The organism is Mesorhizobium sp. L103C119B0 (assembly GCF_000502235.1).
GTDB lineage: Bacteria > Pseudomonadota > Alphaproteobacteria > Rhizobiales > Rhizobiaceae > Mesorhizobium.
Genome location: NZ_AYXE01000006.1, coordinates 224,462 through 279,424 on the forward strand (window position 1 = coordinate 224,462; position 54,963 = coordinate 279,424).

The window sequence follows — 54,963 nt, forward strand, 5'->3', positions numbered from 1 at the left end:
CCGCGAAGCGGCGGCAAGCGCGAGCACAAATCAGCGCCGTAGATGCAGCGGCACCACCTTGTTGTCGGCGCCAAGCAGCGCCTCGATCGACAGCGGCTCCCGGTTGAAGATCGTGCCGGCCAGCGCCGGCCGGCCGAGATGGAACCCCTGTAGCAGGTCGACGCCGCCATCCAGCGCGACGCGCAGATGCACGGATTGCTCGATGCCTTCCACCAGCACCTTGGCGCCGCGATCGTGCAGCGACGAGACGAGCGGCCGGAAGAAGCGCTCGGCGGCAGCGTGGCGGCAGAATTCGGCGAACCAGCCGCCGTCGATCTTCACGATATCCGGCTGGAGCAGGCTCATCCGCTCCGCGGTCGAGTGGCCGGTGCCGAAATCGTCGATGGCGATGCGGATGCCGTGGCGCCGCATCTCGCGCACCAGCGGGGCCAGCACATTATCGTCGGCCGCCTGTTCGGTGATCTCGCAGACCAGCATGGCGGCATGCAGGTCGAGATCGCCGAGATGCCGCGTCATCAGCCGGATCTCGGCCAGCGCCCGCCCGAGATGATCGTTGATCATCGGGTTGTAATTGAAGAACAGGTCGAGCCCGTCGACGCCGATGTTGCGGAAGTTTTTCAGATGCAGCATCCGGCACATCGTCTCGACAAACAGGCGGTCGCCCGGCGCAACACTGTCGAAGAACATGGCCGGTGCAACCGGCATGGAAGCGCGCTGCGGTTCGATCAGCGCCTCGACGGCAACCGCGGCCAACGCGCCGCCGCGTGGCGCAAAGATCGGCTGGTAGGCGCTCTTCAGCCGGAACGCGCCGTAGACGCCGTATTCGATGCCGATCTCGTCGGCAAAGATCGCTTCGCCGATATCGCGACGCCTCTCGCGCTGCCCGGTCATGGCCCGGTCCTGCGCCCGAACACCCTGCCCGGCCGCGCCGGAGGCGCTGCAGTCGGGCCGGCAGGCGTCTTGCCAGGCTCGGCCGCCGCGACAGATGGCTGCCCATCCTTGCCGAAAGCGCGAAAGCTGGTCGGCGCCAGTTCCGGCTTCGCCAGCACGAAGCCCTGCACCATCGATGCGCCGGATTTCTCGGCCAATTCAAGCTGCCAGCCTTCCTCGATGCCTTCGAACACCGTGCGGATGCCCTGTAGTTCGAAGTTCGTCACCATGGCAGTCAAGAGGGCAAAGCCGGCGCCGGATTCCATGAGCTGCGTGATCCAGTGCGCATCGAATTTGACGATGTCGGGCTTGAGCTCCTTGATGCGGTTGATGTCGGATTCATCGGCGCCGTAATCGTCGACGGCAATGCGAAAGCCATTGGCCCGCAGCGCCTCGACAAAGCTGTAGAGCGTTTCCTGCGACGCCGACTTCTGCTCGGTCACCTCGCACACGATGCGGCGCGGATCGATCCCGGCTTCGTGCAGCACCAGCCGCATGTCGCGCAACGCGTTGTCGGCGACGGTGCGCTCGGTGAACACCGACGGGTCGAAATTGACGAAGATCGAAGCTTCTTGCGGCAGGCAGGCGCCGGCGTTGAGCAAATGCAGCGTGCGCGTCAGCGCCTCGATGTGCAGGCGGTCGCCGGCCGGACAGGTGCGGAAGAAGTTCATCGGCCATTGCGGCTCGCCGTCACGAAACGGCCGGATCAGCCCCTCGAACGCTGCGATCGAGAGCTTGCTCTCCTTGAAGGCGAAGATCGGCTGAAAGGCGCTCTGCAGCGTGTAGGGACCCCAGACACCTGAAACGGTGCCGTCATCGTGACGGATGATGTGGGCAAGCCCGGTGCTGCGCGACAAGGGTCCCTCGCTCCGCGAGACAGGCGAAATGGCTGGCGATCCTGCCGTCAAAGGTTTTAGCGGCCGTTGATGAATTTAGTCTTGCCGGGGATAGGCGTCGATTGCAGAGCCCGCAACGCAGAGTGAAACCGTCATGCACGCGCTCCAAAAAGCCGATCTCCACGGGTCCTTGACCCTGGCTCATCCGACAATGCTTGCACTTGCCGGGTCGATGCGACATGAGAGGCGCCGCAGCTGTTTGCGGTTGCGCCGACCCCTCTGGAGATATCTGGCCATGGCCTTTCTTGCCGACGCCCTTGCCCGCGTAAAGCCTTCCGCCACCATCGCGGTGACGCAGAAAGCCCGCGAGCTGAAAAATGCCGGCCGCGACATTATCGGCCTCGGCGCCGGCGAACCGGATTTCGACACGCCCGACAACATCAAGAATGCGGCGATCGAGGCGATCCGCCGCGGCGAGACCAAGTACCCGCCGGTTTCGGGCATCGCGCCGCTGCGCGAGGCGATCGCGAAAAAATTCAAGCGCGAGAACAATCTCGACTACAAGCCCGAGCAGACCATTGTCGGCACCGGCGGCAAGCAGATCCTGTTCAACGCCTTCATGGCGACGCTGAACCCAGGCGACGAGGTCATCATCCCCCGCCCCTATTGGGTCAGCTATCCCGAAATGGTGGCGATCTGCGGCGGCACCTCGGTGTTCGCCGATACTTCGATCGACAATGGTTTCAAGCTCACTCCCGCCGTGCTGGAAAAGGCGCTCACGCCGAAGACCAAATGGCTGTTGATGAACTCGCCGTCGAACCCGTCCGGCGCCGCATACACGGAAGCCGAGCTGCGCGCGCTGGCCGACGTGCTCTTGAAGCATCCGCATGTCTGGACACTGACCGACGACATGTACGAACACCTGACCTATGGCGACTTCGTCTTCAGGACGATCGCCGAGGTCGAGCCGAAACTCTACGAGCGCACGCTGACCATGAACGGCGTCTCGAAAGCCTACGCCATGACCGGCTGGCGCATCGGCTATGCCGCGGGTCCCGTCCAGCTGATCAAGGCGATGGACATGATCCAGGGCCAGCAGACCTCGGGCGCCTGCACCATCGCGCAATGGGCCTCGGTCGAGGCGCTCAACGGCCCGCAGGATTTCGTCGCCAGGAACAAGGCGATCTTTCAGGGCCGTCGCGACCTCGTCGTGTCGATGCTCAACCAGGCGCGCGGCATAACCTGCCCGTCGCCGGAAGGCGCCTTCTATGTCTACCCGTCCTGCGCCCAGCTGATTGGCAAGAAGACCAAGGCCGGCAAGATAATCGACACTGACGAGACTTTCTGCTCCGAATTGCTCGAAGGCGAGGGTGTCGCGGTGGTGTTCGGCTCGGCCTTCGGCCTCGGCCCCAACTTCCGCATCTCCTACGCCACGTCGGAGACGCTGCTGGAGGAAGCCTGCACGCGCATCCAGCGGTTCACGGCATCGCTGACCTGAACTGGCGGCACCGAGACATGAAACCCGGCTTCGAGCCGGGTTTTTGTCAGGAGCAGACCTCAGCCGCCATACTGCTCGCTGGTGACCGCTTCCATCCAATCTGCGTGGACGCCGTCCAGCGCTTCCTGCATGGCGACGTGGGTCATTGTCGTCTTTGGACCCGCGCCGTGCCAGTGCTTCTCGCCCGGCTCGAACGAGATCACGTCGCCCGCCTTGATCTCCTGGATCGGCCCGCCCCATGTCTGCGCAAGGCCGGCGCCCGACGTGACATAGAGCGTTTGGCCGAGCGGATGCGTGTGCCAGTGGGTACGCGCGCCAGGCTCGAAGCTGACCAGCGTAGCTCTGAGCCGCGCCGGCGCTTCCTTCTCGATGATGGGCGTCTGCAGCACGCGGCCGGTGAAATACTTCTCCGGTGCGATGATGGTCGGCACGCTGCCGCAGGCAATGATCTTCATCTCTGGTGACCCCTGAGTTCAGTAGAACCTACCCTGCCCCGGTGCTCGCTACCACCCCAGCCGAGGCCAGAACAGGCCGGCACGTACGCGATAGTCCGCGTAGGCTCCGGCCAGCGGCGTGCGCGAAAATTTCTTCTCTTCGTCCAGCGCCGCAAACACATAGAGGATAGCGATCCCGGCGACCGGCACCAACGCCCAGACCGACCAGGTCGCGATCCCCCAGCCGATCCAGAAGACGATGTAGGACGTATAGAAGGGGTGGCGGACATGGCCGTAGGGGCCGTGGGTCAGCAGGCTGTGCGGATCGTCGGGTGCGAAGACGAAGCGCAGCCGCACCTTGCGCGACGTGACGATCGCCCACCAGAACAGGGCAGAGCTCGCCAGTTCGACGGCAAGTCCGGTGAGCTTTGCCGAACCCGGCTGCGATTGGATCCAAAGGGTGGCGAGAAAGAACAGCGCCGTGGCGATGACCGCCGCCGAAATCACCATGGCGCCTGGAGACATCGCCTGCGATTGGAAATGCGCCCGCATCGACCAGACATATTGGCCAAGCATCGCGATGCTGCAGATCGAGACAAGAAGATCGAGGACTGGTTCCATTGTCGGGATTCCGCGCGTGATTGCCATGGAGCCAGCGATCGTGCCGGCTATCTCTTTAGAAATCCTTTCTTAACCACATGTTTAAAGAACATATAGAGCCAGCGATGCGATGTTGGCGGTCAGGCAAATCTCAAGGTCTAATCCAGCATGAGCATCACTCACCGCACCATCCGCACGCCGCAGGCCGACTTGCGCCTCAGCCAGTCGTCTGGGTCCGGCATGCCCATCGTCATGATCCATGGGTCGGGCAGTTCGCGCGCCGTGTTTGCCCGTCAGTTCGATAGCCCGCTTGCCGACGGCCATCGGCTGATCGCCTTCGACCTTCCCGGCCACGGCGAGTCCTCCGATGCCCGCGACCCGGCGACCGCCTATACGATTACCGGCCTTGCCCAGACCACAGCCCGGCTTCTCGACGCTTTGGGCATCGGCCACGCCATCATCTTCGGCTGGTCGCTCGGCGGCCATGTGGCGGTCGAACTGGCCAGCTTTCACCATGCGGTCAGCGGCCTGGTGCTGACCGGAGCGCCGCCGGTGTCGCGGGGGCCGCTTGGCATGCTGCGCGGCTTTCACGCCAACTGGGACATGCTGCTGGCCTCCAAGAAGGTCTACTCCGAACGCGACATCGAGCGCTTCGAGGCGCTTTGCTTCGGCGATACCGCCAGTCCGTCTTTCCGCGAAGCCATAAGGCGCACCGACGGCAGGCTTCGCGCCGGCGTGGCGCGCAGCATGTTTGCCGGCAAGGGCGCCGACCAGAAACAGGTGGTCGAGCACGCCCCGTTCCCGGTTGCGGTGATCAATGGAGAGCATGATCCGCTGGTGCGGCTGAGTTACTTCGAGACGGTGGCCTATGGCTTGCTGTGGGAACAATGCCATGTCATATCAGGCGCCGGCCATGCACCGTTCTGGGAACGCCCAGACCTGTTCAACCCGTTGCTGTCGCGCTACGCCGAGATGGTGGTGAAGCAGAGTGCAGCCGCCACGCCCACGCGCCGCACCCAGGCAATTTGAAATCGCCGGACGGTTCTGATCCCGGGGTCTTGCCTCGGCCGCCTGACGGCGCACCGGATTCCTATTTTCCTTGCCCTGCCGGCTAACCCGTGGGACGATGGGCTTGGGCAGGTGGCTAAGAGAAACAACCCCGCCCCGCGACGGTCGAACAGGCCGGCCGCCGCTCACGACAGGGTGCGATCGGCGCAAAACCGTTTCCACTTTTGCTGATCGCACTCCAAGGGCCAAGCCTGAGTGGAGGTCAGCCATGGGTACTCGCGCCGGAGGACGACGCACGGGACCGAAATGCATTGCCATAGTCGGTCCCTTTGCAAGCGGTAAGACGACACTTCTCGAAGCCATCCTCGCCCGTACGGGCGCCATCCCCCGCCAAAATCCCGTTTCATCGGGAAGCACCGTTTCCGATCATTCGCCCGAGGCGCGGGCGCACGCCATGAGCGTCGAGGCGACCTTTGCCACCACCGAATTCATGGGCGAGCAGATCACCTTCGTCGACTGTCCCGGATCGATCGAATTCTCCTTCGAGGCCGAGCCGGTGCTGGCAGCCTGCGATCTCGCGGTGGTCGTCGCCGAGGCCGACGAGAAGAAGATCCCAGCCTTGCAGCTCATCATGCGCAAGCTCGACGATCTCGGCGTGCCGCGCATCCTGTTCCTCAACAAGGTCGACAAGGCAATCGCCGGCGTACGCGATACGCTGAAGATGCTGCAGCCGACGAGCGCGGCGCCGCTGTTGCTGCGCCAGATTCCGCTGCGCAAGGACAATGTGGTGATCGGTTCGATCGACCTGGCGCTGGAGCGCGCCTACATCTACCGCGAATATGCCGAAAGCCAGGTTGCCGAAATTCCAACTGACGACAAGGCGCGCGAACTGGAGGCTCGCTTCTCCATGCTGGAGACGCTTGCCGACCATGACGACCAGTTGATGGAGCAGTTGCTGGAGGAGATCGAGCCGCCGAAAGACGCGGTTTTCGACGATCTGTCCGCCGACCTGCGCGCCGGCGCCATAACGCCGGTGCTGATCGGCACCGCCGAAAAAGGCAACGGCGTGCTGCGCCTTTTGAAGGCGATCCGCCATGACGCACCGGATGTCGAGGCAACGCGCAAACGGCTCGGCGTCCCCGACGGCAATCACACCGTGGTCCAGGTGATGAAGACCATCCACACCGCGCATGGCGGCAAGCTGTCCGTGTCGCGCGTGCTCTCCGGCCAGATCGCCGATGCCGCCGAACTCTATTTGTCGAATGGCGAGACGGCGAAGGTCTCCGGCATCTACAAGATGCTCGGCAAGGACCAGTCCAAGGTCACCGCTGCCAAGGCCGGCGACACGGTGGCGTTGGGCAAGCTGGACGAGGTCAAGACCGGCCAGACGTTGAGCTCCACGAAGGGCGGTATCAAGCCGCTGGTCACGCTGACGCCGCCGCAGCCGGTCTTTGCCTTTGCGCTACGGCCGAAGGAGCGCAAGGACGAGGTCAAGATGTCGGCGGCCATCCAGCGCCTGGCCGAGGAAGATCCCTCGCTCACCTTGCGCCACAATCAGGACTCGGCCGAGACCGTGCTGTCCGGCCATGGCGAGATGCATCTGCGGGTCGTGCGCGAGCGGCTGGAAGGCAAGAATCAGATTCCGGTCGAAGGCCATGCGCCTGCCGTCCCCTATCGCGAGACGATCCGAAAGACGGTGCAGCAGCGCGGCCGCCACAAGAAGCAGTCCGGCGGCCATGGCCAGTTCGGCGATGTGGTGATCGAGATCAAGCCGCTGCCGCGCGGCTCCGGCTTTCAGTTCTCGGACACCATCACCGGCGGCGTCGTGCCCAAGACCTACATCCAGTCGGTCGAAACCGGCGTGCGCGATTATCTGAAATCCGGCCCGCTCGGCTTCCCTGTGGTCGATGTCGCCGTCAACCTCTCCGACGGCTCCTACCACGCCGTCGATTCCTCCGACATGGCTTTCCAGATGGCGGCCAAGCTGGCCATGAAGGAAGGCATGGCGGCCTGCTCGCCGGTGCTGCTCGAGCCGGTCATGAAGGTCGAGATCGTCACGCCGTCCGAAGCCACTTCGAAGATCATCGCGCTGATCCCGCAACGGCGCGGGCAGATCCTTGGCTACGACGCGCGGCCTGACTGGCCGGGATGGGATGTCGTGGAGGCGACCATGCCGCAGGCCGAGATCGGCGACCTGATCATCGAACTGCGCTCGGCGACCTCCGGCGTCGCCAGCTATCGTTGCGCCTTCGATCACATGGCCGAGCTGACCGGACGGTTGGCCGACGAGGCGATGAACGCCAACGGCAAGGCTGCCTGACAGGCCGAAGGATGATCCGCACAAAAAACGGCGCCCGGATGCCCCGGACGCCGCTCTTATTGCGGACCGTCTTCTTGGGAGGAAAACGGCAGGTCCGCCGCACGTACCCGCCGCGCCATACGGCACTGGCAGACGAATAGGTTCGGACGCGGTAGCCGCCTGAGCCCGGATCTTCCGAGTGATGCCCCCATCTCCCGGTCGAACCACACCGCGTCCTATGATCTGCTTAAACGATGAATCGCGCCTGCGGCATGTTACCTGAGGTTACATGTCACTGTTACGCGGCGATTTTGCTCGATTTTTCGCTGGCTACGGCAGGCCCGGAAACAAAAAAGCCGGATCAATGAAGATCCGGCTGAGTTTGATTGGAAGTGCCTGTTAAGGCTAACCTCCAGAGGGGAACACTCGAGGGCGCTAATGGGAGGAGAACGCGCCCAAGAGATGATCTATATATGTGCTGTTCATGCCCAAGAAACAAGCATCTATTTTGCAACACACGCATGCAAAAAGGTACAGGCTGTGGTCTAACCCATGTCTAGGGGCCATAGGACCACGAAAAGTTGCCAAATGAATGGCGCGACCGTGCTGTTGCCTTCGCAGAACCGCAAGTCGGGCTGATTCTCGCGCTCGCGGGCAAATAGCCGAATGACGTTGAATCGGGCAGCAGGCGTTTATTTTTGCGGCAGCGGGATGGGAAGGGTCGGCCGGAAGAAGGGAGACCTGACATGCGGACACCCCAGGCGGTCGCCGGCAGCGCGGTCTTCTTCATCGCCGCACCTTGTGTCGTCGCCGGGCTGGTGCCCTGGCTGCTCACGGACCGCTACCGTCTGCCGCTGTCGACGGTGCCCGGCTTCGTGCCGGCCGGCTCCATCCTGATCGTCGCGGCCGCCGCCCTGCTCGTTCACTCCTTCGCCCGCTTCGCGCTCGAAGGCCTCGGCACGCCGGCGCCCGTAGCGCCGACCGAGAGACTGGTGATCGGCGGCGTCTACCGCCATGTCCGCAACCCGATGTATGTCGCAGTACTGTCGATCATCCTGGGCCAGGCGTTGCTGTTTTCAAGCTGGAGCGTCGCTGCCTATGCCGCCATCGGCGCGATCGTCATGGGCTCTTTCGTCAGGTTCTATGAGGAGCCGACGCTCGCCCGCCGCTACGGCGGCGAATACGAGACCTACCGCCGCAATGTTCCCGGCTGGCTGCCACGGCTGACGCCGTGGCGGGGTGACCAGCACCTCCCAAGGGCATGTTTAAAATGACCAGCTGCGCGCCTTGGCGATGATGAAGTCGCGGAAGACGTGCAGCTTGGCCTGGTTCTTCATCGCATCGGGATAGGCGAAATAGGTGTCGAAGGACGGCACCTCGGTCTCCGGCAAAAGCTGCACCAGATCCGATTCCTTGGAGATCACGTAGTCGGGCAGCATGGCGATGCCGGCGCCGCCCTGCACGGCGCGCTTGATCGACAAGATGTCGTTGATCTGCAGCGTCGGCACCCTTTGCCCACCGTCGAAATCGCCGATCGTTTCCAGCCAGTTCAGCTCCGACAGATGTGACGGCACCGGCACGCCGAAGGTGACGATGCGATGGTTCTTCAGATCGGCGACCGAGGTCGGCTTGCCGTGCTTGCCAACATAGGACGGCGAGGCATAGAGGTGGAAATGCACGGTGAACAGGCGGCGCTGGATAAGGTCGGGCTGCTGCGGCTGGCGCAGCCGTATCGCGCAGTCGGCCTGGCGCATGGTGAGGTCGAGTTCCTCATTGGCCAGGATCAGCTGCAGGCTGATTTCCGGATAGAGCTCGATGAATTCCTGCACCCGCTCGGTCAGCCAGCCCGCACCAAGCCCGACCGTGGTCGTTACCCTCAGCACGCCTGAGGGACGGTCCTTGGCCTCGGTCAGCTTCGACTTGATGGTCTCCAGCTTCATCAGCACGTCATGCGCCGTGCGGAACAGCATTTCGCCCTGCTCGGTCAGCACCAGGCCGCGGGCATGGCGATTGAACAGCGGCACCCCGACATCATGCTCGAGCGCGCTGACCTGGCGTGAAATCGCCGATTGCGACAGGTGCAAAGTCTCGGCGGCATGGGTAAACGACCCAGCCTCCGCCGCTGCGTGAAACACGCGAAGCTTGTCCCAGTCCAACGCCATTGAATTCCCCTCGTTCTGTTCTTGGCGTCTGAATGAAAAATCAGGCTTTTGAACGGCTTGCGACGCCGTCTTGATAGATTTTATTCCGCCGCTTCGCGGTGCACCTCGATGCCGGCCAGGTATTTTTCCGCCTCGAGCGCGGCCATGCAGCCGAGCCCGGCGGCGGTCACCGCCTGACGGTAGATGTCGTCGGTTACGTCACCGGCGGCGAACACGCCGGGCACATCGGTGCGGGTCGAATTCGGCGCCGTCCACAGATAGCCGTTCGGCTTCTGCTTCAGCTTGCCGGCAAACAATTCCACCGCCGGCGCATGGCCGATCGCCACGAACACGCCGTCCACCTGGAGATGGGTGACCTCGCCGGTCACCGCATTTCTGAGCTTCAGCCCTTCAACCGAAGGCGGCAGCGGCGTCTTGCCAGGCCGGCCGGTGATCTCGTCGACGATCGTGTCCCAGATGACTCGGACATTGTCCTTTTTCAGCAGCCGCTCACGCAGGATGCGCTCGGCGCGGAAATCGTTGCGCCGGTGGATGACGGTCACGCTCTTCGCCAGATTGGAGAGATAGAGCGCCTCCTCTACCGCCGAATTGCCGCCGCCGATGACAGCGACATCCTTGCCGCGATAGAAAAAACCATCGCAGGTGGCGCAGGCCGACACGCCGAAGCCCATGAAGGTCTGTTCGGTGGGGATGCCCAGCCATTTCGCCTGTGCGCCGGTGGCAATGATCAGCGCGTCGGCCGTGTAGGTGGTGCCGGAATCGCCCGTGGCGCGGAACGGCCGCACATTGAGGTCAACCTCGGTGATGATGTCGTTGATGATATCGGTGCCGACATGCTCGGCCTGCTTCAGCATCTGCTCCATCAGCCACGGGCCCTGGATCGGATCGGCGAAGCCTGGATAGTTTTCGACATCGGTGGTGATCATCAGCTGCCCGCCCTGTTGCAAGCCTGCTACGAGCATCGGCTTGAGCATGGCGCGCGCGGCGTAGACTGCGGCGGTATAGCCGGCCGGGCCGGAACCGATGATAAGGACAGACGCGTGCTTGGTGGTCATCTAAAGCCTCTGCGGGGCAGACAATCGAGTGTGCCTTGGAAAACGACGTGAAATGTTGCTGGTAATGTAAGGGTTGCCAACCACACCAGCAAGACGATCAGGCCGTCGTCCCCGGAAAGCTTCGGCCTACAGGCTTATTCGCGCAATGGCCGCTTTCGTTACGGTGCGAAATCGCCCGACCACGGGCTGGCATCGACACAAAAGTCGTTTAAGGACGAGAGTGCGAAAGATTCTTGCGCTAAGCCGAGACCGCCATGCCCCTGAAAGCCGACCTCGACGCCATCGACTGGAAGATTCTGCGCGAGCTTCAGGCCGACGGGCGCATGACCAATGTCGAACTGTCGAGCCGTGTCGGCATTTCCGCCCCGCCCTGCCTGCGCCGTGTCCGGCGGCTGGAGGAAACCGGCATCATCAGAGGCTATCGCGCCTTGCTCAACGCGCCGGCGCTCGGCATGGATGTCGTCGCCTTCTGCCTGATCGGCCTGCATCACCAAGCCGACGCGGAGCTCAAAGCTTTCGCCGAGCGCACTCGCGGCTGGCCGATCGTGCGCGACGCCTGGATGGTCTCGGGCGAATCCGACTTCCTGCTGCATTGCGTGGCGAGCGATCTCGGCACGTTCCAGACCTTCGTCATTGAAGAACTGGCCTCGGCCCCCAATGTCGACACGGTGCGCACCGCGCTGACCATCCGCCGCGTCAAGGACGAAGGGCTGGTGGCGTTCAGCGCATGAGCTGGACCATTCATCGCTTGCGGCTTCGCGACCAAGGATTGTCTGGCTTTCCATTCCAAATTCATATGATCGATAATCTTGCCCATGATGTCGGCGCCGCTTATGCCGAACGTATGAGCAATATCTACGCGACACTGCTTAGGATGGCGACAGCTTGAAGCGCATTGGATCCCGGATACTGGCTGCCTGTATAATAATACCAGTCGTTGCGCTGTGCGCCTTAATAACTGGCATTTTCATGGCCAATAATTGGCATCCACCTGGGATGTTCTCGCAACTGTTCGCGAGCGGAAATCCGAACCAGATGGCGCCGGACGCAGCTATCACCGAGGTTCTCCAAAGTACGTTTCCTTCGGGAACCGCCGTAGCAGATCTGAAGTCTTCATTGTCCAAAGAGGGGTTTCAAGACGTTCCACCGCCACCATCCGATTGTATTTCCGCTGACAAGGAAGGAGAGATGCCCCCGCGAAAAATCTTCACCCCCTGTTATGACACAAGAAATCACATGGAATACAATTGGACGATTGGATTGGTATGCGCAGGGCACATCTACGTCAAATGGACACCCGGCAAGGACGACAAAATTATCAGTGTTGAAGGGTACGGTGGCACTGGCTGTCTTTAGCGCCGAGCGAGATTAACGTCGAAGAAGCATCGCGACGCCCGTCAAGACACACCCCAATAGATACGCGGCCACCTCTCCAAAAACCGGCAAAAGAATGAAGCCGTCGCCAGGGCCGGGGCTCTCACCAGGGGACATCTCCGGCAAAGCTAAAAAGCGGCAACCATTTGAGACGGAAAATGTTTTTTGACGCGAGAAACGCCGCGCGGATCACAATTATGTTGACGACGAATATGAGCCAGAAAGCGAATTCTGGCGCCGAAATCGTAGGGTATTCCGGGTCAGATTGCGTGAACATGAGCAGCCAAGGTTGAATATGCCATCCGGTTTCAGCTACGGAATCGGGAGTACTTTGACCCACCCTGCCAAGGGCAGGATCTGCTACCTGCGCTCCACCGTGAGAACAACAGGCAATCCCCAGGGCACATCTAGCGGTGCTTGAAGCAGTGAGACGTCGCCATCCGCGACCTGGGCTTCCCACTTGGCATAGTGTTTCAACCGGTAGTTCCCGGAGCGGACGCTGAGGCAGGCAACAGGCCCGCCATCGAGGTTTAGCGCCGTCTTGAGATCGAGGTCGGTCTGCAACAGGAAGTTTGCTAGCCGGTCCAGCGAGAAGAAAGCGTCCTTGGTTGAACCGACGATGATCCAGCCCTGACGATCTTCCGCGATAAAGGTGCGGTTGGCCAACCAGTTGCTCTTGGCGCGTACATTGTTGCGGCCGTCCTCACCGACAAGCAATGGATAGGAAACCATAGCGTTTTCGGCATTCTCCGTGACTGCGCGCCAGTCACGTGAATTGAGATCGACCACATGCGTGCCGGAGGCATTCACGAACCAGGCGCCGGCCTTCGCATCGTATTCATCCGGCCCGAGCCTCGCACCCATGCTGACAAAGGGCGTGTCGGCTTCGCCCTTCAGTCCGAAATAGCTGCCATTGACGATCAGAACGGTGCCGCCTGTGCCTTGTGGATTGAGTGCCGCTTCCCACTGGTCGATGTCCTTGGCACCACTGGGCTCGTTACGGGCAACGAAACGGAATTTGGCTGGATCGAAACGGTTGAGATAGAGCCGGTCAATTTCACGGTCGCCCGCCATGACGGGGATTTCTCTGACCTGGAATCCAGGCTCGGTTTCATTCCATGAGCTGGCTCCAGCAGTCACATCAGGAATTTCCGATTTCAACGCAAGCTGCATGGCAGGCGAGAGACGCGCATCGTCGGGTGCAACGGCGATCCAGTAGCTTCCGCCGCGGCGAAGAAGTGCATTGAGCCCGTACACGCCGTGTTTTTGCCAGACATACCCCACGGCTGAAAGCACAGCCAATATCAACAAGACAACGGCAACAGAGATTGCTTTCTTCAATGAATTCCCCTCGTTCTTCGATGGAATGACATCTGCAAATTTCTTGCTTGAATGATGTCTGATCTCTGCAGTTTTTCCGCAAAAGAGCGTGGTGCTTTCCTGGGGAATAGCGTCAAAGCAAAGAAATGTATCGGCTCGCCGTTTCTGCGAAACGGTGAAACGCTCAAGCTAACCCATTGAGATTGCGATCGCAACAGATCCGGAAAGCTAAATCAGTCTCGATCCGAGCGACTCGACAGCCCTCAAAAGCCGTTCCAGATCATCGGGGTTGCGCAGCGGCAGAACCTCGAAGCCCGGCTCATTACTTCCCTCGCCATCCACCAGCCAGCCGCGCGGCAGGCCGGCACGTTGTCCAGCCTGCATATCCGCGGGATTGTCGCCGACGATCAGCGAGCGTTTGAGATCGAGGCCGAGGCACTGCTGGGCCTCGAGCAGCATGCCCGGATTGGGCTTGCGCATCGGGTGGTCGGCGACCGCCAGTGGCCCGCTGCCCGCCTCGTGGTAGGCGCAGGCCAGAACCATGTCGACGAAGGCATCGCCGGTGGCAAGCAGCTCGAGAACCCGGCCGTTGACCGCGGCAAATTCCTTCCAGCCGAAATAGCCGCGCGCGATGCCGGACTGGTTGGTGACGATGACCACCGGGATGTTGCCCCGGTTGGCGGCCGCGATGACCGGCACGATGCCGTCGCGCAGCACCATTTTGGCGGGATCGTCGGGATAACCCGTATCGACATTGATGGTGCCGTCGCGGTCGAAGAACAGCGCCGGCGTCCCAGCGAGAAAGGACTGCAAACCCACCCGCTCGACCCACAGGCCGGGTTCAGCCAGCGGGTATGGGCCGTAGGCCCCGGTGTCAGCCATTCGACAGACGGTCTTCCACCACCTCGCAGAGATAGTGGTAGAGGCAGAGATGTCCCTGCTGGATGATCGGCGTCGAGGTCGAGGGCACGTTGAGCAGTATGTCGGTGAGCGGCTTGAGTTTGCCGCCGCCGTCGCCGGTGAGGCTGACCACCGTCATGCCCATCATGCGCGCCCGTTCGGCGGCAGCCAGAATGCTCGGCGAATTGCCGCTGGTCGAGATCGCCAGAAGCACGCCGCCGGCCGCGCCATGCGCTTCGACCTGGCGCGAAAACACGGTGTCGAAGCCATAGTCATTGCCCCAGGCGGTCAGCATGCCCGCGTTGGCCGGCAGCGCAATCACATTGTAGGCCTTGCGCTCCTTAAGGAAGCGGCCGACCAGTTCGGTGGCAATGTGGATGGCGTCGCTGGCCGAGCCGCCATTGCCGCAGACCAGCAGCGCCTTGCCCGAGGAAAGCGCGGCGACGACCGCACTCACAGCACGTTCCATCTCGGCGGTCAGGTCACGCTCGACTGTCGCGGTGATCGCGGCCGCCGAGCGGACCAGGTAGTCATTCAGTCCGGACATGAAATCCCTCAGTTGGTACCGCCGCCGGCGCGCAATTTGCCGATCGTGCCGGTGGTGCTCTTGCCGGCGACAAGGTCGACCAGGACGACGCGCCCGCCCGCCTTCTGCACCACATCGGCGCCGACAACGGTTTCGACCGTGTAGTCGGCGCCCTTGACCAGAATGTCGGGCAGAAGCGCCTCGATCAGCGCCAGCGGCGTATCCTCTTCGAACACCACGACCGCATCGACCGAGGCCAGGGCGGCGAGCACGCAGGCACGATCATGCTGATCGTTGACCGGGCGCCCGGCGCCTTTCAGCCGACGCACCGAGGCATCGCTGTTGAGGCCGAGCACCAGCCGGTCGCACTGGCTGCGCGCCGCGTGGAGAAGACTGACATGGCCGGCATGCAATATATCGAAGCAGCCATTGGTGAAGCCGACGCTCAGGCCTTCGTCCTTCCACGCCGCCACCATGCGCGCGGCCGATGCGGCATCGAGGATGGCGTCCTTGTGGGCGGTCGGGCCGTGCGAGCGGAACAGCGCGCCAGTGAGTTCCTCCACGGTCAGCCGCGCGGTGCCGCGTTTGCCCACCACCACACCGCCGGCGGCATTGGCGATGGAGGCGGCCATGACGCGATCGGCGCCCGCGGCCAGAGCCAGCGCGAAGCTCGCGATCACCGTATCGCCGGCGCCCGAAACGTCGAACACTTCGCGCGCCTGGGTGGCGATGTGGCGCGCCTCATCCGCGCCGACGACGCTCATGCCCTTTTCGCTGCGGGTGGCGACGACGAACTCGAAGCCATGCGCCGAAATCAGCTGGCGTGCCGCCGCGACGATCTCGTCGTCGGCGAAAACCGGGCGACCGACAGCTTCGCCAAGCTCCTTGCGGTTGGGCGTGATGGCGGTCGCGCCGGCATAGCGCGCATAGTCGCGGCCCTTGGGATCGACCAGCACCGGTTTTCCCGCCTCGCGGCAGATGGCGATCAGGTCGGCGGCGACGCCGTCGAGCAAGATGCCCTTGCCATAGTCGGACAGAATGACGATGTCGGCGCGCGTGAGTGCGGCGCGAAAATGCCGGACCAGGTCCGCCCGTTCCTTGTCGTCGAGCGGCTTGATCTCTTCCTCATCGAAGCGCAGCACCTGCTGATTGAGCGCGCTGAAGCGGCTCTTCGACGACGTCATGCGACCGCGCTCCTGCGCCAGGCCCACCGTGTCGGCGCCGAGTTCGCGCAGCATGCGCACCAGATTGTCGCCGGCCACATCGGTGCCGATCACCGATATGGGAATAGCGCTGGCACCCAGCGAGACGATGTTGGCGACAACGTTGCCTGCGCCGCCCATCGTCGAGGTCTCGCCGCGCCCGTGCAGCACCGGGATCGGCGCTTCCGGCGAGATGCGCTCGATGACGCCGTTGACGAAACGGTCGAGGATGAAGTCGCCGACCACCAGCACGGCAACGTCGCCAAAGCGGGCAATGGCGCGGTGCAAAGGTTCGGGCGAAGGCGGATTGTGCTTGATCATGTCACTGGCAATGCGAGGGAAAGGCCGACCTCAATCACGCTGAAAATTGTCAATTTACGGGCCGGATCGTTCATGGCGAAGCCGATATACCGCAAATCCGCGCAGCGCAACGTCAGGGCGGCCGTCAGCTCTTCTGCAACGCGACGTGGACGCCCAGTCCGACCAGCACCGCCCCGCCCGCCCGCTGCATGATGCGCTGCGCACGGCTGGAGCGCTTCAGCCGGGCGATCACCATGCCTGCCAGCAACACGCAGACAATATCTGCCGAAGAGAACATTAAATTGACGATGGTGCCCAGCACGACGAATTGCAGCCACACCGGGAACCCCGCCGAGGCATCGATGAACTGTGGCAGGAACGCCATGAAGAAGATCGCCGTCTTCGGATTGAGCACTTCGACGGTGATGCTCTCGAAAAATGCCCGGCGCGCCGATTTGCGCTCGATCGCCGGCAGCGCCGTGTCACCGTCCCCGCGCTTGCGGAACAAGGACACGCCAAGCCAGATCAGATAGAGCGCGCCGATGAGCTTGACCGCCATGTAGAGCGGCGGCACCGCATGGAAGAGCACCGACAGCCCGGCGGCAGCCGCAAAGACATGGAAATAACCGCCAAGATGGATGCCAAGTGCCGCCGTCAGCCCCGACCAGCGCCCGCGCGCCATGGTCTGCGCGGCGGCATAGAGCATCGCCGGTCCTGGAATATAGGCAAAGATCGCCGTGGTGGCGAAAAACGCAATGAGCAGTTCGGTCGACGGCATTTTTTGTCCCCTAGCTTGCGGGCCTCGAATAAAGCGGGCCGCTTCGCGGTCTCACTGTGGCGTCGTGGTGCTTCATCGACAGTACGCTTGGCCTCCCTTATAAGGACCGGAATCGCAAGCAACCAGAGGCATTCATGATCATCGTCACGGGCGGGGCCGGCATGATCGGCTCCAACATCGTCGCCGCACTCAATGCCGAAGGCCATGATGACATCCTCGTCGTCGACGACCTCACCGACGGCCACAAGATCGCCAACCTGGCCGATTTGCAGATAGCCGACTATCTCGACAAGGACGAATTCTTGGCCACCTTGGAAGCCGGCGACCTAGGCCGCGTCGAGGCCGTCTTCCACCAGGGCGCCTGCTCGACCACCACGGAATGGAACGGCAAGTTCATGATGGACGTGAACTACGCCTTCTCAAAGCGCTTGCTGCATGGCTGTCTTTCGCTGCGCATACCGTTCCTCTATGCCTCCTCGGCTTCCGTCTACGGCGGCGGTTCGGAGTTTCGCGAGGACTCCGCACTTGAGCGGCCGCTCAACGTCTACGCCTATTCGAAGAAACTATTCGACGACTATGTCAGGCGCACTGTGTTCGACACCGATCATTCGCAGGTCGCCGGTCTGCGCTACTTCAACGTCTATGGCCCGCGCGAGGCGCACAAGGGCGCCATGGCCTCGGTCGCCTTCCATCTGTTCAATCAGGTCGGGCGCGGCGAAAACCCAAAGCTGTTCGGCGCCCATGACGGCTTCGGCCCCGGCGAACAAAGCCGCGACTTCATTCATGTCGGCGATGTCGCCGACGTCAATCTGTGGCTGTGGAAGCGCGGCTCGAGCGGCATCTTCAACTGCGGCACCGGCCGCGCCCAGCCGTTCCGCGCCGTTGCCGAGACCGTGATCGATACGCTGGGCAAGGGCGAGATCGAGTTCATTGAATTCCCCGATCACCTCAAGGGCAGCTACCAGAGTTTTACCCAGGCTGATATGTCCCGTTTGCGTGCAGCCGGCTATAACGGGCAATTCCGCACAGTGGAAACCGGCGTCAGAGACTATGTCGAATGGCTGAAAGCCCAACGATCCTCGTGATCGGCCCACGCTGGGTGGGCGATATGGTCATGGCGCAGTGCCTGTTTTCAGCGTTGAAGGAGCTCCATCCCAACGCCGCCATCGACGTGCTTGCCCCGGCCTGGGCGACCCCGCTGGTCAAGCGCATGCCCGAGATTCGCCAGCAGATCGATTTCCCGCTGCAACCCGGCGCGCTCGAATTCATCATTCGCCGCCGCTTCGGCCGCCTGCTGCGCGGCCGCTACGACATGGCCTACGTCCTGCCGGGCAGTTGGAAATCGGCGCTGATCCCGTTCTTTGCCCGCATTCCGCGCCGTTTCGGCAATCTCCGGGAAATGCGCTACGGCCTGCTGACCGACATCGTGCCGCTGCCCGATGCCGTCAAACGGCGCACCGCGCAGGCCTATTTCGGTCTTGCCCAGGGTGGCCATTTCCGGGCGCCGCACCTGACCGTCGATGGCGGCAATCAGAAAGAGTTGCTCGCCCGCTTCGACCTGCAGCCGGGAAAATTCGTCGCCATGATGCCCGGCGCCGAATTCGGTCCGGCCAAACGCTGGCCTAGCGAAAGCTATGCCGGCCTCGCCGGAGAGATGATGGCGAAAGGATTCGAGGTCGCGTTGTTCGGCTCGAAGAACGATCGCGACGTCACCGCCGAGATCGCAGCACTCGCGCCCGGTGTCGTCGATCTGGCAGGAAAGACGCGGCTGGAGGACGCCATCGACCTGATCGCCGCGGCCAGGCTGGCGGTGTCCAACGACAGCGGGCTGATGCATGTCGCGGCCGCCGTCGGCACACCGGTCGTTGCCGTCTACGGTTCGACCTCGCCGGAAAACACGCCGCCGTTGGCTGAACAGCGCGAACTGATCTGGTTGCATCTGTCCTGTTCGCCCTGCCACCGGAAGATCTGCCCGCTCGGCCACCTCAACTGCCTGAAGACGCTGGACGTTGCCCAAGTGGCAGCGGCGGCGGACAGGTTGCTGGAACTCCCGGCCGCCGCATGAAGGTTTTGATCGTCAAGACCTCCTCGATGGGCGACGTCACCCACACCTTCCCCGCCGTCGAAGATGCACGCCGCAAGCGCCCCGATATCGCCTTCGACTGGTGCGTCGAAGAAGCCTTTGCCGCCATCGTCGCGCTGCATCCGGCGATAGCAAAGATCCATACCGTCGCCATCCGGCGCTGGCGCAAGCATCTGTTCAACGCCGGCACATGGCGGGAGGCGACAAGCTTGCGCCGCGCTCTGCAAGCAGGCGAGTACGACCTCGTCATCGATGCTCAGGGGCTGCTGAAATCGGCCCTGGTGGCGAAACAGGCAGCGGCACCAATCGCAGGTTTCGACCGCGCGAGCGCGCGGGAGCCCTCGGCAACGTTGTTTTACCAGCGCAAATACGCCGTGCCGCGCAACCTGCACGCCATCGAACGCACGCGCCGGCTGTTCGGGCTGGCGCTCGGCTACGAGCCCGACCTTTCGACCCTGGCATCCGGGATTGTGCCGCCTCCGGGCCACCTGGCCGGCATCGACGGCAAGACGGCCTTCCTGCTGCACGGCACCAGCCGCGAAGACAAGAAATGGCCCGCCGAAGACTGGATCGAAACCGCTCGCCTGCTGGTTGGTACCGGAATGACGCCGGTCACCACCTGGTCGAACGAGCGTGAGAAGGCGGTCGCCGAGGCAATCGCGAAAGCCGTGCCGTCAACGATCGTGGTGCCGAGATCGCCGCTGGCAGACATTGCCGCGATCCTTGGCCGCTCGACGCTGGTTATCGGCGCCGACACCGGTCTGACCCACCTCGCCAGCGCCTTCGGCCTGCCGACGGTCGCGGTGTTCCTTGCGACCGAGCCGGGTTTGACCGGCCCGCGCGGGCAATATGCCTCAACGTTGCTGGCCGCATCGGGGGAGCGCCTAACGCCGGCGAAGGTGGTGGCGGAAGCTGACAAGCAGCTGGCGCTCAAATCACGAGCACCAGCCTAGAGCCTTTCAGAAGTATCTGAGGTGCTAGATAAATTGCACCTGGACGATCTCATAACCCCTGGCGCCGCCAGGCGCGTTGACCTCGATGGCGTCGCCGACTTCCTTGCCGATCAGCGCGCGCGCGATCGGCGATGAGATCGAGATACGGCCCGATTTCACGTCCGCTTCCTGGTCGCCGACAATCTGGTAGGTCTTCTTTTCCTCGGTGTCCTCGTCGACCAGCACCACCGTGGCGCCGAACTTGACCTTGTCGCCGCTAAGCTTGGTGACGTCGATCACCTCGGCCCGAGCAATATAGTCTTCCAGTTCGTTGACACGGCCCTCATTGAGGCTCTGCGCCTCTTTGGCGGCATGATATTCGGCATTTTCGGACAGGTCGCCATGCGAGCGCGCTTCGGAGATCGCCTCGATGATGCGCGGCCGCTCCTCCTGCTGGCGCCAACGCAGCTCTTCCTTCAATGACGCGAACCCCTCGCCTGTCATCGGGACCTTGTTCATGATGCCTGACCTTTCCTGCCGCCACCCCCGCATTTCGGGGAAAGCCTTGTCGATGGTATAAAAAGAAAACGGGTCCGGCAGCCTCGGGCTAACGGAACCGTTTCACCGCAATTTTCCCCAATATAGCGATCCTCGCGCGTTTTTCACGCTGAAAAAGCAGGCTCTTTGAAAAATCATGAGCCGACTTGCGCAATTGCCGTCACGGCATGTGCAGCGTGTTGCAGCTGCGACAACAAAAACCGGCTGCGATTGCTCGCAGCCGGCCCAGAGAAGCCGTTGGGGTGGGGTCAGCTTCTCATGAAATGGTAGATCTGTTCGGCCAGCATGCCGTATTCGCGGGAACCTTTGCCGGTCCGCTTCTCGATCTCGGCCAGCTGCTCCTGGGCGCCGGCCAGGTCGCCGATCTGCAGATGGGCCTCGCCGAGATATTCGCGCACCAGCGTGTAATCCGGGTTGATGCGCAGCGCTTCCTCGTAATAGCCGAGGCCGACGGTGACACGGCCGGAATGGCGATGCGAATAGCCGAGATAGTTGAGGATGCGCGGATCCTGCTTGTTGGCGGCAAGGCTGAGCACGGCGATCGCCTCGTCATAACGCCCGGCCATGGCCAGGTCGTGACCAGCATCGTAGATGTTGTCGTCGTCCAGCATGCCGTACTTCGGCGCGACGCATTTCTGCTTTTTCTTGTCCCAGACCTGCCCCTTCTTGCACTGGGTGGTGGTTTCGGTACCACCGCCACCGCCGCCGGCCGCAAACACCGGAACCGCAAAGAACTGCAGCGCGACAAGCGCCGCAGCCGCCTGGATCAACACTCTTTTATGCATCGGAGCCTCCTTGAGGGATAGTGACAAGCTTGAGGGAAAATGACGATAATGAAAAGCTAACGCCGGGATGCAGACTTTTCATCCCGGAAACCCGCAGCCGCCGAAACTATTTGTGCGGCCGTGCCTGACCTGAATTCGGTCAAAGGCGGGAGTCAGGGATCAGAACATGACGTGACGCGCGCTGCAAATCCGCTATCATTCGGGAAACGATCAGCGGGGGTGCCCGAGAGTGCAACAGCGCCGTGAGCGGGAATGGGAGCTATCGATCGGCCCGGACACCGTGCGCCTGTTCATTCTCAAGGCAAAGGGACTGAGTGCTGCCGTCAACGAAGACTATGCCGACGGTGCCGAGCATGAGGTCGAGCTCGATGGTGAATCACATGCCAATCACCACCATGACGGTCTGGCGGAGGAAAGCGCGGAAGACCTCACCGAGGAAGAGCTGCGCGAGCTGATCAACGACCTCAACGTCGACGAAGCGGCCGAGTTGATCGCGCTGGCCTGGGTCGGCCGCGGCGACTATGACGCAGCGGAATGGTCCGATGCGGTTGCCGCCGCGCGCGACCGCGCCAACAAGCGCACGGCGAAATACCTGCTCGGCATGCCGCTTTTGGCCGACTGGCTGGAAGAAGGGCTGGAAGCGATTGGCGCGTAACGGCGTGGTTACCGTTCGTGATGGGCCGCAGGCAACCTCCGGGAGCTCGCGCCGTTGAGGACGATGGGGTCTGTTGTACTTTCCCGAACATGCAGGGTTGCACTGGTCATGGTCGTCACGGCTCTGCTGCTGGCGCCCCTGCTGACGCAAGCTGACGCCAAACAGCGCAAAAAGCATTACACGCCGCTGTCACAGCGGTTGGAGCAGCTGTTTTCACCGCGGGTCGACTCGCATCCTAAGCCGCGCAGCAAACACCGCCAGAAGCCCAGGCCACAGCGGCACATCACGCCAAAGCAGGTGGAACAAAAGACCCCGGATAAAGAGCCCTCGCCCGCCGATGTTCCGGTGCAGCCCTCGCGCGTTGTCCCGCTGCCCGAGGCGCGTCCTTCAGAGGCGCCGAAGACCGGCGCGGCACCGATCGAAAAGCAAAAGGCCGAAGGTCCGAACCCCCTTGGCGCGCCCAACCGGTCCAATGACGATCGATTCAACGAAGAAAAGTCCCGTTTTAGAAAGCAGGCGCGGCCCGGACCGTCAGCCCCGAAGCCGTCGACCGATAAGCAAAGCGAGCCCGAGCCGCCGGCCGCGGTGCCGATTCCGACACAAAAGCCAGACACTCCGGAACCTGAAGCTCAGCCGCCGGCCGTTGCTCCGCAGCCACCTGAAAAACCCGATGCCGGCGACAAGAAGATGCTGCCTGATCCGCGCTCGGCCGATTTGCCCGATGCAAAAATGCCGGCGGCGGAAGTCGCCTGTCGCGAGCGGCTGACGGCCCTTGGTGTCGAATTCGAGGAGCATAAGGCGGAAAGCAATCCCGACATCGGCTGCTCGATCCCCTATCCCCTGGTGCTGAAGTCGCTCGGAAAATCCATCGCCATCGGCCCCGCGACCGAACTCAACTGCCCGATGGCCGAGGCGGCAGCCCGCTTTGCCGCCGAAATCATACAGCCGGCGGCGAAAGCCGAGTTCGGAGCCGACCTGAAATCGATCAACCAGGCATCGGCCTTTGTCTGCCGGCCGCGCAACGGCACGCGCCATCTGTCGGAACATGCCTTCGGCAACGCGCTCGATATTGCCAGCTTCACGTTGTCGGATGGCAGAAAGGTCGAAGTCGGTCCAACGCCGCCCGAGAAGGACGGCAAATTCCTCAATGCGGTGCGCAAGGCCGCCTGCGGACCGTTCAAGACCGTGCTTGGACCGGGCGCGGACCCGGACCATTCCCTGCATTTCCATCTCGATCTCGAACCGCGCCGGAATGGTGGCACTTTCTGCCAGTGATGGCCCTCCAGTGATCGTCATGCCGGTGATGGTCTGGCTGCCGCATTTCGGCCGCAGGCATGAACGGGAACGCTGAGTTTTCCTTTACCCTTGATCGTTAAAATCCCACCGATCAAGGACAGGATTCCGCCCATGGCCGCAATATTTCGCGCCGCGAAGGCAAAAAGCGCAGCGATGCTGGCCGCCGGTCTTGCGCTGGCCGCCGTTTCGGCTTGCAACACTGGCAGCGTGCTGTCGCCGCAGCCGGCCGTCGATGTCGGCTCGCAGACCGCGGCCGTGCCGCAATATGAAGGCATGCAGAAGCTCGTCCCGTCCAATCCCTACATGACTGCCGCCTATCCGCGCATCGACGAGCCGATGTCGGAGTCGGAGCCGCAGCAGATGCCGGCCAGCGAAACCGATTGCCGTGGCGAGCTGAAGCGCCTTCGCGTCGTCTACACCGATGTCCAGCCGATCCGTGAGGGACAGTGCGGCATAGACTGGCCGGTCAAGGTCTCCGCCATCGGCGGCATCCAGATGAAGCCCGCCGCAACATTGACCTGCGACATGGCCGCAAGTTTCGCCGCCTGGACCAGCAACGAACTGGTTCCCTCCGCCCGCTGGCGCTATTTCTCGGGCGTCAAGACCATCCACCAGGGCTCAAGCTATTCCTGCCGCAACATCGCCGGCGAAGGTGTCCTGTCCGAGCACGGCAAGGGCAACGCCCTCGACGTCATGAGCATCGAGCTCAACAACGGCGACGACATCGACGTGCGCAAGCCCGGCCTGTTTGCCTTCCGCACCCGCGGCTTCCTCAACAATGTGCGTGCCGACGGCTGCCAGTATTTCACCACCGTGCTCGGTCCCGGCTACAATTACGATCACCGCAACCATTTCCATTTCGACATCAAGAACCGCAAAAGCGGCTACCGCGCCTGCCGCTAAGGCGTTTCACCGTTCAGAAATCAGTCGGGATTGGCGTTCCTGGTGGAAGCGATGATTTGCTGGGCCACCAGATCCTGGATGCGCCAAAGGTTCCTGTCGCGGATACCGCTCTCTTCCAACTTGCTGACGGTTCGGAACAGGTATTGAGCCGACGAGCCCCAATGCCCGGCAGCCCGCGCCAGCGTGTCGGCAACCTGCTCCAATGGCAGCCGGCCGGCATAGGCCCTGCCGTCTGGCGCGGCGACGAAAGCCAAGGCCCGCAACGGCCCATCCTGGGTCTTGACCTTGATCCAGCATGGCACGTTAGTCGGCGGATTGGCATCGATCTCGCGGCGCATCAACTGGCCAAGTTGCCCGACATGGTCTTCCGCGGGCAGCCGATAGACGATGCCGTTGCAGCTGCCGCCTCGATCGAGCGCCAGCATCAGCGCCGGCAAATCACGGGTTCCGCGCCAACGGGTCAGCGTCAGGCAAAACGAGCGGTGCCATCCTGGCGCCGTGGCCGGGCGCTGCTCGACATGGGCAAATTCGGGGTTCCAGATCAGCGACCCGTAGGCAAAGACCCATAGCGCTTCAGGCCGATGCTCCGACAGAAGTTGCTCGACAAGACTATCGAACTCCGCGTCTGTATGCTCGGTTGTTCCGGGCTCGGGACCCGGATCCGGTTCGACACGCTCGACCCTTGCGACAAGGTCCGCGGTCAATGCCATCGAGCTGCGACCCACCGGCTTCTTACCCATTGCTGCTCACCCCCCGCAAAAACGATGGCCGACGATAGAACGGCTGCTCGCCGCTGGCCATTGATTTCCAGGGTCCGTCAGGCACAGATACCGCACGGATCGAGCCGCTTTCATGAGCCGACGAAGCCTGCAACGACGCGCATTGACCTGGCTCGCCGCTCTTCTGGCGGTCTGGCTGGCCCTCGCCTATGTCGCTGCGCCGGAATTCTGGACGGTTCGCGACCGCGGCTTTCGCACGCAGACTTTCGAGATGGTGACACACACGCCGCAAGGCATTCCGGGCGACCCGATCAATATCGGCCTTGTCGGTACCGAAAAAGAGATGGTCCATGCCTTCGCCATGGCCGGATGGGATACGGCCGATGGCGTGACGCTAAAGACCGCGATCGAAATCGGTGAGAGCGTGCTGTTCGACCATCCCTATCCTGACGCCCCGGTCAGCCGGCTGCTGTTCGAAGGCCGCGCCCAGGATCTCGCCTTCGAAAAGCCGGTCGGCGGCAGCGCCGACCGGCGCCATCATGTCCGCTTCTGGCGCAGCGATGCGACCGGCGACGACGGCCGAACGCTCTGGATGGGCTCGGCCAGCTTCGACCGCGGCGTTGGTCTCAGCCACGATACCGGCGCCATCACCCACCATATCGCCCCTGACATCGACGCCGAGCGCGATCTCGTGATCCACGACCTGTCGGCGGCCGGCATGGTGACCTCGGCGAGCGACATCCCGGGCATCGGCGCCACCAGGACCGGACGCAACGGCGGCGGCGATCCCTATTTCACCGACGGCAAGGCTGTTGTCGGGGTGCTCAGGCAATTCCCCTGAACCACTGTCATTTTCCAAAAATCATCGCGGACTATTTTCCTGCGGCCCGCCGCAATGCTATTGAGCCCTGATGCTATACGTCGAAATCGCCACCGTGGTCGTCCTCATCTGTGTGAACGGCCTTCTGTCGATGTCCGAGCTCGCCATCGTGTCGTCGCGCCCGGCGCGGCTCAAGGCGATGATCGACCGCGGCGTCAATGGCGCCGGGCGTGCGCTGACGCTCGGCTCCAATCCCGGCAAATTCCTGTCGTCAGTGCAGATCGGCATCACTCTGGTCGGCGTGCTGTCGGGCGCCTTCTCCGGCGCCACGCTGGGCGACAGGCTGTCGGTGTACCTGGCCTCGACCGGCATGCGCGAAAACATCGCCGATCCGCTCGGCGTCGGCATTGTCGTTGCGATCATCACCTATTTCTCGCTGATCGTCGGCGAACTGGTGCCCAAGCAGATCGCGCTGCGCGATCCCGAGCGTGTTGCGGCCCGCGCAGCGCCTGCGATGACCATCCTCGCCACCGTCTCGGCGCCGCTGGTGTTCCTGCTCGACATTTCCGGCCGCGCCATATTGTGGTTGCTCGGCCAGCGCGGCGAGAGCGAGGAAAAAGTCACCGACGAAGAGATCAAGATGCTGGTCGCCGAGGCCGAGCACCACGGCACCATCGAATCTGACGAGCGGCGCATGATCGCCGGCGTCATGCGGCTCGGCGATCGCGCCGTGCGCGCCGTGATGACGCCGCGCACCGAGGTCGACTGGATCAATTTGCAGTCCGATGAGGGTGCCATCCGCAAGCTCTTGATGGAGACCCAGCATTCGCGCCTGCCGGCCGGCGACGGCGGCGTCGACGTCATGGTTGGCGTTGTTCAGACGCGCGACGTGCTGGCCGCCCTGCTCGCCGGCCGCGCACTCGATCCGCGCAAGCATGTGCGCGCCGCCCCCATCGTCTACGACCAGGCCGACGCGCTGGATGTGCTGCAGAAGCTGAAGGAATCCGACGTGCCGATGGCGCTGGTGCATGACGAATACGGCCATTTCGAAGGGATCGTCACACCTGCCGACATCCTCGAGGCCATCACCGGCGTCTTCCGGGCCGATACCGACGCCGGCGACGAGGAAAACGCCGTCAAGCGCGAGGACGGCTCATGGCTGCTCGCGGGATACATGCAAGCCGACGAGATGGCTGACGTTCTCGGTATCGACCTGCCGGAAAACCGCGACTACGAGACCGTCGCCGGTTATGTGCTGTCGCACATGCACCATCTGCCGGCGACCGGCGAATGCGTCGACGCGCAAGGCTGGCGTTTCGAGGTCGTCGACCTCGATGGCCGCCGCATCGACAAGCTGATCGCCACCCGGCTGCCCAGCGGCCATCGCGAAGTGGTGCGTTGACGCTCTGCCGTCAAAGCGAATAGCGCCCTCAGACCGCGGCTTCGATCGGTTCGGCAAGCTTCGGATTGGAGCGCGAGGCGATCAGGCAACTGGCCACGATCAGGGCCGCTCCAGCCAGCGTGGTCCAGGTCGCCGCCTCGTCGAAGAACAGCCAGCCAAACACGATCGCCCAGATGAAGGCAGAATACTCCGTCGGGATCAGATATTGCGCTTCGGCCCGCGCGTAGGACCAGCTCATCAGGAACTGCCCGGAGAGCGACAGCGCCGTCACCCCGGCCAGCGGAAGCCAGAGATTGCCCGGCAGGGCAACCGCGAGCCAGGGAGCGGCGGGGAGAAGGACGGCGGCAACGCACAGGTTCTGGAACAGCATGATCTCGACTGGCTTGGCCACCAGCGCCTGCCGCCGCGAGAGGATCAGATTGTAGGCGTAGAACACCGTCGATGCGAGCACCGCCACCGTTCCAAGCAGGGCATCCCCGGTATAATTCCCTTGCCCGAACTGTCCGGCCATGATGATGACGACGCCGGCGATGCCCGCCAGCGACGCCCAGATCGCCTGGCGCTGTATGCGTTCGCCCAAAAGCAGCGCCGCCAGCAGGAGAGCGAACAGCGGCGCGACGAAACTAAGCCCGATCCCATCCGCCAGCGGCAATCTGGCAAGGCCCCAGAAGAACGACAGCAGAACGATGCCCACGACCACGGCGCGCAGCGCGTGTAGCCGCAGCACGGAAGGCGTGGGAAGGGAACGCGGCCCCGCCGCCCAAGCCGTGCCCGCGACCACGCTCGCAAGCATGCTTCGCCATAGCACCGTGTTGTAGACACCGACGGCGATCACCAGGATTTTCATCGCCGCATCCATGGCGGACAGAAGGAAGATCGCAAGTGCACAGACCAGCACCGGGGTCATGGGGGAAACGACGCCTGACAGGCTGGGTGACTTCACGGGGCATGCTCATGTGATGGATCGCAGCCGGATATATCAGGGGAGGACGGCCAGGCCAGATGGCAGGGCCGTGCATATGGCGGTCCAACCGATCTTCGCAGCCCCTCGATTTGAATTCGGTGCGTCGGCAGCGCCTTTCGCTATCGGCCCCAGCCTGCCCTCACCCATGATTGATCCGCTGGAAGAATGGCAAAAGCAGCCAAAGCCTCTATATCGATTGTCATGGATGCATCGAACGAACACGCGCTAAACGACGAGCTTCTCCAAGATATCCAGCGCCTGTCCTTCGAGTATTTTCTCAACGAGGCCAACCCTGCCAACGGCCTGGTCGCCGACCGCAACACGCAGGCGTCGCCTGCCAGCATAGCCGCCGTCGGGCTCGCTTTGTCGTCCTATCCCGTCGGTGTCGAGCGCGGTTTCATGACGCGCGATGCCGCAATCGAGCGGACGCTCGCCACGCTTCGCTTCTTCTGGAACGCCCCGCACGGGCCGGAGCCCGATGCCACCGGCTACAGGGGTTTCTACTATCATTTCCTCGACATGAAGACCGGCCGCCGCGTCTGGAATTGCGAACTGTCCACGATCGATACCGCCCTTTTGCTTGCCGGTGTTCTGGCCGCCGGCGCTTATTTCGACGAGGACGATGAGCTCGAACTGGAAATCCGCCAGCTTGCCGATGCGCTCTACCGCCGTGCCGACTGGCGCTGGGCGCAGAACGGCGGCGCCACCGTCACCCATGGCTGGCGGCCTGGAAAAGGCTTTCTCCGCTACCGCTGGGAAGGATTTGACGAGGCGCTGATCCTGTACGTCCTGGGTCTCGGTTCGCCGACCCACTCGCTAACTCCCGAGAGCTACGCGGCCTGGCTGTCCACTTACAAATGGAAGACCATCTACGGCCGCGAGATGGTCTATGCCGGCCCGCTTTTCATCCACCAGTTCTCGCATATCTGGATCGATTTTCGCGACATCCGCGATGCCTTCATGCGCGATCACGACCGGGACTATTTCGAAAACAGCCGCCAGGCGACGTATCTGCAGCGCGATTACGCAATCCGCAATCCGAGGGGGTTCGCGGGCTATGGCGAGAATTGCTGGGGCGTCACCGCCAGCGACGGCCCAGGTCCGATCGCGCGGCGAGCCGATGGACGCCGCTTCTTCGGTTATCTCGCCCGCGGCGCACCGTTTGGCCCCGATGACGGCACGCTGTCGCCATGGGCGGCAATCGCCTCCTTGCCTTTTGCGCCGGAAATCGTGCTGCCGGCGCTGCGCCATTTCCACGAGATGGACCTGCGCGACGGCAACCCTTACGGCTTCACCGCGAGCTTCAACCCGACGATCGCTGCCGACGACGGTCGCGCCTGCGGTTGGGTATCGCCGGACCATGTCGGCATCAACCAGGGGCCGATCGCCCTGATGATCGAGAACTACCGGTCCGACTTCCTGTGGCGATTGATGCGCCGCGTGCCGGCCATCACCACAGGACTGCGCCGGGCCGGGTTTTCCGGCGGTTGGCTGTGACAGGCGGCGATCCTTCGCGCGGGATCGTCAAGGCATCAGCGCGACCTTGCCGGTCCGACTCCACCATCCGGCCAAGGGAGCCGAGAGCGCCTCTTCACGTGAATGAAAAAGGGCGGCGCAAACGCCGCCCTTTGGAAAAATCATCGATCCTTGGGAGGATAAGGCTCAGGCCGCCTGGGCTTCGCCGGCAATCGCGTCGGCCTGACGCGCTGCCTTGAGCACGCGGGCCCACCAGGCAACATCGTTGACCAGCGCCGTGGCAGCCTGGTTCAGATGCTCGATCTCCTCGAGCTTCTTCTCGCCCTGGCGCACCGCCAGGAAATCGCTCCAGGCAATGTGAACGGCGGATTTGACCGGCGCCATCTGCAATTCGACCGCGGCAAGACGCAAATGTTCGACAGCGCGCGAGCCGCCGACGCTGCCATAGCCGACGAAACCGGCCGGCTTCTTGTTCCATTCATTGGCGGCGTAATCGATGGCGTTCTTCAGCACGGCCGTCGGGCCATGATTGTATTCGGCGGCGGTGAAGATGAAGCCGTCGAATTCGGCGACCTTCTTTTGCCAGCGCTGGGCAACTTCGTTCTGCGACGGCGCCCAGGCGGACGAGGCGACCTCGTCGAAAAAGGGCAGCGGCCAGTCGCGCAGGTCGACGGTCTCGACGTCGATGTCGGCATGAGATTTCGCGATCTTGGCGATCCACTGGGCGGGCACATCGGCGAAACGCGCGGCGCGTGTCGAACCGACGACGATGGCAATTTTGGGCTTGGACATGGGGCTCTCCATATATGCAGAAGCTGGTATCGTCTGGATACCGGCGCTATATGAGATACTGACAAATGGCAGCGCAAGGAGGCACCGTTATGTTACTGAGGCACCCGCACAACACCGAAGACTGCCGAGCCGTCTCGGAAATCCTGCAGCGCGTCGGCGACAAATGGACCGTTCTGGTTGTCGGCAAACTGGGCGCCGGACCGCTGCGTTTCAATGAGTTGCGCGCCGCTGTCGGCGGCATTTCCCAGAAGATGCTGACCACCACCTTGCGCGGTCTTGAGCGCGACGGCTTCGTCACCCGAACCGTGTTCCCGACCATCCCGCCACGCGTCGACTATGAGCTGACGGAGCTCGGCCATGAGCTGCTGGTCCCGGTCGGCGCGCTCGGCGAATGGGCACGCAGGAACACCGTTCGGGTCCAGGCGGCGCGCGAAAGATTCGATGGCGTGCACGCCTGAAAACCGTTGTCCAGCAACGGTTTACGGATTTTGCCGCCGACGACGCGTACCCGGGTTTAACTGGATCCGCCCTTGCATCGTTGGTCACGCCATCGCGACATAGCTGCAGCGTTTCGTTCGCCGGCGCATCATCATTTTGAGGCTGACGAGGTCTTCCGCTGACGGGCCCTCAGGCCTTTGACGCAGGGTTGCTGCAACACATCGCGCCGCACGTCTCTACTCTTGCAGACCGCTGGGCAGTCCGCTCGTTGCCGACGGTCCGGTCGTGCGTGCAGGCAACGCCTGGAAGCTCTTTCCTGATCTCGGTATAAGCGGTCGTGCCAAGCAGGCAGATCACCGCGACAAGGGCCGCCACGAGCCAGCCGTTCAGCATGTGTTGACGCATTGTCTTCCCTCCGCCGCCCGCAGAATCGGATGTGAAGGCAACCGTTGGATGTCGCGCAGCGCATCGCCCGCGCGGGGGATGTTACATAAGCGCAAGCTTGGCAGAATCGACGATGTCAACTTTCGGTTGGAATCGGCTTCGGCTTGCCGTCGCTATCCAGCGCCACCATGACGAAATCGGCGTGGGTGACCTTCTCCATCAGGTCGGAGAGGTAGCGCTGCGCCCACGCCTCGACCTTGAGCGTCATGGAGGTGCGGCCGACGCGCTCGACATGGGTGTAGATGCACAGCGTGTCGCCGATCTTCATCGCTTTGGCGAAGGACATTTCCTTGACAGCCGCCGTCACCACGCGGCCCTTGGCCCGCTCGGCCGCACGGATGCCGCAGGCAAGATCCATCTGCGCCATCACCCAACCGCCAAAGATGTCGCCGGCCGCATTTGCATCGGCCGGCATGGCGAGCGTACGCAAGGTCAGATCGCCGATCGGCCGTCCGTCCGCGTAATGCACCATCTGCCGGATCCCCTGAAACGATTGCCCTCGATCCCCTAGCGTCATGGACCCAAGAGGTCAACGCGACGGGCGAGGCTCCCGGCGCAATGTCGGTTCCATGGCAGCTTTTCCGGCCAGGCGTCTCACGGTCGCATTTTTCACAACGCATGCCGGAAGGCACCGCGACTTCGGAAGCCTGCCGCGGATAGGCTGCAGCCAGTTTTGCGGAGCCGCCAACACCAATCATGCAGACCTATGACTTCATCATCGTCGGCTCCGGCTCAGCCGGCTCGGTTCTCGCCGACAGGCTGTCGGCTTCCGGCCGTTACTCCGTGCTGGTGCTGGAAGCCGGCGGCAGCGACCGCCGCTTCTATGTCCAGATGCCGCTTGGCTACGGCAAGACTTTCTTCGACCCCGCGGTCAACTGGAACTACAAGCCCGAGCCGGACCCCGGCCTTGCCGGCAATGTCGACCATTGGCCGCGCGGCAAGCTGCTTGGCGGCTCAAGCTCGATCAACGCCATGGTCTGGATCCGAGGCGCGCGCGAGGATTTTGATGACTGGCGCGATGCCGGCAATCCCGGTTGGGGTTATGACGATCTGTTGCCGGGCTTCAAGGCGCTTGAGGACAATGAGGCCGGCGCCGATAGATGGCGCGGCACCGGCGGGCCGCTGCATATCACCGACACGACGAACGCCGTCCATCCGCTGACCAGGCGCTACCTCGCCGCCGGCCAGCAAGCCGGGCTGCCGCTCAACCCCGACTTCAACGGTGCCGCCCAGGAAGGCGTCGGCACCTACCAGATCTCCACCAAAAACGGCCGCCGCATGTCGGCCGTGCGCGCCTTCCTGCGCCCCGCGATGAAGCGCAAAAACGTCCGCGTCGAGACGAATGCGCTGGCGAGCAGGATCCTGTTCGAGGGCAAGCGAGCCGTCGGCATCGAATATCTGCAGAACGGCGAGACCAAGACGGCGCGGGCCGGCCGCGAAGTCATCCTGTCCGCCGGCTCGATCAACTCGCCGCAGCTCTTGCAACTGTCCGGCGTCGGCCCCTCGTCACTGCTCAAGGGGCTTGGCATCCCGGTCGTCCACGCCAACGAAAATGTCGGCGCGCATCTGCAGGACCATGTCGGCATCAACTATACCTTCAAGGGAAACGTGCCGACGCTCAACCAAATCCTGCGGCCCTGGTGGGGCAAGCTGCTGGTCGGCATGCAGTACATCCTCACCCGCTCCGGCCCGCTGTCGCTGTCGATGAACCATGGCGGCGGCTTCTTCCGAACCGACCCGGCGTTTTCGCGCCCCAACATGCAGCTTTATTTCCAGGCTTTCTCGACCGTCATTCCGAAGAGCGGCGAGCGGCCGATCCTGACGCCGGATCCGTGGCCGGGCTTTTCCATCGGCCTCTCCAACTGCCGCCCGTCCAGCCGCGGCGAGATCATGATCCGCTCCAGCAATCCGCTGGACTATCCCAGGATCGTCGCCAACGCCTATTCCACCAACGCCGATGTCGACGAGATGCTGGCGGCGGTGAAATTCGTGCGCAAGATAGCCTCGATGCCCGCCATGGCCGAGATCATCACTGAGGAGGTTTTGCCGGGCCCATCGATCCAATCGGATGCCGACCTGATCCAGGATTTCAGGAAGCGCTCAGGCACCGTCTATCACCCGGTCTCGACCTGCCGCATGGGGCCGGACGCCGGGGCCGCCGTCGTCGACCCGCGCCTGAAAGTGCACGGGCTCGAAGGTCTGCGTGTCATCGACGCCTCGATCTTTCCCGCCAACATCACCGGCAACACCAACGCCGCCTCGGTCATGACCGGATGGAAGGGCGCCGAACTGGTTCTGGAGGACCAAAAATGAAGATCACCGACGTCAAGACCTGGGTAGTCGGCAACCCGCCGCCCGGCATCGGCGGCAAGTATTTCATCTTCGTCAAGCTGACCACCGATGGCGGCGTCGTCGGTTACGGCGAGGCCTACAACGCCACCTTCTCGGCTCACATAACAGCGAAGCTGGTCGAGGACATGGCCGAGCGTTACCTGATCGGCCACGATCCGCATGACATCGAGACCTTCTTCCGCCGCGCTTATTCCTCAGGATTTACCCAGCGCCCCGACGTTACCGGCATGGGCTGTTTCTCGGCCCTGGAAATGGCCTGCTGGGACATTGTCGGCAAGGAAGCCAACAAGCCGGTCTACAAATTGCTCGGCGGCCAGGTGCATGAGACGCTGCGCTCCTACACCTATCTCTATCCGCACACCGGCAGCGTCCATTCGGAAGACGCGCCGGACGGCAGGAACGTCTACAATGACCCCGAATTGGCGGCCGCCTGCGCGCTCGAATATGTCGAGCAGGGGTTCAACGCCGTCAAGCTCGACCCGGCCGGACCTTATACCGCCTTCGACGGCCACCAGCCGCGCCTGATCGACATCGATGTCTCCACCCGCATGGTCAAGGCGATCCGCGAAGCGGTCGGCACCCGCGCCGATATTCTGTTCGGCACGCATGGCCAATTCACCGCGTCGGGTGCGCTGCGCATGGCGCGCGCCATCGAGCCCTACGATCCCTTGTGGTTCGAAGAGCCGGTCCCGCCGGACATGCCCGAAGTGATGGCGCAGGTCGCCCGCGGCACCTCGATCCCGATCGCCACCGGCGAGCGGTTGACCACGAAGTTCGAATTCGCTCGCGTGATCGAGAACCGCGCCGCCACCATCCTGCAACCGGACCTTGGCCGCTCAGGCGGCATTCTCGAAACCAAGAAGATCGCCGCCATGGCCGAGGCATACCACATCCAGATCGCGCCGCACTGCTATTGTGGGCCGATCGTTGGCGCCGCCAACATCCAGCTGGCGGTGACGCTGCCCAATTTCCTCATCCTGGAATCGCTGAAGCAGTGGGACGGCTTCCACGCGACGCTCTTGAAGAAGAAGATCGAGTGGCAGGACGGCAATGTCATTCCATCGAAGGGGCCGGGCCTCGGCGTCGAGCTCAACGAAGCGGTCTGCGACGCGCATCCCTACACCGGCAAGGACCTGCATTTGCAGATGATGCAAACGCCGCTGATGCCGTGAGCGAACGCTACGCCTTCATCGGCCTTGGCCATCTCGGCGGCAACCTTGCCGCCAGCCTGTTGCGCAACGGTTTTGTCGTCATCGTCTTCGACCGCGACCCCGCCGCCGTCGAGCGCCTCGTGGCGCTCGGCGCCACGGCCGCGACCAGCCCGGCCGAAGCGGCGGCACAGGCCGGCAATGCCATTACTTGCCTGCCCTCGCCCAAGGTCAGCGAAGCGGTGCTGGCGAATGCCGGCGGCCTGCTCGAGGGTCTGCCCAGGGGCGGCTCCTGGATCGAGATGTCGACCAACGGCCGCGACGAGATCCTGCGCCTCGCCGCCCTCGCCGCGGCCAAAGGCATCGAGACGCTGGAGTGCCCGGTCACCGGCGGCGTGCATCTGGCCGCGGTCGGAAAGACCACCGCGCTTGTCGGCGGCGATGCTGCGCTTTACGAGCGCCATCGTCCGGCCATCGAAGCAATGTGCGCAAAGTCGTTCCTGATGGGTCCGGTCGGCTCGGCGGCGGTGATCAAGGTGATCACCAACATGCTGGCCTTCATCCATCTCGTCGCCGCCGGCGAGGCGCTGATGTTGGCCAAGCAAGGCGGCCTCGACCTCGCGCAATCCTACCACGCCATCGTCGCCTCCTCCGGCAACAGCTTCGTCCATGAGACCGAAAGCCAGCTCATCCTCAACGGCTCCTACGACATTGGCTTCACCATGGACCTGGCACTGAAGGACCTCGGCTTTGCGCTTGCGATGGGCAGGGAGTTCAGACTGCCACTCCAATTGGCGCCGCTTGTGAGTGAGATTTTCCTGATGGGCAAACAGGAATATGGCGGCGGCGCCTGGTCGACCCAGATCGTCAAACTGCTCGAGGATGCCGTCGACATGGATCTGCGCGCGCCCGGTTTCCCAGCCAAGCTGGAAAGCTAAGCCGGGTAAATATGTCCTGCGATTTCAGGCCCTTGGCCGGTTCGCCGGAATCGCCGCTCAAACCACCTGAATCAATCCCTCAACGCCTTGATTCAATATCTCAGCGTCAGCGCTCCGGGCAGGATCTCAAACGTCGCGGGTATACGCCCCGGCGACTCGCCATCTATGTCGACCAGCGCGCCGTTCTTCTCGACATCGCCGATAGGTTCGACCACCACTTTCCGGCCACGCAATATGGTGATGGCGGGATGGTTGCGGTGCCGGCCGCCATAGAGCAGCCGAATATCCCAGATCAGCTTCAGCTTGCCGGCCGCGCGCAGGATGACGATGTCGAACTGGCCGTCGGCGAGTTCGGCGTCCGGGGCGATCATCATGCCGCCGCCGAAGAACTTTCCGTTGGCGACCGCCACCAGCGCCATGCGCGCCTCGACCGGGGTGCCATCGTCGACGGTGATCCTGACGTCCTGGAAGCGGTAGCGGATGAACTCGACCACGGTGCGCCAGAAAAACAGCGCCTTGGCCGACATCCTGCCCTTGCGCTTGTCGGCATTGACCGCACGGTCCGTGGCGCCGGACAGGCCGAGGCTGGCGATATTGATGAAGTGCCGGCTGGCCAGCGCGCCATGGTCGTCGATGTAGCAGATGCGCCCGGCATCGACCTTGCGCGCCTTGGCTTCGGCGATCCGCTTCAACGCCGCATCCACCTCTTTCGGCAGGCCAAGTCCGCGCGCGAAATCGATGCCGGTGCCGCAAGGCAGCAAGCCAAGTTCGGTTGTCCGGCCGCTCTCATCGAAAGCCTGCAGCAATCCGTCGGCCACCTCGCTGGCGGTGCCGTCGCCGCCGGCCGCGATCACCAGCTCGAAGCCGCTTGCCGCGAGGTCGAGCGCCAGCCTTTCGGCGTCGCCCTCGGCCTGCGTCTCGCGCAGCTCGAATTCGCCGAAATGCTTTTTCAGCGATGCGGCGACCTCCGGCCAATGCCGTTTCAGCCGGCCGCCGCCGGCAATCGGATTGAGCACCACCCCGACTTTCAATGCGCACCCTCCCCGCACCGAGCCGATAGGCTCGATGCTTTGCCGGCATTGAAGCCCGCGCCAGCCGGCGGAGCAAGGGGCACAGCCGATCAGGCGCCAAAAAGCGGGCGGGCTGTCTAATGCAGCTGGAGTCGAAATTCCGAGCTTTGTGGCAAACGATCCCCGATAATCCCGTTATCCACAGGCTCACGCCCATTCCCCAAAACCCTTACCCGGCGTAAGTTTAACCATCTCAGGCGGCTACCGATCGCCACGCCGAAAGGCAAAGCGAAAAGGCGGATTTCCTGAGGCCCGTACGGCCCGAAGCGAGAGCAGGCTTGCCTGTTCGAGGGACGGATGCCGAGACCTACGGGGCCGCGGAAAGCGTGCGAACGCCAACGGCGGACCGATGCTGCCATGAAGGACGGCGAAAACCTTCGATGGCGCGCCGAACGAAGCTCGCAAGGGTGGAGAACGGCGTGGTCTGGAACGGGCACTGCCCTCGGGCGGTGACTGGCAGGACCGTCAAAATCAAGGCCGGCATGGCGCGACGACTTCACGGAAGTTGCTGCCGCGACCGTGTCCTGATCTGACAGGGAGGCGCTGGGAGAAATCCCGGCGCCGACTGTCTTTTGGGCCAAGGGTCCGGTCGGCGAAGCGACGCGTAAGAAGCCGATACTTTGCTGGAACGCGATTTCGGCGCTGACGGCACCATCTTCATCACCAGGCGCGGTCAGCAATTCACCGACATGATCCCGCGCCTGATCGACAGAGGCGTGTCCTTCGTCGAGATCGGTGGCAACGACGCGATCATGCTCACCGTGCTTTCGGCGGCAGACTTCGCTCCGCCCGAAGGCGCCCGGGCGCTGTTCAGCCAACCGTTCCGATCGATCCGGCCACCCGTCGCACCGGGCTGATCGTCGCCGTGCGCAAGCTGCACATCGTGCTGCCGGCGCTGTTCGAAGCAGGCGCGAGGCTGGAGCGCGTCTACAACTGAAGCCGCGCCCTGCACCGCGGCCTGCCCGGCGGGCCAAGCTACTTCTTCGGGCCGATGCCCGGGATCAAATTGAGGCCAGCGTTTATATATTCCGGCCGTATGGCGCCGCTGATGAGCGTGAAGGTGGCGAGCATGATGCTGGCCAGCGCACCGTCATGCCATGGCCTGAGGGCCAGCGCGTTTACGGCATAGGCCCAGAATGGGAAGGCGAGCATCGACATGACGATGTTGGCTCCCGGAGCCTCCGCATTGTCGGCTGAATCGCTGACCGATTTCAGATACACCGGCGTCATCGCCAGCGCGACGATCAACATGATCCATGAAATGGTCCAGACGCTGATACCGGCCATTTCAATCTTATAGATGGCTGCCTGCACCTTACCCGGAATGTCCCCCGGATTGCCTTTGGTCTCTTCCGCCACCGCATCGGTCAACGCCTTGGCAACCGGCTGCTCAGTGGCATTGACCAGGATGGAGTTGACGAAGATGAAAAATGCCACGACTTCGGCAGGCACGTACTTCGCCACCCGGTCGAGATAGCCGTCGCCGCCTTTCGATCCTTGATCTTCTTGCTTGTCATCGTCGACGCCGAGCGGAGCATCGCCTGGAATGCCCTCGAGCGTTGAATCCCTTTTCGGCACAGGCTCAGCGGACCGAACAATTCTTCCCATGACAAACCCCTCCTATATTGTTGTATCGCCCCGTGAGTATCGTAGTAGAAAACCGGGCCAAGAAACAGTTGTCGCGGCCATAGCCGACAAGATTTATTCAGGCTTCTTCCTGCAAATGCATCACGCTCCCGCCCTATCTGCTACCGGGTGTCTCGAAATCCACCTATAGTGAGCCGTACCCGAAAAACGCATCCCCCGGCTCATCGCGTGATCGCGGCCAAAATCCCGCCTTGTTCGCGCGCGATGGAAGGACTGGCTGCCGGGGGGCAATCCGAAGGACAAGACCGTGATCAAGACCGCCCTTGTCGCCATGACCATTGTCGGCTGCGACTGCGACGCCAAGCTTTGCGAATATATCGGCGAGACGCCGGCGAAGTGGGCGACTATCGCCGACTGCGAAGCGGCGATGAAAAGCCAGATGCTGCACCAGAAGAACTTCGACTATCCGCTGGTCTCTGGCATCTGCCGCAGCAAGGGGTCGGCGTCTTCTTCGCAACTGGCGGCGGCCGCATCCCGCCCGGAACTGAAGCCCGCCAGCCGGAATGTCCAAACCCCGTTGCCGCCGGAACTGAGCCATCGGCCGAGCGTTCCCGTCGGCTCCCCGACGACGGCCATGGAGGCAGCAGCGGTACGGCCCGTCGCCTACGAGCAAGTGGTCGATGGCGGAACAGGCGTGCTCTACCGCACCAGGAACGGCTACGCCGTGGTCAAGACAGATCTCGGCCGCGTCGCGTCGGCAACGGTCGGCATTGCCAAGCGGTCCGCGAACTGGCTGGCAGGGCTGGTGCCGAGCGGGTTGTGAGCGGCCTGCCGTTCGGACCATACCACGCTATCGCACTGCCGTTGAAAACTCCAGATAGATGCATGATGGTGTCAGGCATCGACACGCAGGAGCGCCATTTCATGAAGCATGCAGTTCGAACCGTGCTGTCCCGGTGCGGCCTTGGCGCCGATTCCGACCGGTGCGCAGGATTCCGGCCAGGGCGGCGACAAGGTTGTAGGCGTCGCCAGGGACGATCCGGACATGGCGGCGGCCATTGCGCAGGCGCGCGCCAGCCTCGATGAATTCCTGTCCTTGTCGGATGCGCCGCCAGCCGGGACAACCAGCTACAAATTGAAAGTCGAGGTCAGGGACGGAGACGCCTCGGAGCATTTCTGGATCATCCCCTTCCACAAGACCGCGACCGGCTTTGCAGGAACATTGGCCAATGAGCCGCAAGCGGTGCACAATGTCGTGGCCGGCCAGGAACTCGAATTCAACCGGGACGATATTTCCGACTGGGGCTACACCAAAAACGGTCGCCAGGTCGGCAGCTTCACCGTCTGCGTGATGTTCAAGACGATGGCGCAAGAAGACGTCGAATATTATCGCCAGAACTACGGCTTCGCCTGCTGACGCGCGGCAGCCTGGCTAATGCATGCGCCCAAACAGGACCGCCGTTTTGGGGCAACGATATGCATGAAAACAAGACCTGAAGCGCGTCGCATGAATTCGTTTCGACGCGCGGCGCTTTAGGCCTCGCCATCCGTCGCGCCGATCTTGCGCACCAGCGCCGCCGTCGCCAAGATCGCGCCCATATCGGCGATCATCGGCGCGATGTGCTTGGTGTAATCGAGTGGCACGGAAATGGCGGGCAGTTCGAAGAAATTCTTCGGCTGCGGCAAGAGCAGGAAGCCATCGCTGCCATTAAGTGCCACCCGCGCCGGATCATCGCGCCATGTCTCGTGCAGCCATTTCAGCGCCTGCGCCAACCGGCCGCTCACCAGCGGCTGCGCGGCGGCGACATTGTCGGTGCGAAATTCGTAGTCGCCGTCGAGCAGCGGATCGCCGCTGGACAGTTCCTGCATCTTGCCGGCGAAGATGCCGCGGAAGAAACCGACCACCGCGTTGCTGCGGCGCGTCGCGACCAATATGCCGGGGAACGGCGCGATCGTCTCGAACGCAACGATGACGCCCTTGAAGACCGTCGACGAGCCTTTGCCCGAACCTTGGCGCAACTCCGCCTCGTAGAGCTCGAACGGAAAATCCTCGTAGCGGCCTGACACGATGTCGTCGAAGCTCTGCCGGTTGAAGGCGCCGACCACGGCGCGCGGCAGCCGGTCGAAGGAATTCGGCGTCACGCTGTGCTGATAGCGCACATCCCTGATGAAGCCGAAGATGATCGGCAGCAGCGTGTCACGGAACGATTGCTGCAGCCTCGTCGCCGGCCTGATCGCCAGGAAGTACAGCAGCAGCGCCGCGAAGAAACCGCCGGCATAGAGGAACACATGCGGCGTCGAGAACCATTGCTCGTTCAAGTCAGCGACCTTGTTGAACAGCCAGGCCACCAGCACGACAAAAACCAGCAGCAGCCCCAGAAACACCGGCACCCGCCAGCGCACCTGGCGGTAGGCCGAAGCCCGTCCAGCCTCATAGATCTCGATATTCTTCCTGATGCCGGCGACCACCGCTTCATCAGGCATGAACTCAGCTGCTTCCATCGCCCCCTCGCAAGTCCGTTTATGCCTATAATAGCGGGAAAGTCGTCAGTCGCCAAAGATCGCCTTCAGCCTGGCTTCGACCTTGCCCTTCATCCGGCCAGTCAGCGCCTCGACCGGAACCAACCGCTCATGCCCGCCTGAGCGCAGCCGCATGAAGGGATGCATCCGGTACCCGGCGATCGCACCGCGCATGCCGAGATCGGCGCTGACATCGACGACGAAAATGCCGGCGATGCGGCCGGGCCAGGGCTGCCGCGCCAGCGCCGTGCCGAGGAAGTCGCCAAGCCCGTAAGCCACGAGCGTCTTGCCGACCCATTGCACCGGCTGCACGACATGGGCGTGGTGCCCGGCAATCAGCCCGACGCCGTGACCGGCCAGCACCCTCGCCAGCATTTGGGTTTGCGGCTGCGGAAAATGCCGGAACTCCCAGTCCCAGTGCGGCACCGCACAGGTGAGATCGATATTCTTGTCGGCCGCGCCTCTCGGCCATGCCGCCGGATCGCCTTGCATCGAGACAAGCTCGGTGAATGGCCCGGCGTCACCATTGCGCCACAGTGTGAAGGCGGCAAAGCCGATCGTCAGCGGCCCGGCCTTGACCTGCTCGACCGGTCCTTTTTTCGCGGTGCCGATGGTGCGGATTCCAAGCCGCTTCAACGCCGCAACGGTCTCGTCGAAACCGGCGACGCCCTGGTCGAGCACATGGTTGTTGGCCAGCGACAGCACGAGCTTTTCACGCGCGATGCCTACGGCGGCAAGCGCCGCGGCAAGAAACCGCTCGCTCATCGCATGGTGAGTGCCAAGCCGCGTGCCAAACGCCACGCTCGGCCGCTCGACGACCGGACTTTCGCAATTGCCGATCACCAGATCGGCTGAGCCCAAGAGCTTTGCGATTTCCGGATCGCACTCCGGCGCACTATGGTTGGCCACCGCCGAAATATCGCCGACAAAGGCCAGCCGCACCTTCCGCCCCGGCGGCGGATCGATGATCGTCGTCGCCGCCCTCGGTGCAAAATCCCTGACATCGCCGCCGAGAGACGGTTTCAGGAAGCGCGGCAGCCATGACAGTTTGTAGGAAAGCGGATAGTTCGACACGCGACGCCCAATCGTTTGCCCAATCGGTTAGCTTGTGTAGACGGTCTGCCCGGGAAGTGTCGACCGTCAGTCCTTGAAACACTGCCGCCGGCAGACACGGCGCCAAATGCGTGTAATGTCTGCGCATCGCATAGTGGAGGGATGAGATGACACGTTTTGCAGGCCTGCTGGCGTCCGCCCTCCTCCTGTTGCTGCCTTTATCTTCGGCCCGCGCCGCCGCGCCCAAAGCGGCAACCGCTTTGTTCGAGGCCAAAACGGTGACCGAGCGCAACGCCGCGCTTACCACGCTCGAGGCTGCAGCCCAGGGCGATCCGGCGTCAGCCTATGCCGCCGGGGCCGGCGAATTCTTCACCGCGCTGGAAATCCTCGCCGGCGGTCTGCACCGCCACGGGTTCGAAAGCCCGCAATCATTCATGCTGCCGCTGATGCGGCTGCCGATTCCGGACAATCCCAATCCCGAACCGCTGACCTATGAGCAGTTCCGCGCCATTCTGGTCGCCTTCCGCGACCGGCTGGAGACATCCGCGGCCACTCTGGGCTCGGTACCCGCCGATGCCGATATCGGCATGGTCGTCGACCTCACCCATGCCGGCATCGATCTCAACGAAGACGGTGCCATCGCGCCGGATGAAAGCATGGCCGCGATCATGGCCTCGCTGTCGCGCGGCGGTATCTCGTCGGACGGCGCCGCTCCCTCGCTCACATTCCGCTTCGACCGGGCCGACGGTTTCTGGCTGCAGGGCTATGCCGAATTCCTGATGGCGCAGGCCGATTTCTGGCTGGCGCATGATTTCAGGACCATGTTCGACGGCTCGTTCCACATGCTGTTCCCGCGCGCCAAACTGCCGCTGCAGGACGTTCTGGTGCCTCCCGCCGGGGACATGGGCAGCAGCATCTTCTCATCGGAATGGCGCATCGCGGATTTCATCTCCATGGTTCACCTCGTGAACTGGCCGGTGGTCGAGCCGGAGCGCCGTCAAGCGGCGCGCCGCCATCTGCTCGAAATGATCCGGCTGTCGCGCGAGGACTGGAAGGCGATCCGCGCCGAGACCGACAATGACCGCGAATGGCTGCCGGGACCGCAGCAGAAGGGCGAGAACCCGCTCACCGGGCTCGAAGTCGGCGAGGAGCAGGTCGAGGCCTGGCTCGCCACTCTGACCATGGCCGAAGACCTTTTGGAAGGCCGCAAGCTGCTGCCGCATTTCCGCATCACGGTCAGCACCGGCCAGGGCATCAACATGAAGCGTTTCTTCGAAGAACCGAAGCCTTTCGACCTGGTGCTGTCGATTACCGGCCCGGCCATCGCGCCCTACCTCGAGAGCGGTGAGATCGTGACCAGCGGCGAGTTCGACCAGATCCAGCGTCAGTTCGGTGGCGGTGGGTTTTTGACCTTCGCGCTGTGGTTCAATTGAGCAGGTGGCCCGGCTTTGCGTGACACAGCTCCTGACACCCTTGTGTCAGGAGCTTCGACCCGCTTAGCGTCCGTTGCCATTGCACTCTTTCCATTTTGGCGGACTCTGCCCATATTTGGGGCATGGCCAAACTTCCCGAGAAAAAGACACCGTCTCCGGCGGGTGACAACAGCGCTTCGCCGCCCAAGCGGCGCAGCCCGTTGACCGATTTCCTCGATGCCTCGGAGCCTCTGCACAGAGCCGGCTTTGCCGAAGCGCCGCAGGCCGACTTCACCGGCACGCCGCTGACCGGCTCGATTGCCGACTGGGCCGAGCAGATCGAGCAGGAGGCCGAGAAGGAAGGCCGTCTCACCGGTAAGGGCGATGGTAGATCGCCAAAGTCCGCGAAGAAGATCCCGGAGCGGTCCGCTGCGCCCGGCCGCAGTTCGCGCGGGACCTCGATGGGTGGCGCGGCAACGGCGCGCGAACGCACCGCCGCCGGCCTCAACCCGGTCGCCGGTCTCGACATCTCTCTGGAAGACGCCGAGACGATGGCCTCGGGCAGCGTCACCGCGACGGTCGCGGCGCTGTCGGCGCTGATCGAATCCGGCAACCCCTTGCACAAGGACGGCGTGCTGTGGACGCCGCACCGCCCTGCCCGCCCGGAAAAATCCGAAGGCGGCATCGCCATTAAGATGGTGTCGGATTTCGAGCCGGCCGGCGACCAGCCGACCGCCATCAAGGATCTTGTCGAGGGCGTCGACAACAATGACCGCACTCAGGTGCTGCTCGGCGTCACCGGCTCCGGCAAAACCTTCACCATGGCCAAGGTGATCGAGCAGACGCAGCGCCCTGCCTTGATCCTGGCGCCCAACAAAACGCTGGCCGCGCAGCTCTATTCCGAGTTCAAGAAATTCTTCCCCGACAATGCGGTCGAGTATTTCGTCTCCTATTACGACTACTACCAGCCCGAAGCCTACGTCCCGCGTACCGACACCTTCATCGAGAAGGAATCCTCGATCAACGAGCAGATCGACCGCATGCGCCATTCGGCCACGCGTTCGCTGCTCGAGCGCGACGACGTCATCATCGTCGCCTCGGTGTCCTGCATCTACGGTATCGGCTCGGTCGAGACCTACACGGCGATGACCTTCCAGATGCAGATCGGCGACCGGCTTGACCAGCGGGCTCTGCTCGCGGATCTCGTCGCCCAGCAATACAAACGCCAGGACATCAATTTCGTCCGCGGCTCGTTCCGCGTGCGCGGCGACACGATCGAAATCTTCCCGGCTCACCTTGAAGACCGCGCCTGGCGCATCTCGATGTTCGGCGACGAGATCGAGGCGATCACCGAATTCGATCCGCTCACCGGCCAGAAGACCGGCGAGCTGAAGAGCGTCAAGATCTACGCCAACTCGCACTACGTGACGCCGCGTCCAACGCTCAACCAGGCGATCAAGTCGATCAAGGAGGAGCTCAAGCACCGGCTGGTCGAGCTCGAGCGCGCCGGCCGCCTGCTGGAGGCACAGCGGCTCGAACAGCGCTGCCGCTTCGATCTTGAGATGCTGGAAGCCACCGGCTCCTGCGCCGGCATCGAGAACTATTCGCGCTATCTCACCGGCCGCCAGCCGGGCGATCCGCCGCCGACTTTGTTCGAATACATCCCCGACAACGCGCTAGTCTTCATCGACGAAAGCCACGTCACCGTGCCGCAGATCGGCGGCATGTATCGCGGCGACTTTCGCCGCAAGGCGACGCTGGCCGAGTATGGATTCCGCCTGCCCTCCTGCATGGACAACCGGCCGCTGCGCTTCGAGGAATGGGACGCCATGCGACCGCTCTCCGTCGCCGTTTCGGCAACGCCCGGCGCCTGGGAGATGGAACAGGCCGGCGGCGTGTTCGCCGAGCAGGTCATCCGCCCGACCGGCCTGATCGATCCGCCGGTCGAAGTCCGCCCGGCGAAAAGCCAGGTCGACGATGTCGTCGGCGAAATCCGCGACACCACGGCCGCCGGCTACCGCACGCTGGTCACCGTTTTGACCAAGCGCATGGCCGAAGACCTGACCGAATATTTGCATGAGCAAGGCGTGCGCGTTCGCTACATGCACTCCGACATCGACACGCTGGAGCGCATCGAGATTCTGCGCGATCTCCGCCTCGGCGCTTTCGACGTGCTGGTCGGCATCAACCTGCTGCGCGAAGGCCTCGACATTCCTGAATGCGGTTTCGTCGCCATCCTCGACGCCGACAAGGAGGGCTTCCTGCGCTCCGAGACGTCGCTGATCCAGACCATCGGTCGCGCCGCCCGCAACGTCGACGGCAAGGTCATCCTCTATGCCGACCAGGTCACCGGCTCGATGGAGCGGGCGATGGCCGAGACCAACCGCCGCCGCGAAAAGCAGATGGAATGGAACGCGGCCAACGGCATCACCCCGGAATCGGTGAAGTCGCGCATCTCCGACATTCTGGACTCGGTCTACGAGAAGGACCATGTCCGCGCCGATATCTCGCAGTTCACCGACGGCGCCGGTGCGATGATGGGCAACAATCTCAAGGCTCATCTCGACGCCATGGAAAAGCAGATGCGCGACGCCGCCGCCAATCTCGACTTCGAGAAGGCCGCCCGCATCCGCGACGAGATCAAGCGGCTGCGCGAGATGGAACTGTCCATCTCGGAAGACCCTCTGGCCAAATACGCCGACATGGAAAGCCCGGTCTCCGGCCGCGAGAAGGGCAAGCACAACAAGGGCGTGGCCAAGCACCGTACGGCTGAGGAACAGGAGCGTTTTCGCAAGTTCGACGACGCACGCGCGGCTGAAGAGGCGGCCAGGGCTGCCCGGTCCAACCTCTTCCGCAAGCCGGCGCTCGACGAAATGGGCGCCGACGGCGCCGTGCCGGTAAAGAAGCCACTGTTCGCCAAGCCCTCGATCGACGACATGGGCCCAGGCACCGACATGCCGACACCGGCCGGAGCGGTATCGCGCTCGCTGTTCAAGAAACAGTCGGCCGAAGAGGCGCACGGCTCCGACTTCGGCATTCCGGGCGATGCCACCAAGCCGCTGTTCAAGAAAAACTCGCTGGACGAGATGACCGTGCGGCGGACCGAAAAGCCGGTCGAAGGAAAAGTGCCGGCCAAGCCAAACCCCATCTCCCCCCAAGTGGGGGAGATGTCCGGCAGGACAGAGGGGGGCGCGAAGGATCGCGACGATTCCCCCAAGCCAATCATTCGCCAGCGTGCTGGCATCGGCTCCTACGAGGACCCAGGCGATGCGCGTCGTGATAAGCGGCGGCCGGGGAAGACGGGACGGCCAGGAAAGTAAGCGCCCTTTCCCTTCTCCCCTTGTGGGAGAAGGTGGATCGGCGCGCAGCGCCGAGACGGTTGAGGGGTGTTCCAGCGGAGTGAGACGTTGGTATTTTCTGGAACACCCCTCGTCCGACCGAGCTTCGCTCGGCCACCTTCTCCCACAAGGGGAGAAGGTAAGAACCGACCCGCTGCACCGTTGCGAATTTTCGACGCCGGCCACTAGAATGCGTGATGATCGTCACGCGCAGACTTCAGGAAGACGAGTTCAAGGCTTGCTTCGCCGAGCCCATGACGAACGTCACCGCCAAGGCAGAGGCTGCCGTGGACATATGGCCGTATGTCGAGGCGCTGGATCTCGATGAGATCGGCCTGCCCTATTTGAACGACGTCCACTATGTCTACCGGGATGCCCAAAACCGGTTCGATCAAGTTCTGATTGGCACCGGCAGGTTCAACGCCCTGCTTGTGATCGTTGTTGATCTTCACAGGAGCGCAGTGTTCGGACATTTCCTGCTGGATCCAAACAGGGAATACGGAGTGAGCGGAGGCCATCTGAGGCCCGTGTGACAGTAGCGGCCGATTGCCAACCGACCCGCCCACTTGCCTCCACCCCCGCCTTTGGTGTAATCGCTCCACACACTCAAAGTTTTGTCTTGAAAGGAGGGCTGCGTGTCTATCGATCACCATCGTCAGCGTGGCCCGATTTCTGCCCTGCGAGTTCGCTTGCAGGGCTGACCAGGGACATTACGGGTTTTTTCCCGTTTCGATTTTTTGGTCTGCCCTTCGTGGTGCGCAAAGCTGAGCCTGACGGCCGGCAAGCACACCGTCAAAGTGCATCCGGAGTTGTCTCCGGCAAGACCAGAGAAATCGCAATGGCCCTGATCAGCCTCAAATCCCTCGGCGTCACCATGAGTGCGCCGCTGTTTTCCAATCTCGACCTCACCATGGGCGCCGGCGACCGGCTCGGCATCGTCGCCGCCAATGGCCGCGGCAAGTCGACCTTGCTTAAATGCCTGACCGGCGCGCTGGAGCCGACCTCGGGCGACATTTCTCGCACGCGCGGCCTGCGTGTCGGCCATGTCGAGCAGTCGGTTCCGCCAGCCCTTCTCAGCCGCAGCTTCCATCAGGTGGTGGCCGATGCCTTGCCGGCCGAGCAGGCCGACAGCGAGATGTGGCGCGTCGACGTGGTGCTGGATTCGCTCGACGTGCCCGAGCCGATGCGCGAACGGCCGATGCAGGCGCTGAGCGGCGGATGGCAGCGGCTGGCGCTGATCGCCCGCGTCTGGGTCACCGATCCGGATGTGCTTTTGCTCGACGAGCCGACCAATCATCTCGACCTCGCTAAGATCAGCCAGCTGGAAAGCTGGCTGAACGCCCTGCCGCGCGAAGTGCCGGTGGTCATCGCCAGTCACGACCGCGCCTTTCTCGACGCCGTCACCAACCGCACGCTGTTCTTGCGCCCGGAGGACTCGCCGGTGTTTGCACTGCCCTATTCCAGGGCGCGGCAGGCCCTGGACGAATTGGACGCCTCGACGGCGCGCCGGTTCGAGCGCGACATGAAGGTGGCGCAGCAACTGCGCAAGCAGGCCGCCAAGCTCAACAACATCGGCATCAATTCCGGCAGCGACCTTTTGACGGTGAAGACCAAGCAACTCAGGGAACGGGCGGAGAAGCTGGAAGACGCCGCGGTATCGGCGCATCGCGAGAAATCGGCCGGCGCGATCCGGCTGGCCAACCGCGGCACCCATGCCAAGGTGCTGATTACGCTGGATGACGCCGCAGTGGAAACGCCGGACGGCACGCTGCTGTTCAAGACCGGCAAGCGCCACATCTGCCAGGGCGACCGCATCGTGCTGCTCGGCCGCAACGGCGTCGGCAAGTCGCGTTTCGTCGATCTGATCCGCAACGCCATCGCCGAGCCGGACACGGTGCCGAACGTCAAGGTGACGCCGTCGACGGTGCTTGGCTACAGCGACCAGGCGCTGGCCGGCATCAGTGGCGACGACACGCCGCTGGCCCTGGTCTCGCACCGCTACGATGTCGGCGAGCAACGCGCCCGCTCGCTGCTTGCCGGCGCCGGCGTTGTCATTGAGATGCAGGAGAAGAAGATCGGCGTGCTGTCCGGCGGCCAGAAGGCGCGGCTGATGATGCTGGCGCTGAGACTCGCCAACCCCAACTTCTACCTGCTCGACGAGCCGACCAACCATCTCGACATCGACGGCCAGGAAGCGCTGGAGGAGGAACTGCTCAAGCACCAGGCGAGCTGTGTGCTCGCCTCGCACGACCGTTCCTTCATCCGCGCCATCGGCAACCGCTTCTGGCTGATCGACAAGCGGAAGCTGACCGAAGTCGAAGACCCCGAGGATTTCTTCCGCTCAGTGGCTGAAACGGCGGGCTGAGGAACTACCACCATGGGCCGCACTGTGTTGCGGCCCATGGTTTCACATCTCCCAGAATATTTTCAGCGCTCTGTCGGATCGCCTGAACCTGCTGCGTCCTTGGGATGCCGACACGATGATGCCGGCTTCATCTGAGGAGAACGCATCATGTCCATCCTGTCATCCATAGGCCGCGTCGCCGCCCGTTACGCACAGAACCGCGCCCGCTATCGCAGCGAGCGCGAGCTTCTGGCCCTGCCGATCGAACTGCGCAAGGATATCGGCTGGCCGGAAATCCTCATCGACGCGCAAAACGGCCCGCGGATCTGCAGGGCGCCCTGACCATGCGGTCGGGAAAGATCGATGCAGGCCGCCGCGGGGCGACCGTTGCTCAGTCATGCGTATCGCCCGACAGCGGCGTCGCCTGCATCGATCGACGCTTTTCGAACGCCTCGAACCAGCGCGTCAGCCGCGCCCGCGCGCGAAAGGACGGCAGCTGGCGGAACGCCATCCAGGACAGCGTGGTGGCAAGCGCTATATGGCCGACATGGAGCGGTGTCTCGTCGTCCAGCGCGCTTTCGATCCAGTCATAGCTGGCCTCGATTTTTTCCCGGTAGCCTTCGGCAAGCGCTGCATAGCGCAACTGTTCGGGCCGCCTTTCCGTCTCCCAGCGCAGGCCTATGCCCGTCTGCGCCAGGCCTTGGGCGACCGCCTGCAACCGCAACGCCTGCCAGCGCGCTTCGCCGTCCTGCGGCAGCAATTTGCGGCCGTCATGCAGCGTATCGAGATAGGCGCAGATGACATCGGAATCGAAGAGCGGCGGCGCATCCGGCCGCAGCAGCACCGGCACCTTGCCGAGCGGGTTTTCGGCGTAGACACTGGCATTGCGCAAGGTCGGGCTGGTCTCGTGATGAATGACCTCGAGCCGGTCGGCAAGCCCGACCTCATGGGCGAAGACGAGCGCTTTGCGCGCAAAGGGCGAATGGGTCTGGTAATAGAGGATCATTGTCGTCTCAGCGGGGTTAAAGGAGCAGTCCCCTTTCTAGCCTGCTGACAGCGAGCATTGCGCTCTGATTGGGCGCCGCCGACGCAAGTTCGTTTCGCCAGAAAATCGCATCAGACATGTAGGATCGCGGCCGGCTCGTTCGTCCTAGGGTTCGCAAGGCCAAACCAAATGCCCAGACCAAACCCAAAGAGGAACAAGACATGACCGACCAGACCCCCATTCAGCCGGCCGCGAAAGTTCTCGGTGGATTGACCCCCTATCTGCAGCTGGACGGCGCCTTCAAGGCCGCCGAATTCTACAAGAAGGCTTTCGGCGCCGAACAGGTGTTCTTCTATCCGCCCGATGAGCAGGGCCGCACGATGCACATCCATCTCCACATCAACGGCTCGACGCTGATGATTTCCGATTTCTACCCCGAAAACGGCATGCCTGCCGTCAAGCCGCAGGGCTATACCATGCAGCTCCATCTCGGCGCCGACGAGATCGATGGCTGGTGGAAGCGCGCGGTCGGTGCCGGCTGCGAAGTCGCAGTGCCGCTGCAGCTGATGTTCTGGGGCGACCAGTGGGGCAACATGCGCGACCCCTTCGGGGTCGAATGGGCGATGAACGCGCCGGCGAAGAAAGACTGACCACCGCTGACAAAGCTCCTCACCGGCTGACGCCGGTAAGGAGCTTTGTGAGATACTCCAAGGAGAACCTCATGTCCTATGTCGATGGTTTCGTGCTCGCCGTGCCGAAGGCAAATATCGATGACTACAAGAAGCTGGCCAACCTCGCAGGCCCGATATGGAAGGAACACGGAGCGCTCGCCTATGTCGAATGTATCGCCGACGACGTGCCCTATGGTGAGTTGACCTCGTTTCCGCGTGCCGTTCAGGCAAAAGACGACGAGATCGTCGTCTTTGCTTGGGCCGTCTATTCGTCCAGGCAAAGCCGCGACGCGGTAATGGCCAAGGTGATGGCCGATCCCCGTTTGACACCCGATTTGGGGCCCATGCCCTTCGATATGAAGCGCATGATCTTCGGCGGCTTCCAGCCCTTCATCGAGCTTTAGCCGCTGCTCAGTCCAGCTTGTCCAGCAGCGGCTTCAACCTGGCGCCATAGCGCTTCCAGAGATCGACCGAGCCCTGATACATCGGCTGGCGCACCTGCGCGGCCGAGGCCGTGCGCACCGGGCGGTCGGTCTCGTGGAACGACAGCGCCTTGTCGTCCCAGGACAGGCCGAGATGCCCGATCAGCGCCCGCGTCTGTCCCTCCTGGTCGGCCACGAAATCCTCGTAACGCACGTCATGGACGACGCCCGGCAGAACATCGTGCCAATGCGCCATGATGTCGGTGTAGATGTTGTGGAAATCGGCGAGCTCGCCCAGATCATAGCCGTAGCGGTGGTTGTCGCCGCGGAAATGCACCTTGTAGATCGAAAGGCAGGTCGCCGCCGCATCGCGCGCGCAATGGATGATCTTGGCTTTCGGCAGCATCATATGGATGAAGCCGATGAGCAGGAAGTTGCCGGGCATCTTGTCGGTGACATGCCTGAAGTTGGGATAGCGCTCATGCAGCATGTCGAGATAGGCTTGGCCCGCCTCCGCAAACTCCGCGTCGGATACATCGACCAGTCCCCAGGGGAAACCTCCCGGCATGGTCAGCGGAAATTGCTTGCCGACCGCGGTTTTCAACATGCTGAGCTCGCCCGCGCCATAGACTTGTGGATGGCTGGCGATGATCTGTTCGACCAGCGTGGTGCCGGAGCGCGGCATGCCGACGACGAAAATCGGCGTGTCGTCGGAGATTGCACTTGGCTTGTGCTTTTCGAAAAAGCCGGCGTTGAACACCGTCTTCATCGCCTCGAATTCGGCCCGCGTCCTGACCGGATCATAATCGATGCCCTTGCGGCGGATCGCATTGCCTTCAGCGAAATAGTCGAAGGCCCTGTTATAGTCCTTCAAATCGTCATTGGCCTTGCCGAGACCGAAGGACAGCTGCATGCGTGCCAGGCTGTCGGCCGGCGCCTTGGCATGCTGGGCCTCCATGCCGGCGAGTTCGGCGTCGCGCTCCTTCTGGCGCTTGACCTGCGTCAGCATCAGCCAGGCCTTTGCCATGCCTGGCGTGATCGCCAACGCCTGCCGAAACAGGTCTGCCGCTTCATCGAGCTTGCCTTTTTCCATCAGCCCGACGCCGAGCCCATGCAACAGGTCGGCATCCTTGGGCCGGATCGTCAGCGCCTCGCGAAAGGTCGCCAGCGCCTCATCCAGACGACCGGCTTCCTGCAACGTTTCGGCAAGCCCGATGCGGGCGCGGACATGGAAGGGATTGCGCCCGATTGTGCCGCGATAGATGTCCTCCGCAGCCTCGAACTGGCCGAGCTGTTTCAACGCCGAACCCAGATTGTCGCGTGCCGCGAGCTGGTCGGGCTTGAGATCGACCGCGCCGCGGAAGAAATCGGCGGACGCGGCAACGCGGCCGAGATCGCGCATCACCGTGCCGAGATTGTTGAGGAAATCGGGATTCTTCGGCTGCAGACGCACAGACTGCTCGATCAGCTCCAGCCCTTCGGGGCTGCGCCCGGTCTGGTGCAGCAGCAGGCCCAGGAAATGCGCCGCTGCCGGGTGATTGGCCTTGCGCGCCAGCACCTGCCGGTACAGCGTCTCGGCCTCCTGCCGGCGCCCGCCCTGATGCAGCTGCAGCGCCTGCTGCACATATTGGTCGAGGCCCAGCGGCGGCTGTCCGCCAGCTCCAGCACCCGCCGCTCTTCTCTGATCTCTGTTGATGGGAAACCTGCCGTGTTTGTCCGCTTGCCGGACCTAAGGCATGGAAGAGACAGATTCAAGGGTGCCGCCGGATATCCTCTTCGGTCCGGACAAGGTGTTGCTGCGGTTGAACCCAAAGCAGCGCAGCCCGGTCAAATCAACCGGTTGCTTTCGGCGAGCCGGCGCTCCCGCCGCTGCGTGCCGTCGGTGTCGGCAATCTTGCGCCGTGCCGCTTCGTCGCTTCTTATCGTCAGGCGCACTGACATTGCCTTGGGGAAGAGGACGATTGGCTCGATTGTTGCGGTCGGACGATCCGGCGTTTTCATGATTCTCATATATTTTGCCCTTTCGTAAAAAATAATCTTAGGCACTGGAATAATTATTCCGATGCTCTCTAAATAAGAAACTGGCTGATATTGTTCCAGGATAGCAGATTTATTAGAGGTTTATACGAGAAATTTTTTATATCGGCCGAGCCGTGGCGGAAATCAGCTTGAATAATCAGCAATTTCGGATTATTGGTCTGAGATCGTTTTTGGGCCAAGCTTGGCATATAGCGGCGTCGGAGATACTCGACCCGCCAAACTCATTCCAATCGCCGATGGTTGAGTTCCCGGTTGATGCCGGAAAGCATCGACGAACCAGAGCCAAGCCAATGCCGGATCGCACCACCCGTTCCATCGCCCATTTCGCGGCACCCTTCGTGCTTAGCGGGCTGGAAGGGCAACTGCCGGCCGGCGACTATGACATCGATCACGACGAAGAGCTGATCGAGGGCATGTCGCGGCTTGCCTGGCGTCGCGTCGCCACCTTCATCCACTTGCCGGCAAGGGCGGTGAAGAACCCGGCCACCAGCCAGCTTGTCGCCATCGACTACCTCGAACTCGAAACAGCGCTGAGGCGCGACCAGGAGAACGCAGCATGATCCGCTTCCAGCAGAATGCGCGTCCGCGCACCGACACGCCCTCGCACCTCTTCGCCATCGGCCAGACCGTGCGCATGAAGAGCCGCAGCGGGCTCGCCCAGCAGACCGCCGAGCTGTTTCAGATCAAGAGCAGATTGCCGGTCAAGGATGGCTCGCCGCAATATCGCATCCGCAGCGAGCAGGAGACGTATGAGCGGGTCACCACGGAAGACAATCTCGAAGTGGCGGACGCCCCGGCTGTCACCGACAGCCCGGCCGTCTGACACCGCACCCACCCAGCACGTACGAAGGAGCAGACAGATGGCCAAGGGTCAGCAGCGCAGCAATCGCGAAACTCGCAAGCCCAAGAAAGACAAGGTGGTGGCCAAGGCCGCCTCCCCGTTCGGTTCCTCGGTCAAGCAAGCCGAGAGCAGCCTGAAGCCGAAGTCGAAGGGCTGACAAGGCAGGGGCGCGCCTGGCGTACCTGCCAGCAATGGACTGACGATCTCGCGCAAAACTCTGCAACGGAGGCTTGCTTGACGTTCTTCGTCGAGCCGCTCGCGCGACGTCGACGAAGCCACGCTCGACAAGGTATCCTTCTTCCCTTGGAGGTGAGAAGCGGTCCGCGCAGCAGACGAAAAGCCAATTGTTGGCTTTTCGAGTTTCGAACGCCCTGAGCCTGCGAAGGACCAAGGGTGGTCCGGTCCACCCGCCCGGTCCCCGCTGCTTCGCAGGGTCCCGGCATTCGCCGCCTTTTTTATCGTGCCAGTGGGACGGTGAATTCGCCTCCGGCGGACTCACCCGACAGGGGAGAAGGAAAAATCAGCAGGGGCCGTCCTCGACGACGCGGTAGTCGGCGGCACGGGCCTCGCAGGCGTTGGGAAAGGTGCGCAGCTCGCCATGGCGGCGGGCGCAGACCGGGGCGTATTCGCGCGTGCAGAATGTCGGCTCTTCGCCACCACCGCCACCACCGCCGCCGTCGCGGCAAGGGCCGTCGCGAACGATGCGGTAGCCTTCCCGTTCGGCAAGGCAGGCATTGGCGAAGGTCTGGCGGT

Annotated in this window: 57 protein-coding genes (1 of these 57 running past the window's edge); 32 read left to right on the forward strand and 25 right to left on the reverse strand. The window is 62.9% G+C overall.

Features of this window, described 5'->3' with window-relative positions:
• Window positions 1-30: 30 nt before the first annotated feature.
• Together X728_RS154860 and X728_RS154855 are read right to left on the reverse strand one after the other, a co-directional pair.
• Entirely contained in the window at window positions 31-891 is an 861-nt protein-coding gene (locus X728_RS154860; protein ID WP_023831394.1) for an EAL domain-containing protein, read from the reverse strand.
• On the reverse strand, window positions 888-1,787 hold the full coding sequence (locus X728_RS154855) for an EAL domain-containing protein (RefSeq protein WP_023831395.1): 900 nt from the start codon (window positions 1,785-1,787) through the stop codon (window positions 888-890). Before X728_RS154855 ends, X728_RS154860 begins: the two co-directional genes overlap by 4 nt.
• A 274-nt stretch (window positions 1,788-2,061) precedes the next feature.
• Between X728_RS154855 and X728_RS154850 the strand changes: the two genes are divergently transcribed.
• Window positions 2,062-3,264 (forward strand): pyridoxal phosphate-dependent aminotransferase, encoded by a 1,203-nt coding sequence (locus X728_RS154850; RefSeq protein ID WP_023831396.1) that lies wholly within the window; start codon window positions 2,062-2,064, stop codon window positions 3,262-3,264.
• Window positions 3,265-3,323: 59 nt separating this feature from the next.
• Here the strand turns inward: X728_RS154850 and X728_RS154845 are convergent, their stop codons facing one another.
• Complete coding sequence (locus X728_RS154845) at window positions 3,324-3,719, reverse strand: cupin domain-containing protein (protein WP_023683764.1); 396 nt, start codon at window positions 3,717-3,719, stop codon at window positions 3,324-3,326.
• 48 nt (window positions 3,720-3,767) lie between these two features.
• Complete coding sequence (locus X728_RS154840; RefSeq protein WP_023683763.1) at window positions 3,768-4,319, reverse strand: isoprenylcysteine carboxylmethyltransferase family protein; 552 nt, start codon at window positions 4,317-4,319, stop codon at window positions 3,768-3,770.
• A gap of 147 nt (window positions 4,320-4,466) precedes the next feature.
• Here X728_RS154840 and X728_RS154835 point away from each other — a divergent pair, with 147 nt between their 5' ends.
• The 3 genes from X728_RS154835 (at window position 4,467) to X728_RS154825 (ending at window position 8,879) form a co-directional block, all read left to right on the forward strand.
• On the forward strand, window positions 4,467-5,327 hold the full coding sequence (locus tag X728_RS154835) for an alpha/beta hydrolase (protein ID WP_023831397.1): 861 nt from the start codon (window positions 4,467-4,469) through the stop codon (window positions 5,325-5,327).
• A gap of 247 nt (window positions 5,328-5,574) precedes the next feature.
• Window positions 5,575-7,626: an elongation factor G gene (locus X728_RS154830; RefSeq protein ID WP_023831398.1), complete on the forward strand. Its 2,052-nt coding sequence runs from the start codon at window positions 5,575-5,577 to the stop codon at window positions 7,624-7,626.
• Window positions 7,627-8,351: 725 nt separating this feature from the next.
• Window positions 8,352-8,879: an isoprenylcysteine carboxylmethyltransferase family protein gene (locus X728_RS154825; RefSeq protein ID WP_023831399.1), complete on the forward strand. Its 528-nt coding sequence runs from the start codon at window positions 8,352-8,354 to the stop codon at window positions 8,877-8,879.
• Here X728_RS154825 and X728_RS154820 read toward each other — a convergent pair.
• Entirely contained in the window at window positions 8,871-9,767 is an 897-nt protein-coding gene (locus X728_RS154820; RefSeq protein WP_023671970.1) for a LysR family transcriptional regulator, read from the reverse strand. The two genes, X728_RS154825 and X728_RS154820, sit on opposite strands and share 9 nt — an antisense overlap.
• Before the next feature lie 80 nt (window positions 9,768-9,847).
• Complete coding sequence (gene trxB, locus X728_RS154815; protein WP_023831400.1) at window positions 9,848-10,822, reverse strand: thioredoxin-disulfide reductase; 975 nt, start codon at window positions 10,820-10,822, stop codon at window positions 9,848-9,850.
• A 254-nt stretch (window positions 10,823-11,076) separates the two neighbouring features.
• On the opposite strand from trxB, the gene X728_RS154810 reads away from it, so the two are divergent.
• Window positions 11,077-11,553, forward strand: a complete 477-nt coding sequence (locus tag X728_RS154810) for an Lrp/AsnC family transcriptional regulator (protein WP_023689719.1) — start codon at window positions 11,077-11,079, stop codon at window positions 11,551-11,553.
• Window positions 11,550-11,711 carry a hypothetical protein gene (locus tag X728_RS1000000170285; protein WP_155923962.1) on the forward strand — a complete coding sequence of 54 codons (162 nt, stop codon included), beginning with the start codon at window positions 11,550-11,552 and terminating at the stop codon, window positions 11,709-11,711. Before X728_RS154810 ends, X728_RS1000000170285 begins: the two co-directional genes overlap by 4 nt.
• Window positions 11,712-12,556: 845 nt before the next feature.
• Here the strand turns inward: X728_RS1000000170285 and X728_RS154805 are convergent.
• The 5 genes from X728_RS154805 to X728_RS154785 all read right to left on the reverse strand — a co-directional run bounded on the left by X728_RS154805 (window position 12,557) and on the right by X728_RS154785 (window position 17,222).
• Entirely contained in the window at window positions 12,557-13,537 is a 981-nt protein-coding gene (locus tag X728_RS154805) for a phosphodiester glycosidase family protein (RefSeq protein WP_245260033.1), read from the reverse strand.
• A gap of 207 nt (window positions 13,538-13,744) precedes the next feature.
• Window positions 13,745-14,398: an HAD family hydrolase gene (locus tag X728_RS154800; protein ID WP_023831403.1), complete on the reverse strand. Its 654-nt coding sequence runs from the start codon at window positions 14,396-14,398 to the stop codon at window positions 13,745-13,747.
• On the reverse strand, window positions 14,391-14,963 hold the full coding sequence (locus tag X728_RS154795; protein ID WP_023831404.1) for an SIS domain-containing protein: 573 nt from the start codon (window positions 14,961-14,963) through the stop codon (window positions 14,391-14,393). Before X728_RS154795 ends, X728_RS154800 begins: the two co-directional genes overlap by 8 nt.
• An 8-nt stretch (window positions 14,964-14,971) precedes the next feature.
• The gene (gene rfaE1, locus X728_RS154790; RefSeq protein ID WP_023831405.1) at window positions 14,972-16,465 is read right to left on the reverse strand and encodes a D-glycero-beta-D-manno-heptose-7-phosphate kinase; all 1,494 of its coding nucleotides are present in this window, start codon (window positions 16,463-16,465) and stop codon (window positions 14,972-14,974) included.
• A 124-nt stretch (window positions 16,466-16,589) separates the two neighbouring features.
• Window positions 16,590-17,222, reverse strand: a complete 633-nt coding sequence (locus X728_RS154785) for a LysE family translocator (protein ID WP_023671977.1) — start codon at window positions 17,220-17,222, stop codon at window positions 16,590-16,592.
• A 134-nt stretch (window positions 17,223-17,356) separates the two neighbouring features.
• Between X728_RS154785 and rfaD the strand changes: the two genes are divergently transcribed.
• Genes rfaD through waaC form a run of 3 tightly spaced genes read left to right on the forward strand, consistent with a single transcriptional unit; the run spans window position 17,357 to window position 20,258 of the window.
• Window positions 17,357-18,307 carry an ADP-glyceromanno-heptose 6-epimerase gene (gene rfaD / locus X728_RS154780; RefSeq protein ID WP_023831406.1) on the forward strand — a complete coding sequence of 317 codons (951 nt, stop codon included), beginning with the start codon at window positions 17,357-17,359 and terminating at the stop codon, window positions 18,305-18,307.
• On the forward strand, window positions 18,280-19,287 hold the full coding sequence (gene waaF, locus X728_RS154775; protein ID WP_023831542.1) for a lipopolysaccharide heptosyltransferase II: 1,008 nt from the start codon (window positions 18,280-18,282) through the stop codon (window positions 19,285-19,287). Before rfaD ends, waaF begins: the two co-directional genes overlap by 28 nt.
• Window positions 19,284-20,258: a lipopolysaccharide heptosyltransferase I gene (waaC, locus tag X728_RS154770; RefSeq protein ID WP_023831407.1), complete on the forward strand. Its 975-nt coding sequence runs from the start codon at window positions 19,284-19,286 to the stop codon at window positions 20,256-20,258. The genes waaF and waaC overlap by 4 nt, the downstream gene beginning before the upstream one ends.
• 24 nt (window positions 20,259-20,282) lie before the next feature.
• Here the strand turns inward: waaC and greA are convergent, their stop codons facing one another.
• A complete protein-coding gene (greA, locus tag X728_RS154765; RefSeq protein ID WP_023671981.1) occupies window positions 20,283-20,756 on the reverse strand; it encodes a transcription elongation factor GreA in 474 nt (157 codons plus the stop codon).
• A gap of 287 nt (window positions 20,757-21,043) precedes the next feature.
• Window positions 21,044-21,580 carry a tetratricopeptide repeat protein gene (locus tag X728_RS154760; protein WP_023695764.1) on the reverse strand — a complete coding sequence of 179 codons (537 nt, stop codon included), beginning with the start codon at window positions 21,578-21,580 and terminating at the stop codon, window positions 21,044-21,046.
• Between the two features lie 229 nt (window positions 21,581-21,809).
• Here X728_RS154760 and X728_RS154755 point away from each other — a divergent pair, with 229 nt between their 5' ends.
• The 3 genes from X728_RS154755 (at window position 21,810) to X728_RS154745 (ending at window position 24,434) form a co-directional block, all read left to right on the forward strand.
• Entirely contained in the window at window positions 21,810-22,235 is a 426-nt protein-coding gene (locus X728_RS154755; protein WP_023683751.1) for a DUF3775 domain-containing protein, read from the forward strand.
• A gap of 198 nt (window positions 22,236-22,433) precedes the next feature.
• Window positions 22,434-23,510 (forward strand): extensin family protein, encoded by a 1,077-nt coding sequence (locus tag X728_RS154750; protein ID WP_023831408.1) that lies wholly within the window; start codon window positions 22,434-22,436, stop codon window positions 23,508-23,510.
• Window positions 23,511-23,642: 132 nt separating this feature from the next.
• Window positions 23,643-24,434, forward strand: coding sequence for an extensin family protein (locus tag X728_RS154745; protein WP_023831409.1), 792 nt, complete (start codon window positions 23,643-23,645; stop codon window positions 24,432-24,434).
• Window positions 24,435-24,454: 20 nt separating this feature from the next.
• Here the strand turns inward: X728_RS154745 and X728_RS154740 are convergent, their stop codons facing one another.
• The gene (locus X728_RS154740) at window positions 24,455-25,144 is read right to left on the reverse strand and encodes a gamma-glutamylcyclotransferase (protein ID WP_245266128.1); all 690 of its coding nucleotides are present in this window, start codon (window positions 25,142-25,144) and stop codon (window positions 24,455-24,457) included.
• A gap of 142 nt (window positions 25,145-25,286) precedes the next feature.
• On the opposite strand from X728_RS154740, the gene X728_RS154735 reads away from it, so the two are divergent.
• Both X728_RS154735 and X728_RS154730 read left to right on the forward strand, forming a co-directional pair.
• Entirely contained in the window at window positions 25,287-25,994 is a 708-nt protein-coding gene (locus tag X728_RS154735; protein ID WP_023728212.1) for an LssY C-terminal domain-containing protein, read from the forward strand.
• Between the two features lie 70 nt (window positions 25,995-26,064).
• Window positions 26,065-27,375 carry a hemolysin family protein gene (locus X728_RS154730; protein WP_023683747.1) on the forward strand — a complete coding sequence of 437 codons (1,311 nt, stop codon included), beginning with the start codon at window positions 26,065-26,067 and terminating at the stop codon, window positions 27,373-27,375.
• Between the two features lie 28 nt (window positions 27,376-27,403).
• Here X728_RS154730 and X728_RS154725 read toward each other — a convergent pair whose 3' ends face one another.
• Window positions 27,404-28,282: a DMT family transporter gene (locus tag X728_RS154725; RefSeq protein ID WP_050588054.1), complete on the reverse strand. Its 879-nt coding sequence runs from the start codon at window positions 28,280-28,282 to the stop codon at window positions 27,404-27,406.
• 258 nt (window positions 28,283-28,540) lie between these two features.
• On the opposite strand from X728_RS154725, the gene X728_RS154720 reads away from it, so the two are divergent.
• Window positions 28,541-29,836 carry a glucoamylase family protein gene (locus X728_RS154720; protein ID WP_023724933.1) on the forward strand — a complete coding sequence of 432 codons (1,296 nt, stop codon included), beginning with the start codon at window positions 28,541-28,543 and terminating at the stop codon, window positions 29,834-29,836.
• Window positions 29,837-30,001: 165 nt separating this feature from the next.
• Here the strand turns inward: X728_RS154720 and X728_RS154715 are convergent, their stop codons facing one another.
• The gene (locus X728_RS154715; protein ID WP_023671992.1) at window positions 30,002-30,607 is read right to left on the reverse strand and encodes an NADPH-dependent FMN reductase; all 606 of its coding nucleotides are present in this window, start codon (window positions 30,605-30,607) and stop codon (window positions 30,002-30,004) included.
• A gap of 89 nt (window positions 30,608-30,696) precedes the next feature.
• Between X728_RS154715 and X728_RS154710 the strand changes: the two genes are divergently transcribed.
• A complete protein-coding gene (locus X728_RS154710) occupies window positions 30,697-31,065 on the forward strand; it encodes a helix-turn-helix domain-containing protein (protein ID WP_023671993.1) in 369 nt (122 codons plus the stop codon).
• 500 nt (window positions 31,066-31,565) lie between these two features.
• Here X728_RS154710 and X728_RS154700 read toward each other — a convergent pair whose 3' ends face one another.
• Window positions 31,566-31,961 carry an acyl-CoA thioesterase gene (locus X728_RS154700; RefSeq protein ID WP_023671995.1) on the reverse strand — a complete coding sequence of 132 codons (396 nt, stop codon included), beginning with the start codon at window positions 31,959-31,961 and terminating at the stop codon, window positions 31,566-31,568.
• 224 nt (window positions 31,962-32,185) lie between these two features.
• Here X728_RS154700 and X728_RS154695 point away from each other — a divergent pair, with 224 nt between their 5' ends.
• The 3 genes from X728_RS154695 to X728_RS154685 are packed head-to-tail and all read left to right on the forward strand — an operon-like array spanning window position 32,186 to window position 35,927.
• Complete coding sequence (locus X728_RS154695) at window positions 32,186-33,802, forward strand: GMC family oxidoreductase N-terminal domain-containing protein (protein WP_023724935.1); 1,617 nt, start codon at window positions 32,186-32,188, stop codon at window positions 33,800-33,802.
• On the forward strand, window positions 33,799-35,013 hold the full coding sequence (locus X728_RS154690) for a mandelate racemase/muconate lactonizing enzyme family protein (RefSeq protein ID WP_023831412.1): 1,215 nt from the start codon (window positions 33,799-33,801) through the stop codon (window positions 35,011-35,013). The genes X728_RS154695 and X728_RS154690 overlap by 4 nt, the downstream gene beginning before the upstream one ends.
• A complete protein-coding gene (locus X728_RS154685; protein ID WP_023805985.1) occupies window positions 35,010-35,927 on the forward strand; it encodes an NAD(P)-dependent oxidoreductase in 918 nt (305 codons plus the stop codon). The genes X728_RS154690 and X728_RS154685 overlap by 4 nt, the downstream gene beginning before the upstream one ends.
• A gap of 92 nt (window positions 35,928-36,019) precedes the next feature.
• On the opposite strand, the gene X728_RS154680 is transcribed toward X728_RS154685, so the two are convergent.
• Complete coding sequence (locus tag X728_RS154680; protein WP_023728217.1) at window positions 36,020-36,958, reverse strand: diacylglycerol kinase family protein; 939 nt, start codon at window positions 36,956-36,958, stop codon at window positions 36,020-36,022.
• Between the two features lie 659 nt (window positions 36,959-37,617).
• On the opposite strand from X728_RS154680, the gene X728_RS154675 reads away from it, so the two are divergent.
• Window positions 37,618-37,854 (forward strand): hypothetical protein, encoded by a 237-nt coding sequence (locus X728_RS154675; RefSeq protein ID WP_023683739.1) that lies wholly within the window; start codon window positions 37,618-37,620, stop codon window positions 37,852-37,854.
• A gap of 118 nt (window positions 37,855-37,972) precedes the next feature.
• Here X728_RS154675 and X728_RS154670 read toward each other — a convergent pair whose 3' ends face one another.
• The gene (locus X728_RS154670) at window positions 37,973-38,605 is read right to left on the reverse strand and encodes a hypothetical protein (RefSeq protein ID WP_155923215.1); all 633 of its coding nucleotides are present in this window, start codon (window positions 38,603-38,605) and stop codon (window positions 37,973-37,975) included.
• Between the two features lie 286 nt (window positions 38,606-38,891).
• On the opposite strand from X728_RS154670, the gene X728_RS154665 reads away from it, so the two are divergent.
• Window positions 38,892-39,407, forward strand: a complete 516-nt coding sequence (locus X728_RS154665) for a hypothetical protein (protein ID WP_023672002.1) — start codon at window positions 38,892-38,894, stop codon at window positions 39,405-39,407.
• 141 nt (window positions 39,408-39,548) lie between these two features.
• Window positions 39,549-40,001 (forward strand): DUF2314 domain-containing protein, encoded by a 453-nt coding sequence (locus X728_RS01000000166655; RefSeq protein ID WP_245266129.1) that lies wholly within the window; start codon window positions 39,549-39,551, stop codon window positions 39,999-40,001.
• Between the two features lie 116 nt (window positions 40,002-40,117).
• Here the strand turns inward: X728_RS01000000166655 and X728_RS154660 are convergent, their stop codons facing one another.
• Both X728_RS154660 and X728_RS154655 read right to left on the reverse strand, forming a co-directional pair.
• Window positions 40,118-41,086, reverse strand: coding sequence for a DUF3137 domain-containing protein (locus tag X728_RS154660; RefSeq protein WP_023749774.1), 969 nt, complete (start codon window positions 41,084-41,086; stop codon window positions 40,118-40,120).
• A 45-nt stretch (window positions 41,087-41,131) separates the two neighbouring features.
• Window positions 41,132-42,178, reverse strand: coding sequence for a CapA family protein (locus tag X728_RS154655; RefSeq protein WP_031195364.1), 1,047 nt, complete (start codon window positions 42,176-42,178; stop codon window positions 41,132-41,134).
• 146 nt (window positions 42,179-42,324) lie between these two features.
• On the opposite strand from X728_RS154655, the gene X728_RS154650 reads away from it, so the two are divergent.
• The 5 genes from X728_RS154650 (at window position 42,325) to X728_RS1000000170985 (ending at window position 49,593) form a co-directional block, all read left to right on the forward strand.
• Window positions 42,325-43,590, forward strand: a complete 1,266-nt coding sequence (locus tag X728_RS154650) for a hypothetical protein (protein ID WP_023711161.1) — start codon at window positions 42,325-42,327, stop codon at window positions 43,588-43,590.
• A 122-nt stretch (window positions 43,591-43,712) separates the two neighbouring features.
• Complete coding sequence (gene uvrB / locus X728_RS154645) at window positions 43,713-46,889, forward strand: excinuclease ABC subunit UvrB (protein ID WP_023831414.1); 3,177 nt, start codon at window positions 43,713-43,715, stop codon at window positions 46,887-46,889.
• 215 nt (window positions 46,890-47,104) lie between these two features.
• Window positions 47,105-47,440, forward strand: a complete 336-nt coding sequence (locus tag X728_RS154640) for a hypothetical protein (RefSeq protein ID WP_023728225.1) — start codon at window positions 47,105-47,107, stop codon at window positions 47,438-47,440.
• A gap of 305 nt (window positions 47,441-47,745) precedes the next feature.
• Complete coding sequence (locus tag X728_RS154635) at window positions 47,746-49,272, forward strand: ABC-F family ATP-binding cassette domain-containing protein (RefSeq protein WP_023711159.1); 1,527 nt, start codon at window positions 47,746-47,748, stop codon at window positions 49,270-49,272.
• Window positions 49,273-49,419: 147 nt separating this feature from the next.
• Window positions 49,420-49,593 (forward strand): hypothetical protein, encoded by a 174-nt coding sequence (locus X728_RS1000000170985; RefSeq protein ID WP_023672009.1) that lies wholly within the window; start codon window positions 49,420-49,422, stop codon window positions 49,591-49,593.
• Between the two features lie 49 nt (window positions 49,594-49,642).
• Here the strand turns inward: X728_RS1000000170985 and X728_RS154630 are convergent, their stop codons facing one another.
• A complete protein-coding gene (locus X728_RS154630; RefSeq protein WP_023672010.1) occupies window positions 49,643-50,257 on the reverse strand; it encodes a glutathione S-transferase in 615 nt (204 codons plus the stop codon).
• Window positions 50,258-50,457: 200 nt separating this feature from the next.
• Here X728_RS154630 and X728_RS154625 point away from each other — a divergent pair, with 200 nt between their 5' ends.
• Together X728_RS154625 and X728_RS154620 are read left to right on the forward strand one after the other, a co-directional pair.
• Complete coding sequence (locus tag X728_RS154625; RefSeq protein ID WP_023691563.1) at window positions 50,458-50,886, forward strand: glyoxalase/bleomycin resistance/extradiol dioxygenase family protein; 429 nt, start codon at window positions 50,458-50,460, stop codon at window positions 50,884-50,886.
• 71 nt (window positions 50,887-50,957) lie between these two features.
• The gene (locus X728_RS154620; protein ID WP_023683729.1) at window positions 50,958-51,311 is read left to right on the forward strand and encodes a DUF1428 domain-containing protein; all 354 of its coding nucleotides are present in this window, start codon (window positions 50,958-50,960) and stop codon (window positions 51,309-51,311) included.
• A 7-nt stretch (window positions 51,312-51,318) separates the two neighbouring features.
• Here X728_RS154620 and X728_RS154615 read toward each other — a convergent pair whose 3' ends face one another.
• A complete protein-coding gene (locus X728_RS154615) occupies window positions 51,319-52,953 on the reverse strand; it encodes a sulfotransferase (RefSeq protein WP_023831415.1) in 1,635 nt (544 codons plus the stop codon).
• A gap of 203 nt (window positions 52,954-53,156) precedes the next feature.
• Complete coding sequence (locus X728_RS154610) at window positions 53,157-53,330, reverse strand: hypothetical protein (RefSeq protein ID WP_245260589.1); 174 nt, start codon at window positions 53,328-53,330, stop codon at window positions 53,157-53,159.
• 329 nt (window positions 53,331-53,659) lie between these two features.
• On the opposite strand from X728_RS154610, the gene X728_RS154605 reads away from it, so the two are divergent.
• From X728_RS154605 to X728_RS1000000170990, 3 genes are read left to right on the forward strand one after another with little or no spacing between them, the layout of a single operon-like run.
• Window positions 53,660-53,929, forward strand: coding sequence for a hypothetical protein (locus X728_RS154605; protein WP_023701590.1), 270 nt, complete (start codon window positions 53,660-53,662; stop codon window positions 53,927-53,929).
• Window positions 53,926-54,192: a hypothetical protein gene (locus X728_RS154600; protein WP_023831416.1), complete on the forward strand. Its 267-nt coding sequence runs from the start codon at window positions 53,926-53,928 to the stop codon at window positions 54,190-54,192. The genes X728_RS154605 and X728_RS154600 overlap by 4 nt, the downstream gene beginning before the upstream one ends.
• Before the next feature lie 37 nt (window positions 54,193-54,229).
• Window positions 54,230-54,367: a hypothetical protein gene (locus X728_RS1000000170990; RefSeq protein ID WP_023683725.1), complete on the forward strand. Its 138-nt coding sequence runs from the start codon at window positions 54,230-54,232 to the stop codon at window positions 54,365-54,367.
• Between the two features lie 363 nt (window positions 54,368-54,730).
• Here the strand turns inward: X728_RS1000000170990 and X728_RS154595 are convergent, their stop codons facing one another.
• Window positions 54,731-54,963, reverse strand: the 3' portion of a protein-coding gene (locus X728_RS154595; RefSeq protein WP_023672018.1) for a Kazal-type serine protease inhibitor domain-containing protein. The gene runs 181 nt beyond the window's last position; only the last 233 of its 414 coding nucleotides appear in the window; its start codon lies off the right edge, out of view; it ends in the stop codon at window positions 54,731-54,733.

Excerpts from the sequence above, each read along its gene's own strand:
- X728_RS154660 (WP_023749774.1), bottom strand. The coding sequence starts at position 41,086 with ATGGAAGCAGCTGAGTTCATGCCTGATGAAGCGGTGGTCGCCGGCATC.
- X728_RS154700 (WP_023671995.1), bottom strand. The coding sequence starts at position 31,961 with ATGGTGCATTACGCGGACGGACGGCCGATCGGCGATCTGACCTTGCGT.
- X728_RS154760 (WP_023695764.1), bottom strand. The coding sequence starts at position 21,580 with ATGCATAAAAGAGTGTTGATCCAGGCGGCTGCGGCGCTTGTCGCGCTG.
- X728_RS154800 (WP_023831403.1), bottom strand. The coding sequence starts at position 14,398 with ATGGCTGACACCGGGGCCTACGGCCCATACCCGCTGGCTGAACCCGGC.
- X728_RS154730 (WP_023683747.1), top strand. The coding sequence starts at position 26,065 with ATGCTATACGTCGAAATCGCCACCGTGGTCGTCCTCATCTGTGTGAAC.
- X728_RS154725 (WP_050588054.1), bottom strand. The coding sequence starts at position 28,282 with ATGACCCCGGTGCTGGTCTGTGCACTTGCGATCTTCCTTCTGTCCGCC.
- X728_RS1000000170990 (WP_023683725.1), top strand. The coding sequence starts at position 54,230 with ATGGCCAAGGGTCAGCAGCGCAGCAATCGCGAAACTCGCAAGCCCAAG.
- X728_RS154695 (WP_023724935.1), top strand. The coding sequence starts at position 32,186 with ATGCAGACCTATGACTTCATCATCGTCGGCTCCGGCTCAGCCGGCTCG.
- X728_RS154810 (WP_023689719.1), top strand. The coding sequence starts at position 11,077 with ATGCCCCTGAAAGCCGACCTCGACGCCATCGACTGGAAGATTCTGCGC.
- X728_RS154840 (WP_023683763.1), bottom strand. The coding sequence starts at position 4,319 with ATGGAACCAGTCCTCGATCTTCTTGTCTCGATCTGCAGCATCGCGATG.
- X728_RS154670 (WP_155923215.1), bottom strand. The coding sequence starts at position 38,605 with ATGGGAAGAATTGTTCGGTCCGCTGAGCCTGTGCCGAAAAGGGATTCA.
- X728_RS154835 (WP_023831397.1), top strand. The coding sequence starts at position 4,467 with ATGAGCATCACTCACCGCACCATCCGCACGCCGCAGGCCGACTTGCGC.
- X728_RS154640 (WP_023728225.1), top strand. The coding sequence starts at position 47,105 with ATGATCGTCACGCGCAGACTTCAGGAAGACGAGTTCAAGGCTTGCTTC.
- X728_RS154620 (WP_023683729.1), top strand. The coding sequence starts at position 50,958 with ATGTCCTATGTCGATGGTTTCGTGCTCGCCGTGCCGAAGGCAAATATC.
- X728_RS154845 (WP_023683764.1), bottom strand. The coding sequence starts at position 3,719 with ATGAAGATCATTGCCTGCGGCAGCGTGCCGACCATCATCGCACCGGAG.
- X728_RS154795 (WP_023831404.1), bottom strand. The coding sequence starts at position 14,963 with ATGTCCGGACTGAATGACTACCTGGTCCGCTCGGCGGCCGCGATCACC.
- X728_RS154630 (WP_023672010.1), bottom strand. The coding sequence starts at position 50,257 with ATGATCCTCTATTACCAGACCCATTCGCCCTTTGCGCGCAAAGCGCTC.
- X728_RS154610 (WP_245260589.1), bottom strand. The coding sequence starts at position 53,330 with ATGAAAACGCCGGATCGTCCGACCGCAACAATCGAGCCAATCGTCCTC.
- X728_RS154735 (WP_023728212.1), top strand. The coding sequence starts at position 25,287 with ATGAGCCGACGAAGCCTGCAACGACGCGCATTGACCTGGCTCGCCGCT.
- X728_RS154650 (WP_023711161.1), top strand. The coding sequence starts at position 42,325 with ATGACACGTTTTGCAGGCCTGCTGGCGTCCGCCCTCCTCCTGTTGCTG.
- X728_RS154625 (WP_023691563.1), top strand. The coding sequence starts at position 50,458 with ATGACCGACCAGACCCCCATTCAGCCGGCCGCGAAAGTTCTCGGTGGA.
- waaF (WP_023831542.1), top strand. The coding sequence starts at position 18,280 with ATGGCTGAAAGCCCAACGATCCTCGTGATCGGCCCACGCTGGGTGGGC.
- trxB (WP_023831400.1), bottom strand. The coding sequence starts at position 10,822 with ATGACCACCAAGCACGCGTCTGTCCTTATCATCGGTTCCGGCCCGGCC.
- X728_RS154635 (WP_023711159.1), top strand. The coding sequence starts at position 47,746 with ATGGCCCTGATCAGCCTCAAATCCCTCGGCGTCACCATGAGTGCGCCG.
- X728_RS1000000170985 (WP_023672009.1), top strand. The coding sequence starts at position 49,420 with ATGTCCATCCTGTCATCCATAGGCCGCGTCGCCGCCCGTTACGCACAG.
- X728_RS154745 (WP_023831409.1), top strand. The coding sequence starts at position 23,643 with ATGGCCGCAATATTTCGCGCCGCGAAGGCAAAAAGCGCAGCGATGCTG.
- X728_RS154720 (WP_023724933.1), top strand. The coding sequence starts at position 28,541 with ATGGATGCATCGAACGAACACGCGCTAAACGACGAGCTTCTCCAAGAT.
- uvrB (WP_023831414.1), top strand. The coding sequence starts at position 43,713 with ATGGCCAAACTTCCCGAGAAAAAGACACCGTCTCCGGCGGGTGACAAC.
- X728_RS154860 (WP_023831394.1), bottom strand. The coding sequence starts at position 891 with ATGACCGGGCAGCGCGAGAGGCGTCGCGATATCGGCGAAGCGATCTTT.
- X728_RS1000000170285 (WP_155923962.1), top strand. The coding sequence starts at position 11,550 with ATGAGCTGGACCATTCATCGCTTGCGGCTTCGCGACCAAGGATTGTCT.
- waaC (WP_023831407.1), top strand. The coding sequence starts at position 19,284 with ATGAAGGTTTTGATCGTCAAGACCTCCTCGATGGGCGACGTCACCCAC.
- X728_RS154825 (WP_023831399.1), top strand. The coding sequence starts at position 8,352 with ATGCGGACACCCCAGGCGGTCGCCGGCAGCGCGGTCTTCTTCATCGCC.
- X728_RS154600 (WP_023831416.1), top strand. The coding sequence starts at position 53,926 with ATGATCCGCTTCCAGCAGAATGCGCGTCCGCGCACCGACACGCCCTCG.
- X728_RS154785 (WP_023671977.1), bottom strand. The coding sequence starts at position 17,222 with ATGCCGTCGACCGAACTGCTCATTGCGTTTTTCGCCACCACGGCGATC.
- X728_RS154715 (WP_023671992.1), bottom strand. The coding sequence starts at position 30,607 with ATGTCCAAGCCCAAAATTGCCATCGTCGTCGGTTCGACACGCGCCGCG.
- X728_RS154690 (WP_023831412.1), top strand. The coding sequence starts at position 33,799 with ATGAAGATCACCGACGTCAAGACCTGGGTAGTCGGCAACCCGCCGCCC.
- X728_RS154820 (WP_023671970.1), bottom strand. The coding sequence starts at position 9,767 with ATGGCGTTGGACTGGGACAAGCTTCGCGTGTTTCACGCAGCGGCGGAG.
- rfaE1 (WP_023831405.1), bottom strand. The coding sequence starts at position 16,465 with ATGATCAAGCACAATCCGCCTTCGCCCGAACCTTTGCACCGCGCCATT.
- X728_RS154605 (WP_023701590.1), top strand. The coding sequence starts at position 53,660 with ATGCCGGATCGCACCACCCGTTCCATCGCCCATTTCGCGGCACCCTTC.
- rfaD (WP_023831406.1), top strand. The coding sequence starts at position 17,357 with ATGATCATCGTCACGGGCGGGGCCGGCATGATCGGCTCCAACATCGTC.
- X728_RS154710 (WP_023671993.1), top strand. The coding sequence starts at position 30,697 with ATGTTACTGAGGCACCCGCACAACACCGAAGACTGCCGAGCCGTCTCG.
- X728_RS154830 (WP_023831398.1), top strand. The coding sequence starts at position 5,575 with ATGGGTACTCGCGCCGGAGGACGACGCACGGGACCGAAATGCATTGCC.
- X728_RS154740 (WP_245266128.1), bottom strand. The coding sequence starts at position 25,144 with ATGGCATTGACCGCGGACCTTGTCGCAAGGGTCGAGCGTGTCGAACCG.
- X728_RS154850 (WP_023831396.1), top strand. The coding sequence starts at position 2,062 with ATGGCCTTTCTTGCCGACGCCCTTGCCCGCGTAAAGCCTTCCGCCACC.
- greA (WP_023671981.1), bottom strand. The coding sequence starts at position 20,756 with ATGAACAAGGTCCCGATGACAGGCGAGGGGTTCGCGTCATTGAAGGAA.